This is a genomic window from Micromonospora sp. AB353 (assembly GCF_049538395.1).
In the GTDB taxonomy this organism is placed as follows: domain Bacteria; phylum Actinomycetota; class Actinomycetes; order Mycobacteriales; family Micromonosporaceae; genus Micromonospora; species Micromonospora aurantiaca.
This window is the reverse complement of sequence record NZ_JBMVFV010000046.1, coordinates 1-44,974: the sequence shown is the minus strand read 5'-3', so window position 1 is coordinate 44,974 and position 44,974 is coordinate 1. Positions and strand designations below refer to the sequence as shown.

General features: G+C 73.5%; 44 protein-coding genes. 10 read left to right on the top strand and 34 right to left on the bottom strand.

What is annotated here, in order from left to right:
* On the top strand, nt 1-796 hold a 796-nt coding region (locus tag ACPCK6_RS19285; protein ID WP_514132357.1), incomplete at its 5' end, for an SDR family NAD(P)-dependent oxidoreductase.
* A gap of 121 nt (nt 797-917) precedes the next feature.
* Here ACPCK6_RS19285 and ACPCK6_RS19280 read toward each other — a convergent pair.
* The 3 genes from ACPCK6_RS19280 to hrcA form a co-directional block, all read right to left on the bottom strand.
* Nucleotides 918-1,652, bottom strand: coding sequence for a 16S rRNA (uracil(1498)-N(3))-methyltransferase (locus ACPCK6_RS19280; protein WP_318335269.1), 735 nt, complete (start codon nt 1,650-1,652; stop codon nt 918-920).
* A gap of 1 nt (nt 1,653) precedes the next feature.
* Entirely contained in the window at nt 1,654-2,799 is a 1,146-nt protein-coding gene (gene dnaJ, locus ACPCK6_RS19275) for a molecular chaperone DnaJ (protein ID WP_175438744.1), read from the bottom strand.
* Between the two features lie 73 nt (nt 2,800-2,872).
* Entirely contained in the window at nt 2,873-3,895 is a 1,023-nt protein-coding gene (hrcA, locus tag ACPCK6_RS19270; RefSeq protein WP_135241584.1) for a heat-inducible transcriptional repressor HrcA, read from the bottom strand.
* 232 nt (nt 3,896-4,127) lie between these two features.
* On the opposite strand from hrcA, the gene ACPCK6_RS19265 reads away from it, so the two are divergent.
* Nucleotides 4,128-4,748 (top strand): DUF4870 domain-containing protein, encoded by a 621-nt coding sequence (locus ACPCK6_RS19265; protein WP_423481806.1) that lies wholly within the window; start codon nt 4,128-4,130, stop codon nt 4,746-4,748.
* A gap of 39 nt (nt 4,749-4,787) precedes the next feature.
* Here ACPCK6_RS19265 and hemW read toward each other — a convergent pair whose 3' ends face one another.
* A complete protein-coding gene (gene hemW, locus ACPCK6_RS19260) occupies nt 4,788-6,014 on the bottom strand; it encodes a radical SAM family heme chaperone HemW (protein ID WP_423481805.1) in 1,227 nt (408 codons plus the stop codon).
* Between the two features lie 19 nt (nt 6,015-6,033).
* On the opposite strand from hemW, the gene ACPCK6_RS19255 reads away from it, so the two are divergent.
* On the top strand, nt 6,034-6,819 hold the full coding sequence (locus ACPCK6_RS19255; RefSeq protein WP_262015145.1) for an enoyl-CoA hydratase-related protein: 786 nt from the start codon (nt 6,034-6,036) through the stop codon (nt 6,817-6,819).
* A 109-nt stretch (nt 6,820-6,928) separates the two neighbouring features.
* Nucleotides 6,929-7,789: a hypothetical protein gene (locus tag ACPCK6_RS19250; protein WP_281577018.1), complete on the top strand. Its 861-nt coding sequence runs from the start codon at nt 6,929-6,931 to the stop codon at nt 7,787-7,789.
* Nucleotides 7,790-7,803: 14 nt separating this feature from the next.
* Here the strand turns inward: ACPCK6_RS19250 and ACPCK6_RS19245 are convergent, their stop codons facing one another.
* The 7 genes from ACPCK6_RS19245 to ACPCK6_RS19215 form a co-directional block, all read right to left on the bottom strand.
* Entirely contained in the window at nt 7,804-8,637 is an 834-nt protein-coding gene (locus ACPCK6_RS19245) for a carbohydrate ABC transporter permease (protein ID WP_064448692.1), read from the bottom strand.
* Nucleotides 8,634-9,620, bottom strand: a complete 987-nt coding sequence (locus ACPCK6_RS19240; RefSeq protein ID WP_396882766.1) for a carbohydrate ABC transporter permease — start codon at nt 9,618-9,620, stop codon at nt 8,634-8,636. The genes ACPCK6_RS19245 and ACPCK6_RS19240 overlap by 4 nt, the downstream gene beginning before the upstream one ends.
* Nucleotides 9,617-10,909 (bottom strand): sugar ABC transporter substrate-binding protein, encoded by a 1,293-nt coding sequence (locus ACPCK6_RS19235; RefSeq protein ID WP_423481804.1) that lies wholly within the window; start codon nt 10,907-10,909, stop codon nt 9,617-9,619. Before ACPCK6_RS19235 ends, ACPCK6_RS19240 begins: the two co-directional genes overlap by 4 nt.
* A gap of 222 nt (nt 10,910-11,131) precedes the next feature.
* On the bottom strand, nt 11,132-11,416 hold the full coding sequence (locus ACPCK6_RS19230) for a GlsB/YeaQ/YmgE family stress response membrane protein (protein ID WP_030503112.1): 285 nt from the start codon (nt 11,414-11,416) through the stop codon (nt 11,132-11,134).
* 252 nt (nt 11,417-11,668) lie between these two features.
* Nucleotides 11,669-11,956 carry a GlsB/YeaQ/YmgE family stress response membrane protein gene (locus ACPCK6_RS19225; RefSeq protein WP_116507974.1) on the bottom strand — a complete coding sequence of 96 codons (288 nt, stop codon included), beginning with the start codon at nt 11,954-11,956 and terminating at the stop codon, nt 11,669-11,671.
* 221 nt (nt 11,957-12,177) lie between these two features.
* The gene (gene lepA / locus ACPCK6_RS19220; RefSeq protein ID WP_013287985.1) at nt 12,178-14,055 is read right to left on the bottom strand and encodes a translation elongation factor 4; all 1,878 of its coding nucleotides are present in this window, start codon (nt 14,053-14,055) and stop codon (nt 12,178-12,180) included.
* Between the two features lie 126 nt (nt 14,056-14,181).
* Nucleotides 14,182-14,718 carry a DUF4240 domain-containing protein gene (locus ACPCK6_RS19215; protein WP_135241591.1) on the bottom strand — a complete coding sequence of 179 codons (537 nt, stop codon included), beginning with the start codon at nt 14,716-14,718 and terminating at the stop codon, nt 14,182-14,184.
* Here ACPCK6_RS19215 and ACPCK6_RS19210 point away from each other — a divergent pair.
* On the top strand, nt 14,717-15,793 hold the full coding sequence (locus ACPCK6_RS19210) for an aminoglycoside phosphotransferase/kinase family protein (RefSeq protein ID WP_423481803.1): 1,077 nt from the start codon (nt 14,717-14,719) through the stop codon (nt 15,791-15,793). The two genes, ACPCK6_RS19215 and ACPCK6_RS19210, sit on opposite strands and share 2 nt — an antisense overlap.
* Nucleotides 15,794-16,025: 232 nt before the next feature.
* Nucleotides 16,026-16,292, top strand: coding sequence for a 30S ribosomal protein S20 (gene rpsT, locus ACPCK6_RS19205; RefSeq protein ID WP_013287988.1), 267 nt, complete (start codon nt 16,026-16,028; stop codon nt 16,290-16,292).
* Nucleotides 16,293-16,567: 275 nt separating this feature from the next.
* On the opposite strand, the gene ACPCK6_RS19200 is transcribed toward rpsT, so the two are convergent.
* The 10 genes from ACPCK6_RS19200 to pepN form a co-directional block, all read right to left on the bottom strand.
* Nucleotides 16,568-17,065 (bottom strand): hypothetical protein, encoded by a 498-nt coding sequence (locus tag ACPCK6_RS19200; RefSeq protein ID WP_396882769.1) that lies wholly within the window; start codon nt 17,063-17,065, stop codon nt 16,568-16,570.
* Nucleotides 17,062-18,042: a DNA polymerase III subunit delta gene (holA, locus tag ACPCK6_RS19195; protein WP_013287990.1), complete on the bottom strand. Its 981-nt coding sequence runs from the start codon at nt 18,040-18,042 to the stop codon at nt 17,062-17,064. The genes ACPCK6_RS19200 and holA overlap by 4 nt, the downstream gene beginning before the upstream one ends.
* Before the next feature lie 123 nt (nt 18,043-18,165).
* On the bottom strand, nt 18,166-20,577 hold the full coding sequence (locus ACPCK6_RS19190; protein ID WP_423481802.1) for a ComEC/Rec2 family competence protein: 2,412 nt from the start codon (nt 20,575-20,577) through the stop codon (nt 18,166-18,168).
* Nucleotides 20,574-21,377, bottom strand: coding sequence for a ComEA family DNA-binding protein (locus tag ACPCK6_RS19185; RefSeq protein ID WP_423481807.1), 804 nt, complete (start codon nt 21,375-21,377; stop codon nt 20,574-20,576). The genes ACPCK6_RS19190 and ACPCK6_RS19185 overlap by 4 nt, the downstream gene beginning before the upstream one ends.
* A 501-nt stretch (nt 21,378-21,878) precedes the next feature.
* Complete coding sequence (locus ACPCK6_RS19180; protein ID WP_423481801.1) at nt 21,879-22,655, bottom strand: SDR family NAD(P)-dependent oxidoreductase; 777 nt, start codon at nt 22,653-22,655, stop codon at nt 21,879-21,881.
* A 9-nt stretch (nt 22,656-22,664) separates the two neighbouring features.
* Nucleotides 22,665-23,519, bottom strand: coding sequence for a DegV family protein (locus ACPCK6_RS19175; protein ID WP_396882784.1), 855 nt, complete (start codon nt 23,517-23,519; stop codon nt 22,665-22,667).
* A 48-nt stretch (nt 23,520-23,567) separates the two neighbouring features.
* Nucleotides 23,568-24,197 carry a histidine phosphatase family protein gene (locus ACPCK6_RS19170; protein WP_423481800.1) on the bottom strand — a complete coding sequence of 210 codons (630 nt, stop codon included), beginning with the start codon at nt 24,195-24,197 and terminating at the stop codon, nt 23,568-23,570.
* Nucleotides 24,194-24,598 (bottom strand): ribosome silencing factor, encoded by a 405-nt coding sequence (gene rsfS / locus ACPCK6_RS19165; RefSeq protein WP_013287996.1) that lies wholly within the window; start codon nt 24,596-24,598, stop codon nt 24,194-24,196. Before rsfS ends, ACPCK6_RS19170 begins: the two co-directional genes overlap by 4 nt.
* 110 nt (nt 24,599-24,708) lie before the next feature.
* Complete coding sequence (gene nadD / locus ACPCK6_RS19160; RefSeq protein WP_013475510.1) at nt 24,709-25,305, bottom strand: nicotinate-nucleotide adenylyltransferase; 597 nt, start codon at nt 25,303-25,305, stop codon at nt 24,709-24,711.
* An 82-nt stretch (nt 25,306-25,387) separates the two neighbouring features.
* A complete protein-coding gene (gene pepN, locus ACPCK6_RS19155) occupies nt 25,388-27,904 on the bottom strand; it encodes an aminopeptidase N (RefSeq protein ID WP_423481799.1) in 2,517 nt (838 codons plus the stop codon).
* 66 nt (nt 27,905-27,970) lie between these two features.
* Here pepN and ACPCK6_RS19150 point away from each other — a divergent pair, with 66 nt between their 5' ends.
* A complete protein-coding gene (locus ACPCK6_RS19150; protein ID WP_013287999.1) occupies nt 27,971-28,189 on the top strand; it encodes a DUF397 domain-containing protein in 219 nt (72 codons plus the stop codon).
* Between the two features lie 7 nt (nt 28,190-28,196).
* Here the strand turns inward: ACPCK6_RS19150 and ACPCK6_RS19145 are convergent, their stop codons facing one another.
* Nucleotides 28,197-28,583 (bottom strand): hypothetical protein, encoded by a 387-nt coding sequence (locus ACPCK6_RS19145; protein WP_318335332.1) that lies wholly within the window; start codon nt 28,581-28,583, stop codon nt 28,197-28,199.
* Between the two features lie 238 nt (nt 28,584-28,821).
* Here ACPCK6_RS19145 and ACPCK6_RS19140 point away from each other — a divergent pair, with 238 nt between their 5' ends.
* Entirely contained in the window at nt 28,822-30,105 is a 1,284-nt protein-coding gene (locus ACPCK6_RS19140) for a cytochrome P450 (RefSeq protein WP_423481798.1), read from the top strand.
* A 115-nt stretch (nt 30,106-30,220) separates the two neighbouring features.
* Nucleotides 30,221-31,306 carry a glycosyltransferase family 2 protein gene (locus ACPCK6_RS19135; RefSeq protein ID WP_423481797.1) on the top strand — a complete coding sequence of 362 codons (1,086 nt, stop codon included), beginning with the start codon at nt 30,221-30,223 and terminating at the stop codon, nt 31,304-31,306.
* Nucleotides 31,307-31,371: 65 nt separating this feature from the next.
* On the opposite strand, the gene ACPCK6_RS19130 is transcribed toward ACPCK6_RS19135, so the two are convergent.
* The 3 genes from ACPCK6_RS19130 to ACPCK6_RS19120 are packed head-to-tail and all read right to left on the bottom strand — an operon-like array spanning nt 31,372 to nt 33,276.
* Entirely contained in the window at nt 31,372-32,010 is a 639-nt protein-coding gene (locus ACPCK6_RS19130; protein WP_423481796.1) for a DUF3618 domain-containing protein, read from the bottom strand.
* The gene (locus tag ACPCK6_RS19125; protein WP_018787295.1) at nt 32,007-32,459 is read right to left on the bottom strand and encodes a phage holin family protein; all 453 of its coding nucleotides are present in this window, start codon (nt 32,457-32,459) and stop codon (nt 32,007-32,009) included. The genes ACPCK6_RS19130 and ACPCK6_RS19125 overlap by 4 nt, the downstream gene beginning before the upstream one ends.
* A gap of 31 nt (nt 32,460-32,490) precedes the next feature.
* A complete protein-coding gene (locus ACPCK6_RS19120; RefSeq protein WP_423481795.1) occupies nt 32,491-33,276 on the bottom strand; it encodes a hypothetical protein in 786 nt (261 codons plus the stop codon).
* Nucleotides 33,277-33,483: 207 nt separating this feature from the next.
* On the opposite strand from ACPCK6_RS19120, the gene ACPCK6_RS19115 reads away from it, so the two are divergent.
* Nucleotides 33,484-33,948: a DUF4383 domain-containing protein gene (locus ACPCK6_RS19115; RefSeq protein ID WP_396882815.1), complete on the top strand. Its 465-nt coding sequence runs from the start codon at nt 33,484-33,486 to the stop codon at nt 33,946-33,948.
* Nucleotides 33,949-34,046: 98 nt separating this feature from the next.
* On the opposite strand, the gene ACPCK6_RS19110 is transcribed toward ACPCK6_RS19115, so the two are convergent.
* The 9 genes from ACPCK6_RS19110 to ACPCK6_RS19070 form a co-directional block, all read right to left on the bottom strand.
* Complete coding sequence (locus ACPCK6_RS19110) at nt 34,047-34,496, bottom strand: GNAT family N-acetyltransferase (RefSeq protein WP_194802374.1); 450 nt, start codon at nt 34,494-34,496, stop codon at nt 34,047-34,049.
* A gap of 59 nt (nt 34,497-34,555) precedes the next feature.
* Nucleotides 34,556-36,007: a GTPase ObgE gene (gene obgE / locus ACPCK6_RS19105; RefSeq protein WP_423481794.1), complete on the bottom strand. Its 1,452-nt coding sequence runs from the start codon at nt 36,005-36,007 to the stop codon at nt 34,556-34,558.
* Between the two features lie 90 nt (nt 36,008-36,097).
* Nucleotides 36,098-36,352, bottom strand: coding sequence for a 50S ribosomal protein L27 (gene rpmA / locus ACPCK6_RS19100; RefSeq protein ID WP_013288010.1), 255 nt, complete (start codon nt 36,350-36,352; stop codon nt 36,098-36,100).
* Nucleotides 36,353-36,363: 11 nt separating this feature from the next.
* On the bottom strand, nt 36,364-36,678 hold the full coding sequence (gene rplU / locus ACPCK6_RS19095; RefSeq protein WP_018787289.1) for a 50S ribosomal protein L21: 315 nt from the start codon (nt 36,676-36,678) through the stop codon (nt 36,364-36,366).
* 294 nt (nt 36,679-36,972) lie between these two features.
* Nucleotides 36,973-40,305, bottom strand: a complete 3,333-nt coding sequence (locus ACPCK6_RS19090; RefSeq protein ID WP_423481793.1) for an Rne/Rng family ribonuclease — start codon at nt 40,303-40,305, stop codon at nt 36,973-36,975.
* A gap of 130 nt (nt 40,306-40,435) precedes the next feature.
* Nucleotides 40,436-41,155 carry a TIGR03936 family radical SAM-associated protein gene (locus ACPCK6_RS19085; protein WP_135241611.1) on the bottom strand — a complete coding sequence of 240 codons (720 nt, stop codon included), beginning with the start codon at nt 41,153-41,155 and terminating at the stop codon, nt 40,436-40,438.
* A gap of 304 nt (nt 41,156-41,459) precedes the next feature.
* Nucleotides 41,460-42,902 carry a type VII secretion-associated serine protease mycosin gene (gene mycP / locus ACPCK6_RS19080; RefSeq protein WP_423481792.1) on the bottom strand — a complete coding sequence of 481 codons (1,443 nt, stop codon included), beginning with the start codon at nt 42,900-42,902 and terminating at the stop codon, nt 41,460-41,462.
* 10 nt (nt 42,903-42,912) lie between these two features.
* Nucleotides 42,913-44,409, bottom strand: a complete 1,497-nt coding sequence (locus tag ACPCK6_RS19075) for a hypothetical protein (protein WP_396882796.1) — start codon at nt 44,407-44,409, stop codon at nt 42,913-42,915.
* A 14-nt stretch (nt 44,410-44,423) separates the two neighbouring features.
* A complete protein-coding gene (locus tag ACPCK6_RS19070; protein WP_396882797.1) occupies nt 44,424-44,861 on the bottom strand; it encodes a DUF2563 family protein in 438 nt (145 codons plus the stop codon).
* Nucleotides 44,862-44,974 lie beyond the last annotated feature (113 nt).

The window sequence follows — 44,974 nt, the reverse complement described above, 5'->3', positions numbered from 1 at the left end:
TAACACCTCGGCCCGGTGCGGCAGGATGGCCGCCATGTCGGGACGGGCGGTGCTGGTGACGGGGGCCTCGCGGGGCATCGGGCGGGCGGTGGCGCGGGCGTTCGCCGCCGGTGGAGACCGGGTGGCGATCCACCACCGGGACTCGGCCGAGCTGGCCGAGCGGCTACGCGCCGAGCTGCCCGGTGACGGGCACGTGGTGGTCCGCGCCGACCTGGCCGACCCCGACGCGGTACGGACCATGGTGGACGAGGCGGCCCAGCGGCTCGGCGGCCTCGACGTACTGGTGAACAACGCCGGGGTGTTCGGGCCGGCCGATCCCCCGCACCCGGTCTTCGAGAGCAGCTACGAACAGTGGCGGGCGCGGTGGCGGGAGGTGCTCGACACCAACCTGGTCGGCGCCGCGAACGCCGCCTGGTGCGCCGCGCAGCACATGCGTGAACGCGGGGGCCGGATCGTCAACGTCTCGTCCCGGGGCGCGTTCCGGGGCGAGCCGGCAAACCCGGCGTACGGGGCCAGCAAGGCCGGGATGAACGCGATGGCCCAGTCGCTGGCGGTGGCCCTGGCGCCGTACGGCATCGCTGTCGCCTGTGTGGCGCCCGGCTTCGTCGAGACCGACATGACGAACGAGCACCTGAAGAGCGAGCGGGGCGAGGCGGTACGCGCCCAGTCCCCGTTCCACCGGGTCGCCCGGCCGGAGGAGATCGCCGCGGCGGTGCACTGGCTGGCGAGCCCCGGGGCCGAGTGGGCGTCGGGCACCATCATCGACCTGAACGGCGCCTCCTACCTCCGCTCCTGACCCCCGCCCTCGCCCCTGCCACGGGATCTTGCACTTTCGGCCCGGACAGAACGCCGCGAAAGGGACGCAGCACGGGCCGATACTGCAAGATCAGCGCGCACCAAAAGAGGGAGCGCGCGGATTACCAGTGGGTCAGGCGGGTGGCCAGGACTGTCAGGGCTGCCACGCCTGCCGTGGACGTACGCAGGACCGACGGGCCCAGGCGGACCGTACGCGCGCCCGCCTCGGCGAACGCGGCCAGCTCGTGGTCGGCGATGCCGCCCTCCGGGCCGACCACCAGCACGATCTCGCCCGCGGCCGGCAGGTCGACTGTGGTCAGCCGGTCCTGCGCGCCCTCGTGCAGCACGTACGCGCCGGCCGCGCCGGCGATCCGGCGGGCCACCGAGGCGGTGGACTCGTCCGGCGCGCCGGCCACCACCGGCAGCCACGGGCGGCGGGCCTGCTTGGCCGCCTCCCGGGCGGTCGCGACCCACTTCTGCCGGGCCCGTTCGCCCCGCTCACCGCGCCACTGCGCCACCGAGCGGGACGCCGCCCAGGGCACGATCTCGTCCACCCCGACCTCGGTCATCGCCTGCACGGCGAGTTCACCCCGGTCGCCCTTGGCGATGCCCTGCACCACGACGAGCCGGGGTACCGGCGCGTCCGCGTACCCCCGGCTCGTGACCCGCAAATCGAGCGTGCCGCGGCCGACGGCGGTGACCACCGCGGCGGCGGTGCCGCCCCGGCCGTCGGCGAGCACCAGTTCCTCGCCGACGCGCAGCCGCTGCACGGTGGCCGCGTGGTGGCCCTCCGGGCCGTCCAGCGTCAGCGTGTCACCGGTGGGCAGCGCCTCGACCAGGAACAGCGGCGCGGACACCTCAGGCGTGCCCGTTGAAGGCGTCGCGCATCCGGGAGAAGAAGCCGCCCTGCTTGGTCAGCTCGGCGACCTCCTCGCCGCGGGTCTTGGCGAAGTCGCGCAGCATCCGCTCCTGGTCGGCGTCGAGCTTGGTCGGGGTACGCACGTCCAGGTGCACGTAGAGGTCACCCCGGCCGGTGCCGCGCAGGTGCGGTACGCCCCGGGCGCGCAGCCGCAGCGTGCTGCCGGGCTGGGTGCCGGGCTTGACGTCGACCGTCTCCTCGCTGTCCAGCGTCTTGATGGTCAGCCGGGTGCCGAGCGCGGCGGCGGTCATCGGCACCGTCACCCGGCAGTGCAGGTCGTCGCCCTTGCGGGAGTAGACGTCGTGCGGCCGCTCGTGGATCTCGACGTAGAGGTCACCGGCGGTGCCGCCACCGGGGCCGACCTCGCCCTGCTGGGCCAGGCGGATCCGCATGCCGTCCTCGACCCCGGCCGGGATCTTGACGGTCAGCGAGCGGCGGGTGCGTACCCGGCCGTCACCGGCGCAGGTCGGGCAGGGGTGCGGGATGGTGGTGCCGTAGCCCTGGCAGACGGTGCACGGCCGGGCGGAGACCACCTGACCGAGGAAGGTCCGCTGCACCGACTGCACCTCGCCCCGGCCGCCGCACGCCTCGCAGGTGGCCAGGTGGGTGCCGGCGGCGGTGCCGGCGCCGGAGCAGGTGGTGCAGAGCACGGCGGTGTCGACGGTGATCGGCGCCTCGACGCCGAACGCGGTCTCGTTGAGGTCGAGTTCCAGGCGCAGGATCGCGTCCGCGCCGGGGCGGGTACGCGGCCGCGGCCCACGGCTGCCGCCCGCGGCACCGCCGAAGAACGCGTCCATGATGTCCTGGAAGCCGACGAACGGGCCGGCGCCGCCGGGACCGCCCGGGCCGCCCATGCCACCGCCGCCCGGGGCGAGCGGGTCGCCGCCCAGGTCGACGATCTGCCGCTTCCGGTCGTCCGAGAGGACCTCGTACGCGGCGTTGATGTCCTTGAACTTCTCCTGGGCCTCCGGGTCCGGATTGACGTCCGGGTGGAACTGCCGCGCCAGCTTGCGGTAGGCGCGCTTGATCTCGTCGTCGGAGGCGTCCCGGCTCACGCCGAGAATGCCGTAGTAGTCCCTGGCCACTGCGTTAGGTGTCCTCATGTTCGTCTCGCGTCGCTCCGGTCGTCGGCCGGAACCGGCCGTCGGCCCAGACTGGTCAGTTCTGGGCCAGCAGTTCGCCCACGTAGCGTGCCACGGCCCTCACCATGGCGATATTGCCGGGGTAGTCCATCCGGGTCGGCCCGAGCACGCCGAGTCCACCGACGATCGTGCTGCCCGGTCCGTACCCGGTGCTGACCACCGAGGCGGCCCGCAGGTTGTCGAATTCGTTCTCGTCGCCGATGAGCACCCGGGTGGTGCTCGGCTCGGTCTCGCCGATCAGCTTGAGCAGCACGACCTCTTCTTCGAGCGCCTCCAGGATGGGGCGCAGCGAACCCTGGAAGTCGAGCAGGCCGCCCCGGGTGAGGTTGGCCTGGCCGGCCAGCGCGAGGCGTTCCTCGTGCCGCTCGACCAGCGTCTCCAGCAGCACGGTGGACAGCGTGGTCATGGCCGGGCGCAGGTGCGGCGCGGACTCGTCGACGAGCGCCTGCACCAGCGGCGGCGTCTCGGCGAGCTGGCTGCCGACCAGCTTCTCGTTCACCAGCCGGCGCAGGTCGGTCACGTCGTCGGCGGGCACCGGGGCGGGCAGCTCGACCAGTCGCTGCTCGACCCGGCCGGTGTCGGCGATCATGACGACCATCAGCCGGGTGGTGGAGATCGGCACCAGTTCCAGGTGGCGCACCTTGGACCGGGCCAGGCTCGGGTACTGCACCACCGCCACCTGACGGGTGAGCTGGGCGAGCAGCCGGACCGTACGGTGCACCACGTCGTCGAGGTCGACGGCGCCCACCAGGAAGCGCTCGATCGCCCGGCGCTCGGCCGGGCTGAGCGGCTTGACCCGGGACAGCCGGTCGACGAAGAGGCGGTAGCCGCGGTCGGTGGGCACCCGGCCGGCGCTGGTGTGCGGCTGCCGGATGTAGCCCTCCTCCTCCAGCACCGCCATGTCGTTACGCACGGTGGCGGGCGAGACGCCGAGCTGGTGCCGCTCGACCAGGGCCTTGCTGCCGACCGGTTCCTGCGTGGCGACGTAGTCCTCGACGATCGCGCGCAGCACGGCGAGTTTGCGGTCGTCGAGACCCATTCCCCACCTCCTGACGCACCTCGGCCGGGCCGGCACGCGGCATCCGCCGGGCGGCTGGCACTCGACTGTAGCGAGTGCCAGTCTACGTCGGCACCCCCGCCGACGCGATGATCACCCGACGGACCTGCGGTGCGGCCCACCACACAGCGCCGCCCACCAGGGCCGAACAGCCGGTCATCGTCGGTCTGTGTCGCTCTGGTGCGAGTTGACCGGTGCCCCTACCGTGGCGACCATGACTGAACCTCCTCGCCCTCCAGGGGCAGGGGACTCCGGCCCCCAGCCCGACCCGTCGGCGCCCTTCGGCTCGTCGCCGGGCAGCGAACCGCCCACCGCTCCACTGTCCGGGGCGCCGGGCGCCGGCGGCTATCCCCCGCCCGGTGACTATCCGCCTCCGGGCGGCTACCCGCCCCCGGGCGGCGGCTATCCCCCGCCGGGTGGTTACCCCCCGCCGGGCGGCACGCCCGGCTACCCCGCCGGTGGCGGGTACGGCCCGGCCGGTTACGCCAACAACGACGAGAAGACGTGGGCCCTGGTGGCGCACTTCGGCGGCGCCGCCGGCGTCATCGTCGGTGGCGGTCTGCTCGGCTGGGTCGCCCCGCTGATCGCGATGATGACCCGCGGTCAGCAGTCCCCGACGGTCCGCGCCCACGCGGTCGCGGCGCTGAACTTCCAGATCACCTGGACCGTCGCCAGCGTGCTCGCCTGGGTGATCACGGTCATCACCTGCGGGATCCTGTTCTTCGTCCCGATGCTGGTCTGGCTGGTGCCGCTGATCTTCGGGATCATCGGCGGGGTCAAGGCCAACGAGGGTGTGCTCTACCGCTACCCGATGACCTACAACTTCATCAAGTGACACCGCCGGCCGGCCGAGGGGGCGGCCGGCCGGTGCCGGTCACGGCAGCAGGTCGCGTACCACCGCGTCGGCCAGCAGCCGTCCGCGCAGCGTCAGCACCACGAGCCCCCGCGCGTACGCCCCGGCGTCGAGCAGCCCGGCGTCCCGGGCCCGCTCGGCGCCCGCCCGGCCGGGCTCGTCCAGCACGTCCAGCGGCAGCCCGGAGGCGAGCCGCACCCGCAGCATCACGTCCTCCATGTGCTGCTCCTCGGGGCTGAGCCGCTCCCGGGCCAGCGCCGGCGAGGCGCCCTCGGCCAGCCGCGCCGCGTACGCGCTCGGGTGCTTGACGTTCCACCAGCGCACGCCGCCGACGTGGCTGTGGGCCCCCGGGCCCAGGCCCCACCAGTCGGCGCCGGTCCAGTAGAGCAGGTTGTGCCGGCACGCCGCCGCCGCCGCCGAGCGGGCCCAGTTCGACACCTCGTACCAGGAGAAGCCGGCCGCGCCGAGCGCGGCCTCCGCGGCCAGGTAGCGGTCCGCCGCCACGTCGTCGGAGGGGTACGGCAGCTCGCCGCGCCGCATCCGCGCGGCCAGCCGGGTGCCGTCCTCCACGATCAGGGCGTACGCGCTGACGTGATCCACGCCCGCGTCGACCACCTGGGCCAGCGAGGCGGCGAAGTCGTCGGCCGTCTCGCCCGGCGTGCCGTAGATCAGGTCCAGGTTCACGTGCTCGAACCCGGCGTCGCGCGCCTCCAGCGCGGCGGCGGTGGCCCGGCCCGCGCTGTGCCGCCGGTCCAGCACCGCGAGCACCCCCGGCGCGGCGGACTGCATGCCGAGCGAGATCCGGGTGTAGCCGGCCGCCCGCAGCGTCTTGAGCGACTCGGGGCTCACCGACTCGGGGTTGGCCTCGGTGGTCACCTCGGCGTCGGTGGCCAGCCCCCAGACGCGGTCGATGCCGTCGAGGATCCGGGCCAGGTCGTCGGCGGGCAGCAGGGTGGGCGTGCCGCCGCCGACGAAGACCGTGTCGACCCGGGGCGGCGGCGAGTCGCCCAGCACCCGGGCGGCCAGCGCCAGCTCGGCGAGCACCGAGTCGGCGTACGTCTCCCGGCTCGCCCCGCCGCCCAGCTCGGCGGCGGTGTACGTGTTGAAGTCGCAGTAACCGCACCGGCTGGCGCAGAACGGCACGTGGACGTACACGCCGAAGCCGCGCGCGCCGACGGCGCGACGGGCGGTGGCGGGCAGCGATCCGTCGCGCGGGACGGGTTCGCCTTCTGGAAGGACGCCGGGCATGGCCACTAGTGTGCCCGGCATGACCTCTCCGGACGCTCTCGTGCGAGTCGCCACGGCCCGTGGGGTGACCACCCTCACCCTGGACAGCCCGCACAACCGCAACGCGCTCTCCACGCCCCTGATGACCCAGCTGCTGGCCGGGCTGGCCGACGCGGTCGCCGACGACGCGGTACGCGCGATCGTGCTCGACCACACCGGCCCGGTCTTCTGCTCCGGCGCCGACCTGAAGGAGACCGCCGCCGCGTACGCCAGTGGCACGGTGCCCGCCGGGATGCTCGGCGACGTGCTGGTGGCGGTGCGGGAGTGCCCGAAGCCGGTGGTGGCGAAGGTCGCCGGGCCGGCCCGGGCCGGTGGGCTGGGCCTGATCGCCGCCGCCGACCTGGCGGTCTGCGCGCAGGAGGCGACGTTCGCGTTCACCGAGGTGCGGATCGGCGTGATCCCGGCGGTGATCTCGGCGACCGTGCTGCCCCGGCTCGGCCAGCGGGCCGCCGCCGAGCTGTACCTGACCGGCGACACGTTCGACGGCCGCCGCGCCGCCGAGATCGGCCTGGTCACCGCCGCGGTGCCGGCCGACGAGCTGGACGCCGCCGTCGGGCGCTACTGCGAGTCGCTGGTGAAGGGCGCGCCGGGGGCGCTGGCCGGGGCGAAGGAGCTGCTGCGCCGGCCCGCCGGGACCGACCTGCGGGCCGAGATCGCCGAGTTGGCCGCGCTGTCGACCGGGTACTTCCTCTCCGACGAGGGACGCGAGGGCGTCATGGCGTTCCGGGAGAAGCGTCCCGCCGCCTGGGTGCCCGCCGGAGACTGAGGCGCGGCGGGCCCCGCGGGAGCCATTGCGGCCGAGGTGGGGCCCGCCGGTCGGCCGAGACACGCCGGTGCGGGTGGGACGTACGCTTGTCGGACTGTCGGGACTGGGGGTGCGGGTGCGGACGCGAGCGGCGATCGTGGCATCTGGGGTGGCGGTGTGCGTGCTGGCACTACTCGCGGTCTATGTCGTGACCAAGCAGTTCGGCGAGCACCTGCGGCTCCCCCTGTCCAGCCGGACCTGCACCGTGAAGGCCGACGGCGAGGTGGTGCTCGGCGCCGACCAGATGGCGAACGCGGCCACCATCGCGGCCATCGGGATGCAGCGCCGGATGCCCGAGCGGGCGGTGGTGGTGGCGCTGGCGACCGCGTACCAGGAGTCGCACCTGCGCAACATCGCCCACGGCGACCGCGACTCGCTCGGCCTGTTCCAGCAGCGCCCGAGCCAGGGCTGGGGCACCCCGGAGCAGGTCCAGGACCCGCGGTACGCGGCGAACAAGTTCTACGCCGCGCTGAAGAAGGTCAAGGGCTGGGAGCGGATGCGGGTCACCGACGCCGCCCAGCGGGTGCAGCGGTCCGCGTTCCCCGAGGCGTACGAGAAGTGGGCGGACGAGTCGGAGGTCCTCACCCGCGCGTTGCTCGGCCACGCGACCGGCGCGGTGGCCTGCACCGTCTCGTCGCCGCCGACGATGCGCGGCCCGGCCGCCGCCAGCGCCGTGCTGGAGAGCCTGTCCCTGGACTGGGGGCTGCCCCGGCTGGCCACCGCGACCGACCTGACCGCGCTCACCGTGCCGGCCGGCGGCGACCGCAACGGCTGGCGGTACGCGCACTGGCTGGTCTCGCACGCCGACGACCACGGCGTGAAGAAGGTCCGCTTCGGCAACCTGGAGTGGACCGCCGAGCAGGGCTCCTGGGCCCGGGTGAAGGGCGACCCGGCCACCGAGGTGCGGGCCGAGGTGTTCGCCGCGGCCTGACCGGCCGCCCTCCGTCAGCCCTTCACGGCTCCCGCGACCAGGCCGGAGACCATCCGGCGCTGCACCAGCAGGAAGAAGACGATCACCGGCAGGGTGAACAGCGTGGACGCCGCCATCACCGAGCCCCAGGCGGTGTCGTCGCGGCCGAAGAAGAACGTCATCGCCACCGGCAGCGTGTACTTCTGCTGGTCGTTGATGAAGGTCAGCGCGAAGATCAGCTCGTTCCACGCGGTGATGAACGAGAAGATGCTGGTGGCGACCAGGCCGGGTGCGACGAGCGGGAACAGCACCTTGCGGAACGTCTGGGCCCGGCTGGCGCCGTCGATGGCGGCGGCCTCCTCCAGTTCCTTCGGCACCGCCGCGACGAAGCCACGCAGCATCCAGACCGCGAACGGCAGCGAGAAGCCGAGGTACGTGAGGATCAGGCTGGGCAGCGTGTTGTAGAGGCCGAGCCGCTGGATCATCAGGAACAGCGGGATGACCAGCGCCTCCAGCGGGATCATCTGCACCACCAGCAGCATGATCAGGAACGTGGTGCGCAGCTTGAACCGGAACCGGGCCACAGCCGTCGCGGCGAGCAACGCGACCAGCCCGCTCAGCAGCACCGTGGCCCCTGCGACGAGCACGCTGTTGAGGAAGAAGTCGGTGAATGTGACGCCCGGGATCAGGTTGCCGGTGAGGATCTCCCGGTAGTGCTCCAGCGTCGGCTCCGCCGGCACCGGCCGGGGCGTGGACGAGAAGATCTCCCGGTTGGGCTTCAGCGAGGTCGCCACCATCCAGTAGACCGGGAACGCGGCGAAGAGCGCGACCAGCAGGCCCGCGCCGTTGAGGGCGATCTTCTTCATCATTCGTCCTCCTGCCGCAGCACCATGCGGACGTACAGGGCGGTCACCACGAGCAGGATCACGGTGAGGATGACCGCGATGGCGGAGCCGAGGCCGTACTTGGGCGGCGGCGAGAACGCCTCCGCGTACGAGTAGATCGACAACATGAACGTGGACCGGTCCTGGGTGCCGCCGGCCAGCACGAACTGCTGGGTGAAGACCTTGAAGTCCCAGATCGTGGAGAGCACCACGAGGATGCCGAAGACCGGCCGCAGCATCGGGAACGTGACCTTCCAGAACACCTTCCACGGCCCGGCGCCGTCGACCCGGGCCGCCTCCTGCAACTCCGTCGGCACGCTCTTGAGCCCGGCCAGGACGCTCACCGCGATGAACGGGAACGAGTGCCAGACCACCACGAGCGTCAGGATGGCGAAGAACAGCAGCGGGTCGTTGAACCAGCCGTACCCGGTCCAGTCGCTGCGCCCGAACAGGGCCGTGGACAGCCCGTCCGGGAGCTTGTTGAACAGCCAGGTGACCAGGCCGCTCGTGTCATCGAAGATCCACTTCCAGACGATCGTGCCGGTCAGCGCCGGGGTGGCCCAGGCGAGCATCACGCAGCTCGCCACGAACGTGGCCATCTTCTTGCCCAGGCGGTTGAGCAGCAGCCCGACAAGCGTGCCGAGGATCATCGTGAGCGCCACGTTGGCGAGCGCGAACAGCACGGTGTTGCGCAGCACCGTACGGAAGAACGGGTCGCCGAGGATCTGTGCGTAGTTGGCCAGGCCGACCCACGGCCACTCGCGGTCGCCGCGCAGCTGCCGGACGCTGTCCAGCTTGTGGAAGGACATCCACACGACCTGGCCGAGCGGCCAGAGCAGCAGCACGGCGATGATCGCCAGGCAGGGCAGGAGGAGCAGGTACGGAAGGTGGTCCACCCGGCGACGGCGCCGCCGCGCGGGGGTCTCCCGCGCGGCGGCCTCGCCGGGGCTCTTTGTCAGTAGGCTCACTTGCTGTTCAAAATGCCTTCCATCTCGGTGGCCGCGTCGGCGGTGGCCTTCTCGACCGTCTTCTGGCCCTTGATGACCGAGCTGTTCATCGCCTGGGTCACCGTCTTGGTGCGGCTGACCTCGACCCACTTCGGGGTGAGCGGGGTCAGCTTGGTGTTCTGGATGGCGGTGGCGAACGCGGCCATCACCTTGTCGTTGGCGTAGTCGCCGCTGCTGACCAGGTCCTGGTAGACCGGGAAGAAGCCGAGGCTGCTGGCGAACTCCTTGTCCTTCTGCTTGCTCAGCAGCACGGTCATGTAGTCCCAGGCCAGCGCCTGCCGCTCGCTGTCCTTCCAGATGGCGATGTCGGAACCGCCGGCGAACGCCGGGGCGGGCTTGCCGTCCGGGCCGGGGATCGGGAACGTGCCCCACACCTTCTCGATGTCGGGGTTGTCCTTCTTCATCGCGCCGCCCTGCCAGCTACCGGCGAACGCCATGGCGGCCTTGCCGGTGGCGAACTGGGTACGGGCGTCGACCTCGTTCCACCCGGCGGCGGCCGGCGGGGCGACCTTGTGCACTGTGACCAGGTCGGTCCAGAACTTGACCGCCTTCTGCGCCTCGGGGGTGTTGTAGCCGGACTTCCAGCTGTCGCCCTCCTTGGTCGCGATCTCCCCGCCGGCACCCCAGAGGAAGGAGTAGAACGGCAGCTCGGAGTTGCCGGGCAGGGCGATGCCGTAGGTGCCCGGCTTCTTGGCCTGCACGGCCTTCGCGGCGGCGACCATCTCGTCCCAGTTCGTCGGCGTCTTCACGCCCGCCTCGGCGAACCAGTCGGTGCGGTAGTAGACGGCGCGCACGCCGGCGTACCACGGCACGCCGTACTGCTTGCCGTCGAGCTGGGCGTTCTTGACCAGGTCGGGCAGGATGTCCTTGCCCTCGGACCAGCCGTTGAACTTGTCCGAGACGTCGGCCAGGGCCTCCTGCGCGGCCCAGCCCTGGGTCTCGGTGTTGCCCAGTTCGGTGACGTCCGGGCCCTCCCCGCCGGCGAGCGCGGCCTGGAACTTCTTCGGCGCCTCGAGCCAGGGGATGTACTGCACCACGACGTCGGTCTCGGGGTGCTTCTTCTTGAACTCCGCCTCGACGCTGTCGAGGAACGTGGTCTGGGCGTCGCCGCCCTCACCCATCATCCACACAGTGAGCTTGCTGTTGTCGGCGGCCTTGTCGTCGTCGCCGGAGCCACCGCACGCGGTCAGCACCAACGCGGCCGACGCCACGATGGCGGTGACCGGAGCCAGCCGCTTCCACCTGTTCACGCCATATCTCCCTCAGGGCCGTTTGGCACTAACCTTCTCCGCCGCACCTTAGTAGGAAAATTTCCTTTACAACAGGGGGTGTTCGTGACGGAGGGCACAGGCGACCGTATCGCAGGCGGAGGCCCGGCCGACATCGATGCCGTCCGGGCAGCTCACGGGCGCACACGCCGACGGGCGCCCGGCCGGTGAGGCCGGGCGCCCGTCGAGGCGCGTGGTGCGGGGTCAGTAGCGCGAGACGCCGCGGCGACGGCCGACGCCGGCCACCAGGGCCACACCGATCGCGGCGAAGAGCACCTGCAGCATCAGCTCGCGCCAGTCGATACCGGCGGTCTCGGCGAAGCCGGAGGCCCGGGCCACGATCGTGCCCAGAAGCGCGGCGCCGACGCCGATCAGCATGTGCAGCCACATCGGCATGTTCTGCCGGCCCGGCACGACCAGCCGGCCCAGCGCGCCGACGATCAGACCAACGACCAGCGCCGTGATGATGCCCCAAACGGTGAGCTCCATGGTCGCCCTCCTCCTTAAGATCCGGTCACACGTTTTTGTGTGGTTACTGTCGTGATCGCTAAGTTCCCGACCGCCCGGAAATCCAAACCGACTCCGATGACGAATTGTTCAGACGTACCCTGACCTGCTGCTTCTCCCCGAAACCCGGCGCGGCGGGCGGGCCCGGCACACCGACGGGGTTCAATGCGCCGAATACGCCGACGGGCGCCCGGCCGTGAGGCCGGGCGCCCGTCGAGGCGCGTGATGCGTCGATCAGTAACGCGAGACGCTGCGGCGGCGGCCGACGCCGGCCACCAGGGCCACACCGATGGCGGCGAGCACGACCTGCACGGCCAGCTCGGCCCAGTCGATGCCGGCGGTCTGCGTGGCGATGCCGAGCGCGCGGGCCAGGACGGTGCCCAGCAGCGCGGCGCCGACACCGATCACCATGTGCAGCCACATCGGCATGTTCTGCCGGCCCGGCACGACCAGCCGGCCCAGCGCGCCGACGATCAGACCCACGACGAGCGCGGTGATGATGCCCCAGACGGTGAACTCCACGGTCGGTCCTCCTAAAGCGATTTCGCACGTTCTGTGCGGTTGCTGTCGTGACCGCTAAGTGCCCGACGCATCGAAAACCGAAACCGGCAACATCGACCGCCACTCCCCCGGCCGGGACGAACCCGCAGGTGGGAGCGCTGCCAGCAGCTGAAAATTTCCTGGGTACGCGAACGGCCGGCGCCCCCGCGAGGGGACGCCGGCCGGTTCCAGGACTCTGGCGGCTACTTCTTGCCGGCGGGCTTGCCGTCGCCGGAGTCGGACGAGAGCGCCGCGATGAACGCCTCCTGGGGGACCTCCACCCGGCCCACCATCTTCATCCGCTTCTTGCCCTCCTTCTGCTTCTCCAGCAGCTTGCGCTTCCGGCTGATGTCACCGCCGTAACACTTGGCGAGCACGTCCTTGCGAATCGCGCGGATGGTCTCCCGGGCGATCACCCGGCTGCCGATGGCCGCCTGGATCGGCACCTCGAACTGCTGGCGCGGGATCAGCGTGCGCAGCTTCGCCGCGATCGTCGTGCCGTACGTGTACGCCTTGTCCTTGTGCACGATCGCGCTGAACGCGTCGACCGGCTCGCCGTGCAGCAGGATGTCGACCTTCACCAGGTCGGACGCCTGCTCGCCGGAGGGCTCGTAGTCCAGCGAGGCGTACCCCTTGGTGCGGCTCTTGAGCTGGTCGAAGAAGTCGAAGATGATCTCGGCCAGCGGCAGCGTGTAGCGCAGCTCCACCCGGTCGGCGGAGAGGTAGTCCATGCCGAGCAGGCTGCCCCGGCGACCCTGGCACAGCTCCATCACCGCGCCCACGTAGTCGTTCGGGGTCAGCACCGTCGCACGCACCGTCGGCTCGTACACCTCGGCGATCTTGCCGGTCGGGTACTCGCTCGGGTTGGTGACCACGATCTCCTCGCCGTCCTCCTGGATGGCCCGGTAGACCACGTTCGGCGCGGTGGAGATCAGGTCGAGGTTGAACTCCCGCTCCAGCCGCTCCCGGATGATCTCCAGGTGCAGCAGGCCGAGGAAGCCGCAGCGGAAACCGAAGCCCAGCGCGCCGGAGGTCTCCGGCTCGTAGACCAGCGCGGCGTCGTTGAGCTTGAGCTTGTCCAGCGCCTCACGCAGGTTCGGGTAGTCCGAGCCGTCGATCGGATAGAGACCCGAGTAGACCATCGGCTTCGGGTCCTTGTAGCCGCCGAGCGCCTCCTTGGCCGGGTTGTTGTTGATGGTGACCGTGTCACCGACCCGGGACTGGCGCACGTCCTTCACGCCGGTGATCAGGTAACCCACCTCGCCGACGCCGAGCGCGTCGGCCTTCACCATCTCCGGCGAGATGACGCCGATCTCCAGCAGCTCGTGGACCGCGCCGGTGGACATCATCTTGATCCGGTCCCGGGCCGAGATCCGGCCGTCGATCACCCGAACGTACGTGACCACGCCCCGGTAGACGTCGTACACCGAGTCGAAGATCATCGCGCGGGCCGGCGACTCGGCCTCGCCCACCGGCGGCACGAACTGCCGGACGATCTCGTCCAGCAGGTAGGGCACTCCCTCGCCGGTCTTGCCGGAGACCCTGATGCAGTCCGCCGGGTCGCCGCCGATCAGGTGGGCCAGTTCCTCGGCGTACTTCTCCGGCTGGGCGGCCGGCAGGTCGATCTTGTTGAGCACCGGGATGATGTGCAGATCGTTCTCGAGCGCCAGGTAGAGGTTGGCGAGCGTCTGCGCCTCGATGCCCTGCGCGGCGTCGACGAGCAGGATCGCGCCCTCACAGGCGGCGAGCGAACGGGACACCTCGTAGGTGAAGTCCACGTGGCCCGGGGTGTCGATCATGTTGAGCACGGCTGTCTCGCCGGCCCGGTCGCCCTCGCGGATCGTCCACGGCATCCGCACGGCCTGGCTCTTGATGGTGATGCCGCGCTCGCGCTCGATGTCCATCCGGTCCAGGTACTGCGCGCGCATCTGCCGGGGGTCGACCACACCGGTGAGCTGCAACATCCGGTCGGCCAGGGTCGACTTCCCGTGGTCGATGTGGGCGATGATGCAGAAGTTCCGGATGCGCGCCGGGTCGGTGGCACCAGGAGCGTTCGCGCCGGGATCGAGCGTCGGTGGCACAGCGGTCCGTTCTGGTCGGCTGACGTGAGCGGGCCGGCGCGCCGCCGGCCCCCTCCATGGTCCCACGTCGCCCGGCGCGCGCCCGGGCTCCCCCTTCACTCCACCGCTATTCCACGGGTGGCTGGACTATTCGACGGGTGGCTCGACGAAGAGTGCGGCCAGCCTCGGCAGGCGGCGGCGGGCCTCCTCCTCGTCGTCGAAGTCCCAGAAGTCGTTCAGGTCGGGCACCGGAACCGGGTCGCGCTCGGCCGGCAGGTCGGACGCGGTGGCCTTCCGGTACGCGTCCCACGGCACCGCCAGCATCTGCTCGCACTCGAACTCCTCGCCGCTGAGCGCCGCCGCGCGGACCTGCGGCAGCTCGGCCAGCGCGTCCGGGTCGCCGACCGCCCGCGCGAACACCGCCCGGCCCTGCGTCATCAGCCAGCCCCGGAAGTACTCGAAGCCGTCGTCCGAGGCACCGCCGTTGATGAGGTAGGCCGCGCCCCACAGGTCGACCTTGTAGGAGGCGGCGAGCACCCGCCGCTGGTGGTGGGCGTAGCCGACGATCTCCTCCGGGTCGCGCTCGGCAAGCAGCGCGACCGCCCGGGCGGCGACCGCGTCGGGCTCTCCCCCGGCGCCGGCGCGGGCGTCGTCGATCAACTGCCAGAACTCGTCGGTCCTCATGGCAGGCAGTCTGGCAGAGCCCACCGACGCGCCGGTCCGCCGCGCGCCACCGGTGCGGCAGCATGGTGCGGTGCGCCCGATCTCCCTACCCCCGGTTCCGTACGGGTCGACAGCCGTCCGGCCCGGCTGGGCCGACCTGCCGGCCGGGCTGCGGGACGCGCTGTCCGCCCGGATCGGCGGCGAACCGTCAGCGGTACGGGTGACGGACGGCGGATTCACCAGCGGCTTCGCCGCCGTGCTGACCGGCCCCGCCGGGGAGCGCGTGTTCGTCAAGGCGGCGGCGCTGCACGGGCAGCGGCACCTGGTCGACTGGTACGCCCACGAGGCGGCGATCCTGGCCCGGCTCCCGGCTGGCCTGCCGGTGCCCCGGCCGCGCTGGGCGCTCACCGAGGCCGGCTGGTACGCGCTCGCGCTCGACGCGATCGACGGGCACACACCCGCACTGCCCTGGGCGCCGGCCGAGCTGGACGCCGCCCTCGCCACGTACACCGAAGTCGCCGCCGCACTCGCCGAGCCGCCCGCGGAGCTGGCCGCGCTCCGGCTCCCCCGCCTCGCGGACCTGGCCCGCGACGACATCCTCTGGTGGGGCGAGGTGGCCGCCGGGCGCGAGCCGCTGCCCGAACCGGCGGCCGGCGCCCCGCTGGCCGAGCTGGTCACGCTGGAGTCGCGGCTGCCCGGGTACGCCGACGCGGCCCCCGGACTGGCCCACGGCGACCTGCGGGTGGACAACCTCCTGCTCGACCCCGGCGGGCGGGCCTGGCTGTGCGACTGGCCCTGGCTCTGCCACGGGCCGGCCTGGTTCGACCTGGCCGGGCTGCTGCTCAGCGCGTACGCCAGCGGCCTGGACGCGGACGCCGCGTTCGCCGGTCACCCGGCGGCGGCGGGAGCGCCCGCCGACGCGCTGGACGTGACGCTCGCCGCGCTGGCCGGGTACTTCCTGACCGGCGCCGCCGCCGGACCGTCGAACGCCTCCCCGCACCTGCGCACCCACCAGCGGTGGAGCGGGGAGCAGGCGCTCGGCTGGCTGGCCGAGCGGCAGGGTTGGTCCTGGGCCCGCCCCACCCCTTCCTCTTGATCCACACCAGTTCGGCGGGGTGGCGGCATCCCACGGGCCCTGACCTCACCACCTCCCCGACCTGGCGCGCTCCCCGACCTGGCGCGCCGCCGGGCCAGGCTGGATGGGGCTGGGCGGAGGCGTTTTGGCTCGTCCGGGGCCGACCTGGTAGCCTGGCTTTTCGCGCGGCGATGACGCATGCTCGTCGTGCGCGAAAGCAGACCAACCCGAGCTATCAAGACGAGGCTGTCGCGTGGCGAACATCAAGTCCCAGATCAAGCGCAACCGGCAGAACGAGAAGCGCCGGCTGCGTAACAAGTCGGTCAAGTCGTCGCTGAAGACCGCCATCCGGAAGTTCCACGAGGCTGCCGAGGCGGGCGACACCGAGAAGGCCACCGTGCTCATGCGTGAGGCCACCCGCAAGCTGGACAAGGCTGCCAGCAAGGGTGTCATCCACTCGAACCAGGCGGCCAACCGGAAGTCGGCGATCGCCAAGCGCGTCGCCTCGTTCTCTGCCTGACCAGCGCTACAGATTCCACCGGAAGCCCCGGGGCCACGAGCCCACGGGGCTTCCGCCTGTCCGCACTCCCCCGTCGCGCGCGGCACGCGCGGCGCGCGGAGATCTTGGACGATTTCGGCCCCTCTGGGGGCCATTTCCTACCAAGATCTGCGGAGGGATCGGGGCCCGGGCGGCGTCTTCGGCGGTCGGTCCGGTGACAGCGCGGGGCGTCCGGAGCGCGGGGCGTCCGGAGCGCGCGGCGCGCGGGGTGTCGGGAGGGCGCAGCGCGGTGGGCGCTACTGCTCGTTCGGGTGGTCGAACGTCGCGCGTTGCGGATGGTGGTAGCGGACGCCCCGGGAGTCCGTGGTCGTGCCGCCCGGCCATGCGCGGGCGCTCGCCGGCGCCGCGCCGCCCGGCAGCGACCCGATACTCGCCGTGCCGCCCGGCAGCGCACGGGCGCTCGTGGGCACCCGGGCGCGGCCGACCACCGGCTCCATCTGGCGGCGGAAGCGGTCCCGCTCCTGCTCGGGCACCTGCGCCGCGGTGCGGACGACCATCTCGGCCACCACGTCGTTGAGCTTGACCATCGCGGCCACCGCGACCGGTAGCACCAGCACCGCCCACCAGCTCACCAGTTCGGCGAGCGCGAGCAGGACGGCCAGCGCCACCGCGCCCTCGAAGAACAGGAAGCAGAGCACCCCACCCGGGTTGACGAAGCGCAGTCCCAGCACCCGGGCGTAGAGCGGGCGGTACCGCTCCTCGTCCGTGGCCACCGTCGACCACGCTCGGGTCACCGGGCGCCGCCCTGCCGGGCCGCAGCCACCGAGAACACGGCCCGCTCCAGCGCGTACGCCCGGTCGTCGGCGCCGCCCTTGACCGCCGCGTTGCACTCGGCTGCCACCCGCATCGCCTCGACCAGGCCCTCGGGCGTCCAGCCCCGGGCGCGTACCTGGGCCTTCTCGATCTTCCAGGCCGGCATGCCGAGCGTCTTGGCCAGCTGGAACGCGCTGCCCCGGCCGGCGGCGGCGACCCGGGCCACGGTCCGTACGCCGTCGGCCAACGCGTCGGCGATCGGCACCGGATCGACGCCGACGTGCAGCGCCCACCGCAGTGCCTCCAGTGCGCCTGGTACGTCACCGACCATGGTCGCGTCGGCGACGGTGAAGCCGGTCACCTCGGCCCGTCCCCGGTAGTACCGGGCGACGGTGTCCGCGCCGATCCGCCCGTCGGTGTCGGCGACCAGTTGCGAGCAGGCGGCGGCCAGCTCACGCATGTCGTTCCCGACGGCGGCGACCAGGGCGTCGGCCGCGTCAGGCGTGCACTTGCCACCGATGCGGCGGATCTCGTCCCGTACGAAGGCGGCCCGCTCCCGGTCGCCCTTCAGCTTGACCGCCGGCACCACTGTGGCGCCCGCCGCCCGCAGGCCGTCGGCGAACGCCTTGCCCTTGGCTCCGCCCAGGTGCAGCACCACGAGTTGCACGTCCGGGTCGGGGTTCTTCGCGTACGCGAGCAGCGCGGTGGACAGGTCCTTGCGGGCGTCCTGCCCGGAGCGGAGCACGAGCACCCGGCGACCGCCGAACAGGGACGGGCTGAGCATCTCGGCGATCTCGCCGACGGTGAGCGTGCCGGCCTGGTATTCCCGTACGTCCACGTCGGGGTCGACCTCGCGGGCCCGGGCGACGGCTTCGGTGACCGCTCGCGTGGCGAGCAGCTCCTCGTCGCCGAGGACGAGCACAATAGGAGGCAGGTCGGCGGGGGTCACGTCGCCCATACTCGCACGCCCTCCGACCCGGCCGGGCCTGCTCATCGGGGACTGTGACGGCGCAGCCCGCAGACAGCGCAAATCCAGACATTTGACTTGATTCATCATCTACCACAACAAGATCCCCCTGGTTCAGCGTGGCCGTCCCGACTCGGCGCCGCGCTTCACCACCGCGAGACCGCCACCCGCCCGGACCGCCGCGACGTCCCCGTCGGTGTCGGTACGCAGCACCCGCGCACCGCCCCGGGTCAGCCGGTCCAGCAGCCCGGCGTTGGGGTGCCCGTAGTCGTTGTCGACGCCCACGCTCACCAGCGCCACCGCCGGACGTACCGCGGCCAGGAACTCCGGCGCCTGGTACGCCGACCCGTGGTGGGCGACCTTCAGCACATCGGCCCGGATCGCGGCGGCCGGAGTGGTCTCCAGCATCGCCCTCTGCTCCTCCGTCTCGGCGTCACCGGTGAGCAGGATCCGCACCCCGCCCACGGTGGCGGCCAGCACCAGCGAGTTGTTGTTCGGATCCGACCGGCTGCCCCGCAGCGGGTACGGCGGCCCGACCGCGACCAGGTCCACCGCGCCCGCCCGCCACCGCCAGCCCGCCTGCACCGGGGCCAGCGGCGCACCGGCCCCGCGGGCCGCCTCGCGTACCCGGGCGGCACCGAAGGGTGGCTCGGACCAGGACGGACCCACCACCGCACCCACCCGCCGGCCCCGGAACACCCCGGCCACGCCGCCGACGTGGTCGACGTGGAAGTGGCTGACCACCAGCAGCGGCACCTCGCGTACGCGAAGACGGCGCAGGCAGGCGTCCACGCCGGACGGCTCCGGGCCGGCGTCGACCACCACGGCCCGGCCGGCGGCGACCGGCAGCACCACCGCGTCCCCCTGCCCCACCGCGCACGCCACCACCACCCAGCCGCGCGGCGGCCAGCCCGAGGCGAGCAGCCGGATCGGCACCGCGCCCAGCACCACCGCCACCACGACGACAGCGATCAGCCGCCGCGCCCGGCGTCGCCGGAAGGCGAGCAGCAGCGCCACGCTCACCGCCGCCAGCAGCAGGGCCCCCGCCACGCCGCCCGCCCACGGCAGGTTCCCGGCCGGCAGGTCCGCCCCGTACGCGGCCACGGCCACCAGCCAGCGCGCCGGCCAGCTCGCCAGCCAGGCCAGGAACTCCGCACCGCCCGGCCACAGCGGCGACAGCACCGCCGCCAGCACGCCGAGCACGGTGGCCGGCGCGACGGCCGGCACCGCGAGCAGGTTCGCCGGAACCGCCACCAGGCTCACCGTCGCGGACAGACCGGCGATCACCGGGCCGCAGGCCAGTTGCGCGGCGGCCGGCACCGCGAGCGCCTCCGCGAACCCGGCCGGTACGCCCCGGCGCCGCAACGCGTCCCGCCATCCCGGCGCGAGCAGCAGCAGTCCCCCGGTGGCACAGACCGACAACGCGAAACCCGGATCGCCCGCGAGGTCCGGGTCGTACAGAACCAGCCCGGTGACAGCGGCGGCGAGCGCCGGCAGCGCCGACCGGGACCGCCCGGCGGCGAGCGCGGCGAGCCCGATCGCGCCCATCGCGGCGGCACGCACCACGCTCGGTGAGGGCCGCACCAGGATGACGAACCCGACGAGCGCGAGGACGCAGAGCACGGCGGCGGTACGCGGACCGGCGCGCGCCCAGCGGGCCAGCAGCAGCACCGCTCCGACGACGATCGCCACGTTGGAGCCGGACACCGCGTTGAGATGCGTCATCCCGGTGGCCCGGAAGTCCTCCTCCACCTCCGGCAACAGCCGGCTGGTGTCGCCCACCACCAGACCCGGCAGCAGACCGCCCGGCGCGTCGGGCAGCGGCTCGCAGGCCCGTTGCAGCCCGGCCCGCAGCACGCCTGCCGCCCGTTGCGGCCACGACGCGTCGCCGCGCAGCGTGGGCGGGTCGGCGGTGGAGAGCACGGCTGCGGTCAGGTCACCGCCGCGCGGGGCGGCCAGCCTCCCCCGGCTGGTGACCCGCTGCCCGGGAAGCAGTGGACGCCAGGCCGGGTCGGTGGCGAGCACCAGGGCGCGTACCGGGCCGGTGACGCGGGCGCCACCGGGTCCGGTGAGCCGGACCAGATCCACGCGGACCAGCAGCATCGGTTCCCGGCCCGGCGCGCCGCGTACCGGGCGAGGGTCGTCGCGCAGCACCAGCTCGGCGGTGACCAGGGCACTGTCGGCGACGAGCGCGCGGATCGGGGCGGCGTCGCGGACCGCGACCCGCGCGCCGGTGGCCGCCGCCCCGCAGAGGACGCCGAGCAGTACGGCGACCGCGATCCAGCCGTAGCGGCTGGCCGTCACGCCCGGCCGGCCGAGCACGCCGCCCAGGTGCAGGCCGGTGAGCAGGGCGAGCGCGGCGGCGACGGCGGCCATCCACACGCTCGACCGGACACTCAGGTGCAGCCCGGCCAACGCGGCGAGCCACGCCGCCACCGCCAGCCCGGCCAGCCGCAGGTCGGGCACATCGCGGCCGGCCGCGTCACCGTCGAGAGCCGCGGGGCGTGGCCCGCGTCGGGCGGTCACACCGTCACCAGTTCCTTGAGCTGCTCGTACCGGGCGTCGCCGATGCCGTCGACCTGCCGCAGGTCGGACACGGACCGGAACCCGCCGTTGCGGTCCCGGTGGTCGAGGATCCGCTGGGCGAGCACCGGGCCGACGCCCGGCAGCGCGTCGAGCTGGGCCAGCGTGGCGGTGTTCAGGTTGACCGGGCCCGCCGGTGCCGCCGAGCCACCCGGTGCACCACCACCGGCCGCCGGACCGGGCGCGGCCTGCCCGGGTGGGGCGGTGACGCCGACCAGGATCAGCTCCCCGTCGGTGACCTTGCGGGCCGGGTTGAGCAGCGCCACGTCGACGCCCGGCAGTGCGCCGCCCGCCGCCTCGATCGCGTCGGCCACCCGCGCGCCGGCCGGCAGGCGGACCAGGCCGGGACGCCGGACCTTGCCGGCGAGCGCGACGACCACCTGACCGGGTGAGCCCGCCGGCACGGGCGCCCCGGGAGCCGCTTCGGTCGCCGTGCTCACCGGCGCCTCGGAGGACGCCGCGACCGGCTGGACGGGCTCGGCGCTGGGACGCGCGCGCCACGCCCAGACGGCGGCCACCACGACCACCACTGCGGCCACCGCCGCGAGCGCGCGTACGCCCCGGCGCCCGGGATCGAACGCCCCGGGACCGGGCAGCCGCGACGCGAGCCCACGCCCGGATCCCGGAGCGTCGCCTGTGCCGTCGGCGTCCGGCTCGGCCGAGGCCGGCTCCGTCCCGAACTGATGCTCCCGCCCGCCGTAGCGCTCCGGGAATCCGGGGCGCAGCCCGAGAGCCGACCCGATCTCGTCCGGCGCACGCCCGAGCCGCCCTCGGGCACCCGGCCGACGCCGAGCAGGCGGAACGGCGTCCTGCTCGCCCGGCGGCTGCGGGTCGTGGGTGCCGGCCCGGCCAGGGCCATCCCCGAGGCTCGCGCCGGACCCGCCGGTGAAGACCGGCACGGCATCGTCCGGCCCGGGCAGGGAAAGCCCGGACCGCCGGGAGGACCGCGCCGCCCGGCCGCCCTGCTCGACGAGATCCGGGCCGGGCTGGGCCTCTCCGGCGCGAGGGCCGGACTCGCCCACGCGGTCGGCGCGGATCGGCGGGGCGGCGGCATCCGTGAACCCGAACAGCCGGGCGAGCCGCCGCCGTACCGTCGTCTCCTCGTCGTCTGGCACGGCTCGGGACGCTACGGCGACGGCCCGTCGAACAGGCGGCCGATGAACTCTCACCTGTGGACAGCGGGCGCACTGTGGACAGGACCCCGATCAAGCCCGGCCTGTGCTAGGGCGGCCGGGAGGCGAAGCTCAGCGCGCCTCCGGGTCCAGCCCGAGCGCGGCCCGTCCACCGTCGACCGGCACCGTCGCGCCGTTGACGAACGAGGCGCGGTCGGAGAGCAGGAACGCGACCACCTCGGCGACCTCGTCGGTACGCCCGATCCGGCCGAGCGGGTGCAGCCGGGCCATCTCCGAGTCGACGTGCTCCACCCCGGCCGGGTCGAGTCCGGCCAGGTAGGCGGCGTGCCGTTCGGTGTGGATGGACCCGAGCGCGACCGCGTTGGCGCGGATCCCGCGGGGACCGTAGTCGACGGCGAGCGCCCGGGTCAGCCCCTCCAGCGCGGCCTTGGCGGTGGCGTACGGCAGGGCGCCCGGCACGGCCCGGCGGGCCTGGTGGGACGAGACGTTGACGATCGCGCCGCCGGTACCTGCGGCCAGGAACCGGCGTACGGCGGTGCCGGCCCCGGCCACGGCGGGGCGCAGGTTGAGCGCGATCAGGTCGACGACCTCGCTGGCGGGCGCGCGGTGCACGTCGGCGTCGCGGAAGACGGCGGCGTTGTTCACCCAGCCGGCCAGCGGCGCGCGCGTCTCGGCACGGTCGGCGGCCCGCTCGGTGACCGCCTCGTCGCCGGCGTCGCCGGTCACGGCGTGCAGGCGGTCGGCCAGCGAATGGTTGGCCAGCCAGTCCAGCGCGCTGGTGTCCCGCTCGACCACGACCACCGTGCCGCCGTCTGCGGCCAGCCGTTCGACGATCGCCCGTCCGACGCCGCGCCCGCCGCCGGTGACGACGTACGACAGTGGGCTCATCCGGCCACCCTAGGGCGTGCGGCGGTGCACCACCACGCATGCCAGCCCCGGTCCGGCGTGCGCCGCGACCACCGCTCCGGCCTCGGTGACGTACGTGTCGTGCAGGCGGTCGCCCAGCCGTTCGGTCAGCGCCGTCAGCAACTGCTCGGCCCGTTGCGGCGCGGCGAGGTGGTGCACGGCGAGGTCCACCTGGGCGTCGCCGGCCGCCTCGACGGCGAGGTCGACCAGGCGTGCCACGCCCCGGCTGGCGGTACGGACCTTGTCCTTGACCACGATCGCGCCATCAGGCATGTGCATGATCGGCTTGACCGAGAGGGCGGTGCCGAGCAGTGCCTCGGCCGCGTTGATCCGGCCACCCCGGCGCAGGAACTCCAGCGTGTCGACGTAGAAGTAGATGGTGGTCCGGGCGACCGCGTCGAGCGCCGCGTCGCGTACCCCGGTCAGGTCGTCGCCCCGCGCGGCGGCCGCGGCGGCGGCGAGCGCCGGGAAGCCGAGGCCCATGCCTGTGGATCGGCTGTCCACGACGGTGACCCGGTCGTCGCCGACCTCGGCGGCGGCGAGCCGGGCGGCCTCGACGGTGCCGGACAGCTCGGCGGACAGGTGCACCGACACCACGCCGTCGGCGCCCTCGGCGAGCAGCGTGCGGTAGACCTGCGCGAACTGTTCGGGCGCGGGCCGGGACGTGCTCACCGAGACCCGCCGGCCGCTCAGCGCGCGGGTGGCGTCGGCCGGGGAGGTCTCGATGCCCTCCAGCCCTTCCGCGCCGTTGAGGACGACTGTGAGCGGGACGACGGTGAGCCCGCGTGCGCGGACCAGGTCGGGGGGCAGGTAGGCGGTGGAGTCGGTGACGACCGCGACGGGCATGACCGGCACGCTAGCCGATGGCGCTGTGACGTGCCGGGGCCGGAGGTGTCAGACCGCGTCGGTGAGCGCCGGCTGGGTGATCAGGCCGACGTTGTACGCGCGCAGGTGCCAGCCCCGCACGTCGTCGTGGCGCAGTTCGGTCCAGTGGCAGTTCGCCAGGGCGCCGAGGCCGCGCAGCACCGTGTGGTCCCAGCCGAGCAGGTGCCCGACGCCCTGCCGGGCACCGCCGCCGTGGGTGGTCACCACGACGGTGCCGCCGACGGCGAGGTCGGCCGCGTCCTGGAACCCGGCGCCGAGCCGGGCGCCCAGGTCACCGAGGGGCTCGATGCCGGCGCCGGGGTCCGGGTCCCCGGCCCGCCAGCGGGCGTACTCGTCGGGGAACCGCTCGGCCGCCTCGGTCAGGGTGAGGCCCTGCCACTGGCCGAAGTGCCGTTCGCGCAGCCGGGCGTCGGAGCGGACCGGCAGCCCGGTCAGCGCCGCGAGCGCGGCGGCGGTGTCGGCGGCCCGGCGCAGGTCACTGGCGACGATCGCGTCGGGGCGCAGCGCGGCCAGCACCGGCGCGGCGGCGCGCGCCTGTTCCCGGCCGAGGTCGTTGAGCGGCACGTCGGTCTGGCCCTGGACGCGGCTTCCGGCGTTCCAGTCGGTGTTGCCGTGCCGCCAGACGATCAGGCGGGTCATTCGGCGGTGGCGGTGCCGGCGGCCGAGTCGGCCAGGTCGCGATCGGTGAACGGGATCTGCGGGCAGTCCTTCCAGAGCCGGTCGAGGGCGTAGAACTCGCGCTCCTCGGTGTGCTGGACGTGGACCACGATGTCGACGTAGTCGAGCAGCACCCAGCGGCCGCCCCGCTCGCCCTCGCGGCGCACCGGCTTGGCCTTCTCCGGCAACTCCAGCAGGCGCTCCTCGATGGCGTCGACGATGGCGAGCACCTGACGCTCGTTCGGAGCGGCGGCCAGCAGGAACGCGTCGGTGATCGCGAGCTGGTCGCCCACGTCGATGATGACGATGTCCTGTGCCTTCTTGTCGGCCGCGGCCTGGGCGGCGGCCATCGCCAGCTCGTGCGCGCGTTCGGAAACTGTCACCGTTCTCCTTCGATCAACAGTGCGACCCTCCAAGCGTCTCACACCCGGCGGTGTGGCGACTTGTCAGTTCTGGTCGATTTCAGGCATGAACCGGGACACACGGGGGCGAATCACCGCTGGTAAAGACGTCGTTTCGCGATGTACTGCACCACACCGTCGGGCACCAGGTACCACACCGGCTCGCCCCGGGCGACCCGCGCGCGGCAGTCCGTCGAGGAGATCGCCATCGCGGGCACCTGCACGAGGCTCACCGAGTCGGCCGGCAGATGCTTGTCGGTGAGTTCGAACCCGGGCCGGGTCACACCGATGAAGTGGGCCAGTTCGAGCGCCTCGTCCAGGTCCTTCCAGGAGAGGATGCGCTCCAGGGCGTCCGCGCCGGTGATGAAGAACAGTTGGGCCTTCGGGCCGTACTCGGCGTGCAGGTCGCGCAGCGTGTCGACGGTGTAGGTGGGGCCGCCGCGGTCGATGTCGACCCGGCTCACCTGGAAACGCGGGTTGGAGGCGGTGGCGATCACCGTCATGAGGTAGCGGTCCTCGGCCGGGGTGACCGCTTCCTCCGCCTTCTGCCACGGTTGCCCGGTCGGCACGAACACGACCTCGTCCAGGCCGAACCGGTCGGCCACCTCACTCGCCGCCACCAGGTGCCCGTGGTGGATCGGGTCGAACGTGCCACCCATGATGCCGACCCGCCGGATGTCTTCCTCCACCCCGCGATCGTAGGCCGCGCGGCGGGCGGGCCCGGGCGGGGTCGGCCACGCCGGGCGGGAGGCCCCGCCCGGCGTGCCCCGGTCAGGCCGACGCGGCCGCCACCGCCGTCCGGGCCACCAGCGCCCGGCGCATGTCGTCGTCCAGGTCGGTCACCCATCGCCGCAGGCCGGGCGTGAGGTCGTCGCGGTCCAGCAGCGCCGCGGCCATCTCCCGGGTGGGTTGCGACACGGCGTAGCGGGGGTACGCGGCCACGGTGACCGCGTCGGCCACCCACGCGGTACGCAGCCGCGCCGCCGCCGGCATGTCGGTGAAGTAGCGCTCCACGTACCCGGCGGTCAGCTCGGCCTGCTCGGGCTGCCAGAAGCCCTCGGCGGTCGCCTCGACGAGACGGTTCGACAACTCGGTGCTACGCGTGACGATCTCCCACGCTGCCCGCTTCGCGTCGGCGTCGGGCAGCGCGGCCCGGCACGCGGCGGCCTGCTCGGCGCCCGTGGCGCTGCGGTCGCCGTCGGCCTCGGCGTCGATCTCCGGCGCACCGGCCGCGCCGAGCACCACGAGCCGGCGCAGCACCGCCCAGCGCAGGTCGGCGTCGACCGCCAGGCCCGGGGGCACGTCCTTGCCGGCGAGCCAGCCGGTCAGCATGGCCGTGTCGGTGGTGGCGCCGATCAGGCCCCGCGCCGCCGCCAGTTGCAGGGAGCCGCCAGCGGGTGCCGAGTCGAGCAACGCCCCGCAGGCGGTCGCCACCCGCAGCAGCGCCGCGTCCCGGGCGAGCGGGTCGAGGTAGCGGTCGATCAGCCGCCGGCTGAGCAGCAGCACATCCTCGACGATCGTCACCTCGGTCTCGGCGGGCAGCGCCGCCGCGATCAGCCCGGCGAGCACGCCGGCCGGCCGCTCCCCGTCGGTGACCGCGTCCAGCGTCTCGGCCCAGAGCAGCGCCCGGGCCAGCGAGTCGTCGAGCCCCGGCAGCAGCAGCGGCACGGCGTCCGCCGAGGCCGGGTCGAGGCGGATCTTGGCGAACGTCAGGTCACCGGCGTTCGGCAGCACGAGCCCGGTGGCGGGCCGTCCGACCAGCTCGGGCAGCGGCGTCCGGCCGCCGTCGGCGTCGGGGTCGAGGTCGACCTCGAACCGGTACGCCGGGCCGTCGGCGCTGTGGTGGGCCACCCCGATGCGGTGCGGCCGCAGCACCGGGTGGCTCGCCGGGGCGGTCTGCACGATCGCCACGTCGGTCCACCGCCCGTCGGCGTCCATGGCGGTGTCGACCCGCAGCGTGTTCACCTGCGCGCGGCGCAGCCAGCGTTCCGCCCAGCCGTCCAGGTCGCGGCCGCTCGCCGTACCCAGGGCGGCCAGCAGGTCGGCGAGCGTCGCGTTGCCGAAGCGGTGCGCGGCGAAGTGCGCGTTCAGCCCGGCCAGGAACGCCTCGTCACCGAGCCAGGCGACGAGCTGGCGCAGCACGCTGGCGCCCTTGGCGTACGAGATGCCGTCGAAGTTCAGCAGCGCCTGGGCGGCGTCTGCGACCTCCTCCGGCGCCACCGGGTGGGTGGAGGGACGCTGGTCGGCGGTGTAGCCCCACGCCTTGCGGCGGCTGGCGAACGTGGTCCACGCCCGGTCGAACCGGGTCGCCTCGGCGGTGACCCGGGTGCCGAGGTATTCGGCGAAGGACTCGTTGAGCCAGAGGTCGTCCCACCAGCTCATGGTGACCAGGTCGCCGAACCACATGTGCGCCATCTCGTGCGCGATGGTGGTGGCGCGCAACTCCCGCTGGGTGTCCGTGACGGCGGAGCGGAAGACGTAGTCGTCGCGGATCGTGACCAGGCCCGGGTTCTCCATCGCGCCGGCGTTGAACTCGGGCACGAACGCCTGGTCGTACTTGCCGAACGGGTAGCGCTCGGCGAACAGCTCGTGGAAACGGTCGAAGCACTGCCGGGTGACGGTGAAGATCTCCTCGGCGTCGGCGTCCAGGTGGGCGGCGAGCGAACGTCGGCAGTAGAGGCCGAGCGGGATGCCGTCGTGCTCGGCGTGCAGCACGTGCCAGGGCCCGGCGATCAGCGAGACGAAGTAGGTCGCGAGCGGCTCGGTGGTGGCGAACTCCCAGCGCCCGGGCGCGGGCCGGTCGGCGAGCGGCCCGTTGGCGGCGACGGTCCACTCCGGCGGCGCGGTGACGGTCAGCGTCACCGGCGCCTTCAGGTCGGGCTGGTCGAACGCGGCGAAGAGGCGCGGCCCGTCGTCCAGGAAGGACATCGCGTAGAGGTAGGTCTCGCCGTCGGCCGGGTCGACGAAACGGTGCAGCCCCTCGCCGGTGTTGGAGTAGGCCATCTCGGCCTCGACGGTGAGCGTGTTGTCCTCGGCCAGGCCGGTCAGCGGCAACCGGTCGCCGGCGAGCAGGGCCGGGTCGAGGTCGTTGCCGTTGAGGCGGGCGGCGAGGAGTCGGCGCGGCTTGACGTCGACGAAGGTCTCAGCGCCGGGGGTGGCCCGGAACCGGATGGTGACGGCGGAGCGGAACCGCTCGGCGTCGCCGGTCAGGTCGAGGTCCACATCGTAGGACTCGACGGTGATCGACGCGCGGCGCGCGGTCGCCTCTGCACGGGTGAGGCTCGGCATCCGCTTATCCTGCCCGATGAGGTCCGCTCGGGCCGTCTCGTTACGCATGGCGATGGAGGAACAGCGATGGGTCAGCACCCCAAGGGCGATTTCGACCTCTCCCGGGCGGTTTGGCAGCGGGCTGAGGGCGACACCTCGGAGGGAGCGGTCGAAGTGGCCTTCGTCGACGACCTGATCGGTATGCGCAACTCCGCCGAGCCGGACGGGCCGGTGCTGGTCTTCACCCAGGCCGAGTGGGACGCGTTCGTCGCGGGCGCCCAGGACGGCGAGTTCGACCTGGACTGAGCGCACCTCAGTCACCGTCGCCCCAGCCGAGCCCACCTGGGCCGGGCGCGTGGTGGAAGCCGGGGTGACCGGCCACGTCGGCGCAGCGCTCGCCGTCTGGCCCGGCGGCGTCGCAGAACAACCGCTCGGCGCGGTGCCAGGCGTCCGCCGGGGACAGCGCCGCCGCACCGAGCGCCAGCTCCGGGCGGAGCAGGCCGAGTGCTTCGGCGTACGCCACGGCGTGCTCCCGCGCGACGGCCGGATCGGCGGCGGCGAAGCCCAGGTGCACGGTGAAGTGGCGCGGCGGGCGGGCGGCGGCGCGCCGGGGCGTGCCGATCAGCGGCCCGTCGCGGCCGTCGCCGCGCAGCCGGGCCGGTGCCTCGCGGTGCCGTCGTGCCGCCCTGTCGTCACGCATCGGTGCCCTCCCCCGTCGTCGATGACGCCCGCCGGGCGTCGCGCCGGCGGGCGGCGGGCCGGTCGCCGCCGGTCCGCGAACCCGAGGAAACCAGCTTCTCCGCGCCCGGGGAGGGGCCAGCGCCCGCCCGCGTGGCCGGCCCCTCCCCCACGGGGCCGGAGCTGCTGGAATGGAGGGTTCGGCCGCGCCGGCCCGGGTAGGTAGGCAGCGCCGCCGAACCGCGTCAGGAGCAGCCGAGATGAGCACCATGCCGAGCGACCGGAGCCCGGACAGCACGCTGGCGTTCCTCCGGGAGGGATACCGCTTCGTCGGCTCCCGCTGCGACCGCCTCGGCAGCGACGTCTTCCAGACCCGGCTGCTGCTGGAGCCGACGATCTGCCTGCGCGGCCGGGAGGCCGCCGAGCTGTTCTACGACGAGGAGCGGTTCGTCCGGCGCGGCGCCATGCCGATGCGCGGGCAGCGCACGCTCACCGGCGTCGGCGGCGTGCAGGGCCTCGACGGGCAGGCCCACCGGGTCCGCAAGGCGATGTTCATGTCGATCATGACGCCGGCCGCGATCCACCGCCTCGGGGAGATCTTCGACGAGCAGTGGCGGGCCCGGATCCCCGACTGGGCGGGCAGCGGCCCGGTGGTGCTCTACGACGAGGTGGGAAAGATCCTGACCCGTACGGTCTGGGCCTGGGCCGGGGTGCCGCTGGCCGAGGCCGACGTGCCGCGCCGCACCGCCGAGATGCACGCCATGATCGAGGCGCCTGCCGCGGTGGGCCCCCGGCACTGGCGCGGGCGGCTCGGCCGCCGGCACGCGCAACGCTGGGCCGGCGAGCTGATCGAGCGGGTACGCGCGGGCGCGGTACCCGCCCCGGAGGGCAGCGCGCTGGCGGTGGTGGCCGGGCACCGGGACGAACGAGGGCTGCCGCTGCCCCGCCGGATCGCCGCTGTGGAGCTGCTGAACGTGCTGCGCCCCACCGTCGCGGTGGACCGGTACGTGGTCTTCGCCGCGCTGGCGCTGCACGACCACCCGCACTGGCGGGACCGGCTGCCGGGCGACGACGCCGCGACCGAGCAGTTCGTGCAGGAGGTACGCCGCTACTACCCGTTCTTCCCGGTCGCCGCGGCCCGGGTCCGACGCTCGTTCCAGTGGCGCGGCTACGCGTTCCCGCAGGGCCGGCGGGTACTGCTCGACCTGTACGGCACCAACCACCACCCCGACGTGTGGCCGGAGCCGGAACGGTTCCGGCCGGAACGCTTCGCCGGCTGGCGCGACGACCCGTTCGGCCTGGTCCCGCAGGGCGGCGGCGACCACTTCACCGGCCACCGCTGCGCCGGTGAGTGGATCACGATCGAGCTGATGAAGCGGGCGGTGACGAACCTGACCGGCGCGATGAGCTACCGCGTACCGCCGCAGGATCTGGCGCTCGACCTCGGCGCCATGCCGGCGTTGCCGCCCGGCGGGCTGGTGCTCGACGGGGTACGCCCGGCCGACGGCGCACGCCCGGCCGGTGGGGTACGCCCGCTGCGCTGAACCGGGCCAGGCCGGGATCGACCTCGCCGGCTTCGCTACCCGACACAGTCCGCCCGAAACAGTTTCAGCAGCTGCATTCCGGGCAAGTCGCGTCACCCGGCACGAGGGAGACGACATGACCCGACCGACCGCCACGCCGCCACGCGACGAGGGCACGGCGTCCGCGCCGGTCCGGCTGCCGATGGCGTACGTCCTGCCGCTGCGCGCCCCCGACGACGGCGGCCTGGACGAGCTGACCGGGTACCTGCGGGAGCTGAGCCGGTGGGTCGACGTGGTGGTGGTCGACGGATCGGCGCCGGAGCTGTTCGCCCGGCACGCCGACGCCTGGCGCGGGCTGGTCCGGCACGTGCCGCCGGACCCGGCGCTGCGCGGGCGCAACGGCAAGGTGCTCGGCGTGCTCACCGGCGTCGCGCTGGCCCGGCACGAGCACGTGGTGATCGCCGACGACGACGTCCGGTACGACCGGGCGGCCCTGTTGGCGGTGCACCAACTGCTGGACGGGGTGGACCTGGTCCGGCCGCAGAACCACCTGGACCCGCTGCCCTGGCACGCCTGGTGGGACACCGGCCGGACGTTGCTGGCCCGCGTGTTCGGCGGCGACTGGCCGGGCACGCTCGGGGTGCGGCGGAGCACGTTCCTGGCGATGGGCGGCTACGACCCCGACGTGCTCTTCGAGAACCTGGAGCTGTTCCGGACCGTGCGCGCGTACGGCGGCAGCACCGCCACCCCGGCGTGGCTGTACGTGCGGCGGCTCCCGCCCTCCGTCGCGCACTTCCTCGGGCAGCGCGTCCGGCAGGCGTACGACGAGACGGCCCGGCCGGTGTGGTTGCTGGCCGCGCTGGCGGTGCTGCCGGCGACGGCCGTCGCGCTCGCCACCCGCCGGCCCGGCTTGCTGCTGCGCGCCGGACTGGCGACGGTGGCCGTGGCGGAGCTGGGCCGGCGACGGGCCGGCGGTGCCCGGGTCTTCCCGGCGCACACCAGCCTGGCCGCGCCCGTCTGGGTGCTGGAACGCGGCCTGTGCGCCTGGCTGGCGGTGGGCCGGCGGCTGCGTGGCGGGGTGCCCTACGCGGGCGGCCGGCTGCGGACGGCGGCCCACCCCACGGGGGTCCTGCGCCGGCGGATGGCGCGCCACCGCCCCGACGATCTGGTGCTCTGGGTGGAGACCGGGGCGGTGCCCCCGCCGCTGCGCGCCGAGGTGTAAGGAAGGGCCCCTTCTTATCGCCTGGGCGATAAGAAGGGGCCCTTCCTTACCGAGGGCGCGGACCGTCAGGACCGCACCTGCTCGGCGCTGTGCCGGACGTCCTGGGCGGCGGCGCGGCCGTCGTCCTTGACCGCGTACGCGGCGTCCTGCGCGGTGGCCTTCACCGACTCGGCGGCGTGCTGCGCCGGCTCGCGCAACTCGTCCTTCAGCTCACCGGCGACCTCGCCCAGCTTCTCCTTCACCACCCCGCCGTGCTCGGCGGCCTTCTCCTTGACCTGCGCGGCGACCTGCTGCTCGCGGCGGGTGGCCGGGATCAGCGAGGAGACCAGCATGCCGACACCGAAGGCGATCACCCCGGCGGCGATCGGGTTGCCCTCGGACTTGCGCCGCACCACCTGCGGCGCCCGGTGCGCGGCGTCGCTCACCGTGGCGGCGGCGGACTGCGCCTTGTCGCCCACGGTGGACGCCATCGAGGAGGCGTGGTCGCCCACCGAGTGGGCGGCGTGGCCGGTGCTGTGGCCGAGGTCCGAAGCGGTTCCCATCACCTTGTCCTTCACGTTCGTCAGCGCGCTGCGGACGCGCTGCTTGCGGTCGTCGACGATGCGGCTCGGGCTGACCTTGTACGCCAGGGCGTCCACATCCGAGCTGAGGTTGTTGCGGGTGGCTTCGATCTCGCGGCGGATCTGCTCGGGATCGGTGCTCATCGGGTGACTCCCTCCGGGTGCGGCTTGAGCGCGTCGGGGATGCGCTGCACGCTGTCGTTCGTCTGCTTCAGGCCGCGGATCCGCTCGGCGTTCTTCTTGCCCATCGAGTACAGGACCGCCGCGACAGCGGCCCAGATGACGGCCACGATCAGCGCGGCCAGCCCGGAGTCCATGACGTTGTCGAGGAACTGCCAGATCGCGATCGAGACGAACAGCGCCACCATGTAGCCGCCGAAGCCGGCGCCGCCGAACAGTCCGGCGGCCTTGCCCGCCTTCTTGCCCTCCTGGCGGATCTCCGCCTTCGCCAGCTCGACCTCCTGGCGCATCAGCGTGGACAGGTCAGTGGTGACCTGGCGCATCAGGTCGCCGAGCGAGCTGCCGCGCACCTCGTCGGCGTGGGGCGGGGCACCCGCCGCCTGATAGCCGGGGTCCTGCGTGGGTACGGTCATGCCGTCGCCTCCCTTCCGCCGGTACGCCCGGTCACGGGCGGTGAGCGCCGGTCGACGGGACACCCGGCAGCGGGTCGGTACGCTCCGGCGGCGGCAGCGGCTGACCGGTGCCACCCGCCGGGTCGGCCCAGGTGTTCGGGGCGCCGCCACCCGGGTAGGTCGCGCCCGGCGCGGAGTAGCCCGGGTCCGGCTCGGCGTAGCTGCCCGGCGTCGGGTCGAGGTAGCCGCCCGGCGGCACCTGGTCCGGCACCTCACGCGCGGTCGGGATGACGGCGGTGCGGTCCGGGTCGTACGCCGGCCGCGCCGCGCTGCCGTCGCCGAGCGCGGTGATGTTGCGGGTGAGCCGCCCGGCGACCACGCCGAGCAGCGCCGCGCCGACGAGGAACGTGCCCGGGTTGCGGCGGGCGTAGCTCTTCACCTCGTTGAGCAGGTCACCCGGCTCGCGCTGCTCCAGCCAGCCGGCCACGCCGTGCACCCGCTCGGCCGCCTGGTGGGCCAGCTCGGTGACCGGCCCGGAGCCGCCGCCCTGCTGCGCCATGGTGCGCATCTCGTCGGCGAGCGAACGCAGTCCGCTGGCGGCGCGCTGCTGCTGCTGACCGGCCTGGGCGGTGACCTGGCTGCGGGTCTCGCCGTAGAGGTCGCGGGCCTGCCGCCTGGCCTCGCCCACCACCTCCCGGCCCTGCTCCTTGGCGGTCTGCGCGACGGCGCCGCCCGCGCTCGCGGCGTCGGAGCCGACCTGGCGGGCCTGGTCACGTACGCCGCCACCACCGTTCGTCGACTGGTACGTGGCCGAACTGGGGGAAAGATCCTGAGTCATGGTGTCCCTTCCGCTCGTGTTTCCCAGCGGGTGTCTCCGGGGGGTACGCGGATTGTTTCCGCATGACAATCGACCTACCCGAGGTCGGCGGGTCCATGCCTGATTCGTGAATTCTCTGCGGGAGCGCCCCACTCCGGTCAGACAATGAGGTGCCCGCCCGCCCGGGCGGCGGCGAGGTCCACGGGGGTGACAGGGATGGCACGTGACGTGCGCGAACACGCACCCGCCCGGCCTGCGGTGCAGAAGGTCGCCCTCGCGGCGGCGGCCCTGTTCGCGCTCATCGGCGTGCTCGGCTTCATTCCCGGCATCACCACGCACTACGGCGAGATGACCTTCGCCGGGCACCACTCCGAGGCGAAACTGCTCGGGGTGTTCCAGGTGTCGGTGCTGCACAACCTGCTGCACCTGCTGTTCGGGCTGGTCGGTCTGGTGATGGCCCGGCGGCTGGGCGGCGCGCGGGTCTTCCTGGCCGGCGGCGGCGCGCTCTACCTGGTGCTGTGGCTGTACGGCTTCGCCATCGACAGGGACACCTCGGTCAACTTCGTGCCGGTGAACGACGCCGACAACTGGCTGCACCTGGCCCTCGGGTTCGGCATGCTCGCCGCCGGCCTCCTGCTCAACAACAACCTCGGCACCGGTACCCGGGTGGAGGCACCCTTCGACCGCCCCTGACCAGGCGAGACACCCCGGTACGCGGGTGCCCCGGCCCGGCGCCGGGCCGGAGGGCAGGCGCGAGCGGGCCGAGAAGGACCGGCGATGGTGTGCGAGCGTCAGGCCGCCACCGGCAGCCGCTTGGCGAAGCAGACGCTGTACGGGTTGTCCACGTACTCGCCGTACACCGGGATCGGCTCGTAACCGCTTGATCGGTAGAGCGCGATCGCGGCCGGCAGGTAGGTGCCCGTCTCCAGGCACACGGTGCGGTGCCCGTGCCGGAACGCCAGTTCCTCCAGCGCCACCAGCAGCTGCCGGGCGATGCCCCGCCCCCGGTACGCCGGCCGCACGTACATCCGCTTCAGCTCGCCGGTCTCGGCGTCGAGCGCCTGGAGCCCACCGCAGCCGACCGCCCGGCCGCCCACCACGGCGGCCAGGTAGTGGATGTCGGTGTGCACGACGGTGACCTGCCCGTCCAGCCCGCCGTCCGCGTCGCGCAGCTCACGCTGCTGGGCGACGACGAGCGCGGCGATCTCCGGATCGGTGGCGGGACGGGACTCGATCAACATGCCCGTACGCTAGATCGGCCGGATTTCGCGCAGGTTTCCCGCCACCGACCCGGGAACGGCTACTCGGCGTCCGCTTCCGCCGCGGGCGCGGCCTCGACCTCGTCCTCCGGCCGGACCCGGCGGGCCTTGCGGGCCGCCAGCCGGTCGGACGCCGACGGGCGGTTCGACTTCTCCTCGAGCCGCACGTCGGTGCCCCGGTTACCGGGTACGAAGTCGACGCCGGCGTAGAGCGTCGGCTGCCAGTCGAACTCCCGGTCGCCGATGCGCACCAGGTCACCGGCCTGCGCGCCGGCCTTGGCGAGCTTCTCCTCGACGCCGAGGCGGGCCAGCCGGTCGGCCAGGTAGCCCACCGCCTCGTCGTTGTCGAAGTTGGTCTGCTTGACCCAGCGCTCCGGCCGGCTGCCGCGCACCGTGTACGAGCCGTCCGGCTCGGCCTCAATGGTGAAGCCGGCGTCGTCGACCGCCTTCGGGCGGATCACGATCCGGGTCGGCTCGGCGGGCGGGGCGGCGCGGCGGCCCTGGTCGACCAGCTCCGCCATCGCGTACATCAGTTCGCGCAGACCCTCGCGGGTGGCGGTGGAGACGTCGAAGACCCGCAGGCCGCGGGCCTCCAGGTCGGGGCGGACGATGTCGGCGAGGTCCTTGCCGTCCGGCACGTCGACCTTGTTGAGCGCGACCAGCCGGGGCCGGTCGGCGAGCCCACCGTACTGGGACAGCTCGGCCTCGATGGCGTCGATGTCGGCGAGCGGGTCGCGGCCGGGCTCCAGCGTCGCGGTGTCGATCACGTGCACCAGCACGGCGCAGCGCTCGACGTGGCGGAGGAACTCCAGGCCCAGGCCCTTGCCGCTGGCCGCACCCGGGATCAGGCCGGGTACGTCGGCGACGGTGAAGGTGTGGTTGTCGACCCGGACCACGCCCAGGTTGGGCACCAGCGTGGTGAACGGGTAGTCGGCGATCTTCGGCTTGGCCGCGGAGATCACCGAGATCAGCGAGGACTTGCCGGCGGACGGGAAGCCGACCAGGCCCACGTCGGCGACGCTCTTGAGCTCCAGCACGACGTCGAGCCGGTCGCCGGGCTCACCCAGCTCCGCGAAGCCGGGCGCCTTGCGGCGGGCGTTCGCCAGTGAGGCGTTGCCGCGCCCGCCCCGGCCGCCCCGGGCCGCCTCGAACGTGGTGCCGACGCCGACCAGGTCGGCCAGCACCTCGCCGTCGAGGCTCTGCACGACGGTGCCGTTCGGGACCTTGATGAGCAGGTCGCGGCCGTTGGCGCCGTCCCGGTTCGAGCCGGCGCCGCCCTTGCCGTTCTCGGCCTTCAGGTGCGGCCGGAAGTGGAAGTCGAGCAGTGTGGTGACCTGCGGGTCGACCACCAGCGACACGCTGCCGCCGTGGCCGCCGTTGCCGCCGTCCGGCCCGCCGAACGGCTTGAACTTCTCCCGGTGGATCGAGACACAGCCGTGCCCGCCGTCGCCGGCCTGCATGTGCAGGACGACCCGGTCAACGAACGTCGTCACGACGCCAATCCTTCCAGCGGGGTCCGCCCCGCGCGTGAAAAAGCGAAGCGGGCCGGGACTCGAGGTCCGCGGCCCGCAACGCTTTCAGAACTACTGCTGCGGCACGATGCTGACGGTCTTGCGACCGCGCTTGGTGCCGAACTGCACCGAACCGGCGGCCAGCGCGAACAGCGTGTCGTCGCCGCCACGGCCGACCAGGTCACCGGGGTGGAACTTGGTGCCACGCTGACGGATGAGGATCTCACCCGCGCTGACGACCTGACCACCGAAGCGCTTCACGCCGAGTCGCTGGGCCGCGGAGTCACGGCCGTTACGCGAGCTGGACGCACCCTTTTTGTGAGCCATTGGAGGACGACCTACTTCCCGCTGGAGATGCCGGTCACCTTGACCTGGGTCAGCGGCTGGCGGTGACCCTGGCGCTTGTGGTAGCCGGTCTTGTTCTTGAACTTGTGGATCCGGATCTTCGGGCCCTTGGTGTGCGCGGCGATCTCGCCGGACACCGCGACCTTGGCGAGCTTCGCCGCGTCGGTCACCAGGTCGTCACCGTCGACGAGGAGCACCGCGGTGAGCTTCACCGCGTCGCCGGGGGCACCGGCGAGCTTCTCGACCTCGATCACGTCGCCCTCGGCGACCTTGTACTGCTTGCCGCCGGTCTTGACGATCGCGTACATCGGAGGCGGACTCCCTGTCGTTGAGGCTACTGGCGTCTATTCCACCGCAGTCGGCTGTCACACCGTTCGCGGTCGTTCCCACGGCGTCTCGCCGGGAGCCGTGACACCGGCAGCGCGGGCACGCGGGAACTCGGCACACCAAAGTGCGCCGCAGGCAAGCGTACGCCATACCCGGCCCGCCCCCCAAACCGGGCCCGCGGTCCGCGTCCTCCCGGCGGCCGACGGACACGACAGAACCCCTGAACCCACCCATAGCGTGCGGATTCAGGGGTTCTGTTCGAGCAGGTCAGAGCCTCACGGCCGGGTACGCCGCCGGGCGCCACCACGGCGCGCCCGGCGACGCGGGGCGCCGCTGTCGTCGTCGTTGTCGCCGTCACCGATCGCGTCCGGGTCGTCGGCGGCGGCCAGCCGGGCCGAGTCGCCCTCCTGGCTGTCCGCCACGGCCGGGGCGGCCGGCGTGTCCGTCTCGAACCGGGACAGGTCGTAGCCCTGGGTGTCGTAGTAGTCGTCGTCGGTCTCGACCACCTCGGCGACGGTCCGCTCCGGGGCGACCGGCGGCACGACGGCGGCCGGCGCCTCGGGGGCGGCCTGCGGCTGCTCGGCTGAGGGCTCCGGCGCGGCCTCCACGGCGGGCTTCTCCGCGGCGGCCTTGCGGCCCCGGCGCCGGCCGCTCTTCTCCTCGGCCGGCGCGGTGACAGCCGAGGCGACCGCCTTGACCTTCTCCCCCGCCCCGCCGCGCGGCTTCTCCGGCACCGGCTCGGTGTGGATGATCACGCCCCGGCCCTTGCAGCACTCGCAGGTCTCGCTGAACGCCTCCAGCAGGCCCGCGCCGATGCGCTTACGGGTCATCTGCACCAGGCCGAGCGAGGTGATCTCGGTGACCTGGTGCTTGGTGCGGTCCCGGCCGAGGCACTCGGTGAGCCGGCGCAGCACCAGCTCCCGGTTCGACTCCAGGACCATGTCGATGAAGTCGATCACCACGATGCCGCCGAGGTCACGCAGCCGCAGCTGGCGCACGATCTCCTCGGCCGCCTCCAGGTTGTTGCGGGTGACCGTCTCCTCCAGGTTGCCCCCGGAGCCGGTGTACTTGCCGGTGTTGACGTCGACGACGGTCATCGCCTCGGTGCGGTCGATCACCAACGAGCCGCCCGACGGGAGGAAGACCTTCCGGTCCAGCCCCTTGAGGATCTGCTCGTCGATCCGGTACTCGGCGAACACGTCCGCCACCCCGGCGTGCCGGCGCAGCCGCGCCACCAGGTCCGGCGACACGTGCGACAGGTACGACTCGACCAGGTCGTACGCCGGCTCACCCTCGATGACAAGCTCGCGGAAGTCCTCGTTGAAGAGATCCCGGACCACGCGGATGACCAGGTCCGGCTCCTCGTAGAGCAGCACCGGGGCGCCGCCCTCGGTCGCCTTGGCCTGAATGTCCTCCCACTGCGCCTGGAGCCGCTTGACGTCACGCGCCAGTTCGTCCTCGCTGGCGCCTTCGGCCGCGGTCCGGACGATCACCCCGGCGCCGTCCGGCACCAGCTTCTTCAGCACGTCCCGCAGCCGCTTGCGCTCGGTGTCGGGCAGCTTGCGGCTGATCCCGGAGGCGTTGCCGTTCGGCACGTAGACCAGGTGCCGGCCGGAGAGCGCGATGTGGCTGGTCAGCCGCGCACCCTTGTGCCCGATCGGATCCTTGGTCACCTGCACCAGCACCGAGTCGCCGGAGCGCAGCGCCTGCTCGATCGAGCGGGCCCGGCCCTCCAGGCCGGTGGCGTCCCAGTTGACCTCACCGGCGTACAGGACCGCGTTGCGCCCCCGCCCGATGTCGACGAAGGCCGCCTCCATGCTCGGCAGGACGTTCTGGACCTTGCCCAGGTACACGTTGCCGGCCATGGTGCCGGACGAGTTCCGCGTGACGTAGTGCTCCACGAGCACGCCGTCCTCGAGCACGGCGATCTGGGTGCGGTCGCCGCGCTGGCGGACCACCATCACCCGGTCCACCGCCTCGCGGCGGGCCAGGAACTCCGACTCGCTGAGGATCGGCGGGCGGGTACGCCGCTGCTCGCGGCCGTCCCGGCGGCGCTGCCGCTTGGCCTCCAGCCGGGTCGAGCCGGAGACACCCTGCACCTCGTCGACCGGCTTGCGCGGCTCACGGATCTTGACGACGGTCGGCACACCGTCCTCGGCGGCGGTGTCCGCCTCCCCGGCGCCCCGGCGGCGACGACGGCGACGGCGGCGGGTCATCCCCTCGCCCTCGGCCTCCTCGTCCTCCGCGGACTCCTCGGCCTCACCCTCGGCGGTCTCGGCCGCGACGGGCTCCTCGCCGTCCTCGTCGTCGGCCTCGTCCGCGCCGCCCTTGCCCCGGCCACGACCCCGGCGGCCCCGGCGACGGCGACGGCGGCCCGCGGCCGTCTCGTCGTCCTCGTCCCCCTCGACGGCCTCCTCGGCCTCGGCGGCGGACTCCTCCTCGGCGACCTCCGGCTCGACTTCGGCCTCGACCGTCTCGACCTCACGGCGGCCGCGACGGCGGCGCCGGCCGGTCTCGACCGCCTCCTCGATCGGCTCCTCCGCCGCCGGGTACGTCACCTGGACGGCCGGCGCCTCGTCGGGCTGCGGCGCCATGAACAGGACTGTCGGCGCGGAGAGCGCGGCTCGACGGCGGCGGCTGGTGGGCGGCGGCGTCTCGGCCGGCTCCTCGGCCACGCGCGGCACGGCGGCGCCCGTCGACACGACGCCCGTCGCGTCCGCCGGGCCGCCGCTGCGGGCCAGGTCGGCCTCCTGGGTACGCGCGGCAGCGGCGCCCGCGTCCTCGACGGTCCCGCCGGTCTCGCTCTCGGCGTCCTCGTCCTCGACGTCCTCGACGGTGCTCTCAACGGCGCCGATGCTCGCCGTACCGGCGGCGGCCCGGCTCCCGCTGGTGGTCTTCTCGCCGGCGGCGGTGGTCTTGGCGGCGCGCCGACCGCTGCGGGTCCGCCCGCCGGTCCCGGCGGCGGTACCGGCGGTCTCCTCGGTGGCGGTCCCGCCCGGGGCGGTTGCTTCGCCGCCGTCGATGTCGGCGCGTCCCTCGGCGATCAGATCGCCACCGGGCGCGGACACCGGCCCGTCGATCACGCCGTCCGCGGGCGCCTGCCCCGCGGCGGCGGTCTCGTCCGGGGCGACGGTCTCGGCAGCCGGCGTGGCCTTGCGGCGACGGATCCGGGTCACCTTGACCGGCGGCACGACCTCCTCCGAGGCGGCCTCCACCCCGGCCGCGGCCACCGGTTCCTCGACCGCCTTCGCCGGCGTCGCCTTACGACGCCGGCGGGTGGTCTTGGGCGCGGTGTCCAACTCACCGGCAATCGGTGCGAACACCTCGGCCTGCGGCGACTCGCCGCTGCCGGTCACCGTGGTGGACGCCTCGACCGGCGCGTCGGTCTGCTCCGGCTGGTTCAGCGGAGCGGCCTTGCGGCGGCTGGCCCGCTTACGGGCCGGCGGCTTGGTCTCGGCGACGCCCTCCACGGTGCCTTCCGTGGTGGCTCCCTCGGCACCGGCCGGGGTCGCGCTCGCGGCGCTGCCGGAGGTGGTGGCACTGTCGGCGGTCGTCCCGGCCGGCTCTGCGCCGGTCCGTTCGCCGCCCTCGGGCTCGTTCTCGAGCATGGACGTTCTCCAGTTCTGGCCGCCCCGGGCGCGGGTGAGCGCTGCCACGCAGGGTTGCCGCAAAGGTGTTTCCGCCGGGCGCGCAAACGCGCGACCGCCGAAGTCTGCCTGCCAGAGCGTTGACCGACGGTCAGCGCTCTCCGATGGTTGCCCCGTCGCGATCCGCTTCCAACGGATCGACGATCTCGCCCTGCGCGGTCAGCGTGCCCTGCGCCAGCCGGATCACCTTCGGGGTGACCGGCGGCTCCAGGGCGGCCACCGCGCGGAGGCCGGACAGGACGTCATCGGGCCGAACGGACGGGGTGACCTGCCGCACGACCAGTTCGAGTATCGCACACGGTACGGCCGCCGCCCCGGAAGGCGTCTCAGCCGGAGCCATCACATCGATGGATACCACTGCCGCTCGGGCGTCGAACGTACGCCGTCCCTGCTTGGTCATCCGCTCGACCTGGATCTCGTCGGCGGCGGTGAAGGCCGCCACCGCCTGCGCGAGCACCTTCGGGTCGACCTCGGGCAACTCGATGCGCCAGTACGACGCCTCGATCCGGTCGGCCAGACTGCCGCCGGTGGCCTCCACCGCGTCGAGTACGTCGAGTCCGGGCGAGAGGGCACCGTCGAGGGCTTCGCGCAGCTTCGCCGGGTCGACCGGCTCGCGGAGCCCGATCTCCAGGTACTCGGCCTCACTCGCCACACCCGTCGGGGCGGCCGAGGCGTACGAGATCTTCGGGTGCGGGGTGAACCCCTGGGAGAAGGCGATCGGCACGCCGGCCCGGCGCAGCGCGCGCTCGAAGGCTCGGGCGAAGTCCCGGTGCGAGGTGAACCGCAGCGGCCCACGCTTGGCGTACCGGATACGGACCCGCTGGACGACGGGGGCCTGGCCGCCCTCGGGTTGAGGCTTTCTGGCGATCGTGAGCTCCTCGGCTGTGCCTGCGTATCGGTCTCATCCTGACGCAGCGCCCGCCACGCCCCACACCCGGGGCCACCCCACCCACCCCAAACCCACCCAAACCCCACCCCTCGCCCGCCCCCACCCCCGCCCCGCCCCGCCCCCGCCCTCGCCCCGCTGATCATGAAGTTAGCGGCGAAGTCGATCTCCGAATGTGCCGCCAACTTCATGATCGTCGGGCCGAGGGCGGGCTGGGTGGGTGGGTGGGTCAGGAGCGGTTGTCGCCGGGTGGGGCGTAGGGGCTCTGACCGGGTGGGGCGTGGTGGGCCTGCCCCTGGGGCGGGTAGGCGCCCTCGCCCGGCGGCGGGTACGCCCCCGGCTGCGGGTATCCGCCCTGCTGGGGATACCCGCCCTGGTGGGGGTGCGCGCCGGGCTGCGGGTAGCCGCCGGGTGCGCCGTAGCCGGGCGGCGGGGCGGCCGCGTGACCGGCGGGGACCGGTGGACCCTGACCGTTCAGCCGGTCCAGTTCCTCGTCCGGGACCGTGCCCGCCCGGGCCAGTTCACGCCGGTGACGGCGGCGGTTCCAGATCAGGAACGCCACGAGCGCCAGCAGCACCACGAGCACCACGGCGATGCCGATACCGATGACCATCACCTGCTGGTCGGTGGGACCGCCCCGGTCGCCGTACTTCGTCACGTCGAAGTTGTCGTCCTCGGCGGCGGCCGGTGGCGCCGACGCGCTCGGCGCGGCGGCCCCGAGCAGCGGGTTCGCCGACACTCCCGGTACGTCGGCGGTGAGTGCCGCCACCGGGTCGATCCGGCCGAAGCCGAACCGCGGATCGCGGCCGGGCGGGCCGGCGTCCCGGGCGGTACGGATGATCCGGTTGATCACGTCGGGCGCGGAGAGCTTCGGGTACTTCGACCGGATCAGCGCCGCGACGCCGGAGACGACGGCGGCGGCGTCGGAGGTGCCGTCACCCCAGCCGTAGCCCCGGTCCGGTCCGATGTTGTAGACCTCGTCACCGGGCGCGGCGATCACCGCCTCCGGCCCGGAGGCCGATCCGGACCAGAAGCCCCCGCCCCGGACCGTGCCGGTCACCGCGATCACGCCGGGGATCTTGGCGGGTGAGGTGACGTCCGGGCCGGCCTGCCGGGCGTTACCTGCGGCGGCCACCACGACCACGTCGCGCTCCAGCGCGTACCGGATCGCGGCCGCCTCGACCTCCTCCACGGCTCCGGCACCGCCGTACGACAGGTTGAGCACCTTCGCCCCGCCGTCGACAGCCATCCGGATGCCCCGCGCGGAGTCGTCCGAGGTGAACGCGTCGCCGGCGGGCTTCCGGATGGGCAGGATCCGGGCGTCGGGCGCGATGCCCACCACCCCGGTCCCGTTGGCCGCGATGATCCCCGCCATGTGGGTGCCGTGACCGTCCGGGTCGCGCCGCCCGTCGCCGGAATCACGGGTGCTTCCCCCGGCCAGCAACTGGCCCCGCATGTCGGGGTGCCCCGCGTCGACGCCGGTGTCCACCACGCCCACGACGACGCCCCGGCCGGTGGAGATCTGGTGCGCCCGGTCGATCCGCAGCTCGTCCAGATACCACTGCTCGGCGCGACGCGGAGCGGCGACCGCCGGCTGGGCGGCGCCCAGCAGCATCAGTCCGGCAAGCAGACCGGCCGCCACCGGCCGGAGCGCGCCGACGTGCACCTTCATCCGTCCGTCCTCATCGCAGGATGCCCGGGGACGCACCGTCACCGGTACCCCACGGATCGTCGTCCTCAGTCAACCATGACGAGTGCCCTGCCGCGTCGCCGCCGTGACCGGCACCGCCGTGACCGCCCATCATTCCGCCGCCCATCATTCCGGCGCCGGCCATCCCGCCACGCGTACCGGCCGCGCCGCCCGGTCCCGCCGCGGCCGCGGCCTTCAGCGCGCTGGCCGCGCTGGTCAGCGGCGGAACCTTGCCGTTACCGCCGCCGACCATGCCGGGCAGGCCGCCCATGGCCATGCCGCCGGCCGCGCCGATCCCACCGCCGCCGATCCCACCGGCCGAGCCCAGGCCGGCGCCACCGCCGCCGAAGCCGCCGCCACCGGCGCTCAGTCCACCCGCGCCACCGCCGACGCCGCCGGCCCCGAGGCCGAGCGTGCCCGGCCCACCGGCGGTGACCGTGCCGGGCCCGCCCGCGCCGGCCAGACCGCTGCCGTACTCCGGTGTGCCCGAGCCGGGGGCGCCACCGAGCTCGGGGATCCCCCCGGTGGTCGGCGGGGTGTAGGAGCCGCCGCCCGGCAGGCCGCCGCCGGGACCACCCGGGGGCGGCGTGTACGAGCCGCCACCGGGCGTGCCACCACCGATGCCGGTGCTGCCGATGGACGGCATCGGGCCGCCACCGGGCATGCCACCACCGGGCATACCGCCGCCGGGTGCGCCGCCGCCGGGCAGGCCACCACCGGGTACGCCCGACGGGGGAACACGCGGGTCGCCCCGGTAGCCGTCGCCGAAGTCGTCCTTGTGTTGGGGTACGGCCAGCTTGGGGCGCTCGGCCTCGACCGCGGCCGGCAACGGCGCCATCGCCGCGTTGGCCGCCTTCTGGTTGTCGTTGTACCAGTTGTCGAGGTGCGACTTGGTGTCCCACCAGCCGCCACGCTTCTGGTCGCTGGCGTTGCCGTCGATCTTCATGGTGGCTTCCAGGTCGTCGGCCTTGTCGCGGAACGCGCCGTCGGCGTACAAGGACTGGTTGCCCTGGTAGTCGCTGCGCAGCGCGGCGAGGAAGCCGGACTGGCTCTCCCCGTCGCGGGCGTCGTCCAGCTCGGTGCCGCCGGGCAGACTCCACTCGTTCCAGCCGAAGTTGTCCATCAGCGGGATCGGGATGCTCGCCACCGTCTTGCGGATGTCACCCTCGATCCGCGACAGCGCGCCACTGACGTTGCTGGCGTGCGTGATGAGGTCCTCGATGTCCTTGCCGATCTCGGACAGGTGCTCGCGGTACGCGTCGCCGCCGCTGCCCTTCCAGCCGGCGAGCATCCCGGGCAGGCCGCCGGTGTGCGGGCGCTCCTGACCGGCCGCGATCGGGCCGACGAACGACCGGCCGACGAGGGAGTCGCGCAGGTGGCCGAGACCGGTGGAGAGGTTGCTCCACCCCGAGCCGACCAGGCCGACGGTGTACGGATCCGCCGACAGCGTCACCTCGCGGACACAGCGTTCCCAGGTGGCTCCAGCCATGACCGTCTCCTCTCTCAGGCCGGGTACGGGTAGGTGGGCGGCTCGGCGCCGCCGGGCGGCGTAGCAGCGGCCTCCAGCAGCCGTTCGATGTCCTTGCCGTTCGCGGCGTTGCGCTCCTCGGCGTCGCGGAACGCCTTGGCGATGTCCTCGGTGCCCTTCTTCAGGCCGGCCAGCTTGGCGGAGAGGCCCTTGAGGTGGGCCTCCATGTTGGCCGTGGAGCGTTCCAGCGCCTGCCACTGCAGCCGGGCGTCGGCGAACGCGCCGAACGGCGTGCCGTTGGACATGATCTGCGGGCTGTTGCTGTCGCCCTTCATGTTCTCCTTGATGCGCTCCATCTCCCAGGAGATGGTGTCCTCGACGTACTGCTTGAGGCGCTCGATGTACTCGGCCGCCGCATCCAGGTCCTCGACGCTGACGTGCAGATCGCCGGTGTCCGGCGGATTGATGCCCATGCTGCCTGTCCTCCCCGCTACCGGCCCGGCCGGTCCATTACGGACGCAGCGTATCGAGGATGGACCAGTCCGGGCACCCCCACCCCGCGTACCGCGGCAGTCACCGGAGACGA

Excerpts from the sequence above, each read along its gene's own strand:
- hrcA (WP_135241584.1), bottom strand. The coding sequence starts at position 3,895 with ATGGGTCTCGACGACCGCAAACTCGCCGTGCTGCGCGCGATCGTCGAG.
- ACPCK6_RS19265 (WP_423481806.1), top strand. The coding sequence starts at position 4,128 with ATGACTGAACCTCCTCGCCCTCCAGGGGCAGGGGACTCCGGCCCCCAG.
- hemW (WP_423481805.1), bottom strand. The coding sequence starts at position 6,014 with ATGCCCGGCGTCCTTCCAGAAGGCGAACCCGTCCCGCGCGACGGATCG.
- ACPCK6_RS19255 (WP_262015145.1), top strand. The coding sequence starts at position 6,034 with ATGACCTCTCCGGACGCTCTCGTGCGAGTCGCCACGGCCCGTGGGGTG.
- ACPCK6_RS19245 (WP_064448692.1), bottom strand. The coding sequence starts at position 8,637 with ATGATGAAGAAGATCGCCCTCAACGGCGCGGGCCTGCTGGTCGCGCTC.
- ACPCK6_RS19230 (WP_030503112.1), bottom strand. The coding sequence starts at position 11,416 with ATGGAGCTCACCGTTTGGGGCATCATCACGGCGCTGGTCGTTGGTCTG.
- ACPCK6_RS19210 (WP_423481803.1), top strand. The coding sequence starts at position 14,717 with ATGGCAGGCAGTCTGGCAGAGCCCACCGACGCGCCGGTCCGCCGCGCG.
- ACPCK6_RS19215 (WP_135241591.1), bottom strand. The coding sequence starts at position 14,718 with ATGAGGACCGACGAGTTCTGGCAGTTGATCGACGACGCCCGCGCCGGC.
- holA (WP_013287990.1), bottom strand. The coding sequence starts at position 18,042 with ATGGGCGACGTGACCCCCGCCGACCTGCCTCCTATTGTGCTCGTCCTC.
- ACPCK6_RS19180 (WP_423481801.1), bottom strand. The coding sequence starts at position 22,655 with ATGAGCCCACTGTCGTACGTCGTCACCGGCGGCGGGCGCGGCGTCGGA.
- ACPCK6_RS19175 (WP_396882784.1), bottom strand. The coding sequence starts at position 23,519 with ATGCCCGTCGCGGTCGTCACCGACTCCACCGCCTACCTGCCCCCCGAC.
- ACPCK6_RS19170 (WP_423481800.1), bottom strand. The coding sequence starts at position 24,197 with ATGACCCGCCTGATCGTCTGGCGGCACGGCAACACCGACTGGAACGCC.
- pepN (WP_423481799.1), bottom strand. The coding sequence starts at position 27,904 with ATGCCGAGCCTCACCCGTGCAGAGGCGACCGCGCGCCGCGCGTCGATC.
- ACPCK6_RS19150 (WP_013287999.1), top strand. The coding sequence starts at position 27,971 with ATGGGTCAGCACCCCAAGGGCGATTTCGACCTCTCCCGGGCGGTTTGG.
- ACPCK6_RS19145 (WP_318335332.1), bottom strand. The coding sequence starts at position 28,583 with ATGCGTGACGACAGGGCGGCACGACGGCACCGCGAGGCACCGGCCCGG.
- ACPCK6_RS19140 (WP_423481798.1), top strand. The coding sequence starts at position 28,822 with ATGAGCACCATGCCGAGCGACCGGAGCCCGGACAGCACGCTGGCGTTC.
- ACPCK6_RS19135 (WP_423481797.1), top strand. The coding sequence starts at position 30,221 with ATGACCCGACCGACCGCCACGCCGCCACGCGACGAGGGCACGGCGTCC.
- ACPCK6_RS19130 (WP_423481796.1), bottom strand. The coding sequence starts at position 32,010 with ATGAGCACCGATCCCGAGCAGATCCGCCGCGAGATCGAAGCCACCCGC.
- ACPCK6_RS19125 (WP_018787295.1), bottom strand. The coding sequence starts at position 32,459 with ATGACCGTACCCACGCAGGACCCCGGCTATCAGGCGGCGGGTGCCCCG.
- ACPCK6_RS19120 (WP_423481795.1), bottom strand. The coding sequence starts at position 33,276 with ATGACTCAGGATCTTTCCCCCAGTTCGGCCACGTACCAGTCGACGAAC.
- ACPCK6_RS19110 (WP_194802374.1), bottom strand. The coding sequence starts at position 34,496 with ATGTTGATCGAGTCCCGTCCCGCCACCGATCCGGAGATCGCCGCGCTC.
- rpmA (WP_013288010.1), bottom strand. The coding sequence starts at position 36,352 with ATGGCTCACAAAAAGGGTGCGTCCAGCTCGCGTAACGGCCGTGACTCC.
- rplU (WP_018787289.1), bottom strand. The coding sequence starts at position 36,678 with ATGTACGCGATCGTCAAGACCGGCGGCAAGCAGTACAAGGTCGCCGAG.
- ACPCK6_RS19090 (WP_423481793.1), bottom strand. The coding sequence starts at position 40,305 with ATGCTCGAGAACGAGCCCGAGGGCGGCGAACGGACCGGCGCAGAGCCG.
- mycP (WP_423481792.1), bottom strand. The coding sequence starts at position 42,902 with ATGAAGGTGCACGTCGGCGCGCTCCGGCCGGTGGCGGCCGGTCTGCTT.
- ACPCK6_RS19075 (WP_396882796.1), bottom strand. The coding sequence starts at position 44,409 with ATGGCTGGAGCCACCTGGGAACGCTGTGTCCGCGAGGTGACGCTGTCG.
- ACPCK6_RS19070 (WP_396882797.1), bottom strand. The coding sequence starts at position 44,861 with ATGGGCATCAATCCGCCGGACACCGGCGATCTGCACGTCAGCGTCGAG.